The sequence below is a fragment of the Planococcus donghaensis genome, from assembly GCF_001687665.2.
In the GTDB taxonomy this organism is placed as follows: domain Bacteria; phylum Bacillota; class Bacilli; order Bacillales_A; family Planococcaceae; genus Planococcus; species Planococcus donghaensis.
Map to the genome: position 1 here is coordinate 1,383,586 of NZ_CP016543.2, position 57,671 is coordinate 1,441,256.

Genomic DNA, 57,671 nt, shown 5'->3' on the forward strand with positions numbered 1-57,671 from the left:
TATGATCGATCTTGGAAAACATTACGGCGAAGGTCCATTGCCGCTTCGTAAAATTGCAGCGCAAAATGAGCTTTCTGAAGCTTATTTAGAGCAACTAGTCGGTCCGTTGCGAAACTCAGGGTTGGTTAAAAGTGTCCGCGGGGCATATGGTGGCTATATGTTAACGCGTCACCCAAAAGAAATTTCAGCTGGAGATGTGATTCGTGTTCTTGAAGGACCTATTCAACCAGTGGAAGGCATCGAGGACGAAAAGCAACCACAGCGTGAGCTATGGGTGCGTATTCGGGATGCAGTGAAAAATGTGTTGGACACGACCACCATCGAAGACTTAGCTAATGCTGAAAACGATGAAACTGAAAACTATATGTATTATATATAAGGAGTTTACAAATTATGAATCGAATATATTTAGACCATGCGGCAACTTCGCCAATGCATCCGGAAGTGATTGCTACTTTTTCTGAAGCGCTTGGCTCAGTTTATGGCAATCCTTCTAGCATTCATACAACCGGTAGAGCAGCACGCAAAGTGTTGGACGATGCACGTAAATTATTGGCTAACAGCATTCATGCAGATGACAACGAAATCATCTTTACGAATGGTGGAACAGAAGCGGATAACTTAGCGATTTTTGGAACGGCTGCAAAAAAAGAGGGCAACCATATCATCACAACAGTTATTGAACACCATGCGGTCTTGCATGCTTGCGAAAAACTAGAGCGTGAAGGATATGACGTAACCTATTTACCTGTGGGCGAAAATGGTAGTGTGCGAGCAGAAGACGTGAAAAATGCGCTTCGTGACGATACAATTCTAGTATCGATTATGATGGGCAATAACGAAGTTGGAACCATTCAACCCATTGCCGAAATTGGTGAAGTGTTAAAAGATACAGATGTGACGTTCCATACGGACGCGGTTCAAGCATTTGGGATATTGCCAATCGATGTCAACAAGTTAAACGTCGATTTATTATCGGTTTCTGCCCATAAACTAAATGGCCCTAAAGGCGTTGGCGTTTTATATCAACGAAAAGGAACGGCACTTTCTCCACTTTTATACGGTGGAGAGCAAGAACGTAAGCGTCGCGCGGGAACAGAAAACGTGCCGGCGATTTCGGCATTTGCAAAAGCAGCCGAAATTGCACTAGCGACGATGGAAGAGAAAAACGCCACTTACGAGCAGTTTAAAACAATTTTCAAAGACGTTTTAGACAAACAAAACGTTGATTATAAAGAAAACGGCAGTAATTCCATGCCGCATATTTTAAATCTCAGCATTTCAGGCATTGAAATCGAGTCGTTTTTGATCAACTTGGATTTAGCGGGAATATCAGCTTCTAGCGGATCGGCGTGCACAGCGGGGTCAATCGATCCTTCTCATGTACTCGTTGCCATGTATGGTGAAAAAGCTACTGAAATCCGCAATTCCATTCGATTTAGTTTCGGTTTAGGATTAACGTCTGAAACGATTGAACAAGCTGCCGAAAAGACAGCGCAAATCAGCCAGCGTTTGGCATTAAAATGAAAAGGTGAATAAAATGACAAAAGCACCACAAGATACACGAGTTGTTGTCGGCATGTCCGGAGGGGTCGACTCTTCGGTTGCTGCATATTTATTGAAAGAACAAGGTTACGACGTTATTGGAATCTTCATGAAAAACTGGGATGATACCGATGAAAATGGCGTATGTACCGCTACAGAAGATTACGAAGATGTTATTCGCGTATGCAACCAAATTGGCATTCCGTATTATGCAGTGAACTTTGAAAAACAATACTGGGACAAAGTCTTTACGTATTTCTTAGAAGAATACAAAGCTGGCCGCACACCAAACCCAGACGTTATGTGCAATAAAGAAATTAAATTTAAAGCATTTCTTGAACACGCATTAAGTTTAGGTGCTGATTATTTAGCAACGGGGCATTATGCACAAGTAGAGCATGCTGAAAACGGCGAAACAAAAATGTTGCGTGGCAAAGATAACAATAAAGACCAAACCTATTTCCTCAACCAATTAGATCAGCAGCAATTGTCGAAAGTAATGTTCCCGATTGGTCACATGGAAAAGAAAAAGGTTCGTGAAATCGCACTAGAAGCAGGACTTGCGACAGCTACGAAAAAAGATTCTACTGGTATTTGTTTTATTGGGGAACGTAACTTCAAAGAATTTTTAGGTCAATATTTGCCAGCACAACCAGGGCAGATGGAAACGTTAGAAGGCGTGAAAATGGGTACGCATGACGGTTTAATGTATTACACGATCGGTCAACGCCAAGGCCTTGGCATTGGCGGAGCAGGAGACCCTTGGTTTGTTATTGGTAAAGATTTAGAGCGCAACGTTTTATATGTTGGGCAAAACATTCATCACGATGCCCTTTTCTCAGATAGCTTATCTGCGGTAAACTTAAGTTTCACATCGAATACTCCACCAAGCGGCATTTTAGAGTGTACTGCGAAATTCCGTTACCGTCAGCAAGATGTAGGCGTTTCTGTAGAATTTAGAGGCGGAGAAGCAATCGTTACGTTTGCAGAACCGGTACGCGCAATTACACCGGGTCAAGCAGTAGTCTTTTATGACGGTGAAGAATGTTTAGGTGGCGGAACCATCGATCACGTTTTTAAAAACGGTGCACGATTGGAATATGTAGGTTAATGGGAGAGACAGCAATGAATTATAACGAAATTGGAATTCAAGCCTTGCAAGAAGGCCGTACAGAAGAAGCCATTCAAGCTTTTACACAAGCAATTGAAGAAGAGCCGGAAAATCCACTAGGCTATATTAATTTTGGCCATGTGTTAACGTCGATGGACGAAATCGATCGCGCTGAGCGCTTTTTCCAAAAAGCCATTACCTTAGATGATACGTCAGCGACGGCTTTTTACGGTTTAGCTAATTTATATTTTAATTCAGAGCGTTATTCAGAAGCGTTGAAACTTTACGAAAAAGCATTGCAATATGAGATTGAAGGCGCAGATGCGCATTTCATGATCGGCAAATGTTTTGAGAAAATGGATCAGCCTAAATTAGCGTTACCGTATCTACAGCGCGCAGTTGAATTGGATGAAACAGATGTTCAAGCTCGTTTGAGTTACGGCATTAGCTTAGCTTCTATGGAATTGTTTCAGCTAGCAGAACCACAATTTTTAGAAGTGATCAGAAGAGATCCGAATCATTCGGATGCCCATTACAATTTAGGTGTTCTTTATGCGGTTTCAACAGATCGTAAAGAAGACGCTATGTATCACTTGAAACAAGCGTATACGTTAGATGAGCGCAACGAAATGGCGCGTTATGCTTACGATATGATTGCAACAACTTTGGAATAGCTATAGGAATAGGAGACGACAGACATGACCGGACAAATCGATTTATTTCAAGAAGAAAAACAATTTGTATTAGGGCGTCCTGTCGTCTCAATTTTTCATAATCCTCAAAATTTATTCTCCATCGCGAAAGTGAAAATCCAAGAAACCAATACCCCTTACACCGAGAAAGAAATCATTGTTTCTGGTTATTTCCCCATGTTGACTCTTGAAGAGCAATATCGTTTTACCGGCGTGGTAAAAAATCACCCGCGTTACGGTGTTCAATTTCAAGTAGAAACATTTACTAAAGAAGTGCCTGAAACCGAACAAGGCATTATTCATTATTTATCGAGTGACATGTTTAATGGCATCGGCCAGAAAACTGCTGAAACCATTGTTAAAAAGTTGGGTAAAGATGCTATCAAAAAGATTTTAGAAGACCCAGATTCCTTAGACAAAGTTCCGCGGTTATCCGATGAAAAAAAAGATACGATTCGTGCCACGCTTCAAATGAATTTAGGCCTTGAACGCGTCATGATTCAATTAAACGACTGGGGCTTTGGTCCACAAATCGGCATGCGTATTTATCAAGCGTACCGTGAAGAAACAATTGATATTTTGACAAAAAACCCATTTCAATTGATTGAAGAAATTGAAGGAATAGGGTTTCAGCGTGCTGACGAACTCGGGATGAAACTAGGCATTACAGGAAGTCACCCGGACCGCATCAAGGCATCTATTTTACATATCCTTAACCAAGCTTCGTTATCGGATGGACATGTCTATGTTGATGCCAAAACGTTGATCCCAATGGTCAAAGAAATGCTTGAAGCACGTCAACAAGCAGAAATTCCGGTTGAAGCCATTTCGAAAGCCGCAATCGAACTAAATGAAGAAGGCAAAGTGGCTGGAGAAGAAACCCGGCTTTATTTGCCATCGCTCTATTATTCAGAAGTGGGCATCGCGACAAAATTAGAAACCTTATTATTAGAACAAGAATCACGTGCGAAATTCCCGAGTTCTGAAGTTCGAAAAGCGCTCGGTGAAGCAGAAGAGCGACTAGGGGTTAATTATGCTGAGACGCAAATTGACGCGATCGAAAGTAGCATCAATTCATCGGTCATGATTCTTACAGGGGGACCGGGTACGGGCAAAACGACCGTCGTTCGCGGACTTGTAGAAATTTATGCCGAACTGCACGGATTGTCACTAGATCCAAAAGAATACGCCAAAAAACAAGAACCATTTCCAATTATTCTCGCAGCTCCAACAGGACGTGCGGCAAAGCGTTTGAGTGAATCAACTGAACTGCCAGCCATGACGATTCATCGTTTACTCGGTTTTAATGGCCAAGAAAAAGACGAAGAAACCGAAAAAGAAATCGAAGGCAAATTGATCATTATCGATGAAATGTCAATGGTCGATACATGGCTGGCACATCAATTGCTAAAAGCTGTGCCAGAAGATGCGCAATTGATTTTTGTTGGCGACCAAGATCAACTGCCACCAGTAGGACCAGGACAAGTATTGCGTGATTTACTCGAATCAAAACGGATACCCACAGTCGAATTGACCGATATCTACCGACAATCTTCAGGTTCATCCATCATAGAACTCGCGCACCAAATGAAAAACGGCCAATTGCCAGAAGACATCACAGCGAAAACGTCAGACCGTTCTTTTATCAAAGCTGGCGCTGACCAAATTCCTATGGTTGTTGAAAAAGTTGTGAAAAGTGCATTATCCAAAGGGCATTCAATCAGAGACATTCAAGTGCTCGCCCCGATGTACAAAGGACCTGCAGGAATTGACGCCTTAAACCGACTGATTCAAGAAATGGTCAACCCAAATCCAGACGGCAAACGAAAAGAGTTAGTATTTGGGGACATTACTTATCGTATTGGCGATAAAATATTACAGCTTGTCAACCAACCCGAAAGCAATGTTTTTAACGGCGATATGGGCGAAGTTGTCGCCATCATGAAAGCAAAAGAAACAGTCGAAAAACAAGACATGTTGGTCGCTTCTTTTGACGGCATCGAAGTCACATATGAACGCAGCGATTTAAACCAATTAACATTAGCGTATTGTTGTTCGATCCATAAATCGCAAGGCTCGGAATTTCCAACCGTAATTATGCCAATTGTTCGAGGTTATATGAAAATGCTGCGCCGCAATTTACTTTATACTGGTATCACGCGAAGCAAAGACTTTCTCGTGCTGTGCGGGGACCCAGGGGCATTCCGCTACGGTGTCGAGCGGACAGACGACACGCAGCGCATGACCACCTTGCAAAGCCGTCTAGCAATCACTACTGAAGAACCCAAAACCGAACAGCAAACAAAACAACAAGAAGAAACAAAACAAAGCGGACCGGTGAGCCTAACAACCGAAAACGCCCACTCGATCCACCCAATGATCGGCATGGAAGGCATTACTCCGCAAAAATTCATGGAAGCTTAATCATTCATTTTTGAAAGAAGATATTTCGCAAAATAGCTACGCTTTCCGCGGGCTTGCGCTGACCTAACTCAGGCTTTGCGCCCGAGTGGATTTCAGCACTTTGCTTTCCCACAGGAGTCTACGCTATTTTGCTACATATCTTAATGTCTAGTATTAGAAGAAGAACGTAAGGCGGCGACTCCTGGGGAGAAAGCACGAGCTGAAGACCCTGGACTGAGCGCAGCGAAGGAAGCGGCTGAAGCCGTGTCCCCGGAAAGCGTCCGCCTGGAGCGATTTCTTTACGTCACTATTGACATCCCACAAAGCTTTTTCTATAATTCAAATTAGACTGATAGACAAACACATTGATGGAGACAGTATAAAATCGCAACGGACAGAAACAGGACCCTAGGCTGAAAGGTCCCGACGACATTCGATTTTAGAAAGCTACTCCGGAGTGCAGCTAATCCCTGCCGTTGAACCGCGTTAAGGTGTTCGAGAGACACATTGCCACCAGCTTTGTGTAACTAGGGTGGTACCGCGAAATAAAGCCTTCGTCCCTTTTTTGGGATGGGGGCTTTTTATATTGTAGAGGAGGAAAAAAAGATGAAAAACTTGAAAGCTGAAGACATTAGACAAATGTACATTGATTTCTTTAAAGAAAAAGGGCACGATCAGGAGCCAAGTGCACCACTAGTGCCTTTTGAAGATCCTTCTCTTTTGTGGATCAACAGTGGTGTTGCTACTTTAAAAAAATATTTTGATGGCCGAGTGATTCCAAACAACCCGCGTATCGTCAACGCACAAAAATCAATTCGCACGAACGATATTGAAAACGTCGGAAAAACAGCACGTCACCATACATTTTTTGAGATGTTAGGAAACTTTTCAATTGGTGAATACTTTAAAACAGAAGCTATCCACTGGGCTTGGGAATTCTTAACGGATGAAAAATGGATTGGTTTTGATGCGGATAAATTATCAGTAACCATTCACCCAGAAGATGAAGAAGCGTATGCAATTTGGTTAAATGAAGTAGGCGTTCCAGCTGAACGAATCATTCGTTTAGAAGGGAATTTCTGGGATATTGGAGAAGGCCCAAGTGGTCCAAACTCTGAAATCTTCTACGATCGCGGCGAAAGCTATGGCAATGACATGAGGGACCCTGAACTATACCCAGGTGGCGAAAACGAACGTTATTTAGAAATCTGGAATTTGGTGTTTTCGCAATTTAATCACAACCCGGATCATACGTATACATTGCTTCCGAAACAAAACATTGATACAGGAATGGGATTAGAGCGTATGGCTTGTGTGGCGCAAGACGTGCCAACAAACTACGATACTGATTTATTTATTCCAATTATCAAAAAAACAGAAGAAATTTCTGGCAAGAAATACGGAGAAAATACGGAAATGGACATGGCATTCAAAGTAATTGCTGACCATATTCGTACTGTGGCGTTTGCGATTGGGGACGGCGCACTTCCATCAAACGAAGGTCGTGGCTATGTATTGCGCCGTTTGTTGCGTCGTGCAGTTCGTTTTGCGAAAAAACTAGGTGTGGAACAACCATTTATGTATGACTTAGTACCAGTTGTTGGTGACGTAATGAAGAGCTTTTACCCAGAAGTTAACGCGAAACAAGACTTTATTATTCGCGTGATGAAGCTCGAAGAACAACGTTTCCATGAAACGCTTCATGACGGCTTAACTATTTTGTCGTCTGTCATCGAAAAACAAAAAGCTGCTGGGCAAAATGAAATTCCAGGTGAAGATGCTTTCCGTTTATACGATACGTATGGCTTCCCAGTTGAGTTAACGGAAGAATACGCAGAAGAAGAAGGCATGGCGGTAGATCACAAAGGGTTTGAAACAGCGATGCAAGAACAGCGCGATCGTGCACGAAATGCGCGTCAAAACGTCAATTCGATGCAGTCTCAATCCGAAGTGTTAGGAAATATAAAAGAAGCTAGTGAATTTATTGGCTATAGCCAAACGGTTTCAGACGCTAACGTTTTGTTCATCATTAAAGACGGAGAACTTGTCGATAGCGCACAAGAAGGCGAAGAAGTAGAAGTTATTTTAGATCAAACGCCATTTTATGCTGAAAGTGGCGGTCAAATTGCCGATCGCGGAACTTTGAGTAATGATTTTGTTCAAGCTTCTGTATTAAATGTTAAAAAAGCACCTAATGGTCAAAACTTGCATTCTGTCCGTGTTGATACGGGAGAATTGACGAAAACGTCCGTACAAGCGCAAGTAGATGCTTCAGAACGTCGTCATACGGTGAAAAACCACACAGCGACGCATTTATTGCACCAAGCGTTAAAAGACGTCTTAGGAACCCATGTAAACCAGGCGGGATCATATGTGGGACCAGACCGTCTTCGTTTTGACTTTTCTCATTTTGGTCAAGTGACAAAAGAAGAACTTGAAACGATTGAACAAATCGTTAATGAAAAAGTATGGGACGGCATTGCAGTTCAAACAGGTTACCACAACTTGCAAGAAGCGAAAGAAATGGGCGCGATGGCATTGTTCGGCGAGAAATATGGAGATGTCGTACGTGTGGTAGAAATTGGTGGCTATTCGCTAGAGTTGTGTGGTGGCGTCCATGTATTAAACACTTCAGAGATTGGATTGTTTAAAATTGTTTCTGAGGGCGGTATTGGTGCAGGTATTCGCAGAATTGAAGCAGTAACTGGTAAAGGTGCATATGAAAACTTAAAAGATAGTGAGAACATTTTAGAAAGTGCAGCTGGACTATTAAAATCTTCTCCAAGAGATATGGTTCAAAAAGTACAAACAGTTCAAACAGAAATGAAATCATTGCAACGTGAAAACGAGTCTTTGCTTGCGAAAATTTCCAATGCTCAATCTGCAGGCATTCTAGATGCAGCGCAAAAAGTAGGCGATATTACCGTGCTGTCGGTTAAAGTAGAAGCAAAAGACAATAACCAATTGCGCCAGATGATGGACGACTTGAAGTCGAAAATGGATAAAGCGGTCATCGTGCTCGGTGCAACAGATAGCGACAAAGTAATGTTAGCAGCTGGAGTTACAAAAGATTTGGCTGGTGGAGATTATCATGCTGGACAAATTGTTAAACACGTAGCAGAGCAGTGTGGCGGTAAAGGTGGCGGTCGTCCAGATATGGCAATGGCAGGCGCTAAAGATGCAAGCAAGTTAGAAGAAGCATTAAAATCGGTATACAGCTTAGTTAAATAGGTTTAATAAATCCACGCTATCGGTTATAATGAAAAACAGACAGCAGGAGCAATTATTTCTATTTAAAATCCGAAAGCGAGGTGCTTGTCGTGAGTTCATTTGATCGCACAATGAAATTCGATTCGTCTGATGAGTCGATGGAAAAAGAAGTCAAGCAAGTAATGCTTCAGGTACATTCTGCACTTGAAGAAAAAGGCTATAACCCGATCAATCAGATTGTCGGATATTTATTGTCAGGTGATCCGGCTTATATTCCTCGCCATCAGGATGCGCGAAATATGATTCGCAAACTGGAACGGGATGAAATTCTGGAAGAGCTTGTAAAGTTCTATATTAAAAAGAATAACGAGGAATAATGATGCGTATAATAGGACTTGATGTTGGTTCAAAAACAATCGGAGTTGCCATTAGTGATCCGATGGGGTGGACAGCCCAAGGAATTGAAACCATCAAAATAAATGAAGCAATTGAAGAGTTCGGAATGGAACGCCTAGGTGAACTGATAAAGCAGTATGAAGTGACTGAAGCGGTAGTTGGCTATCCAAAAAACATGAACAATTCAATCGGGCCACGTGCTGAAGCATCCGAAAAGTTTGCAGCTTTGCTTAAAGAAGCGTATAGTATACCGGTGGTGCTTTGGGATGAGCGGCTAACGACGTCGGCAGCAGAGAAGATGTTAATCTCCGCAGATGTCAGCCGTAAAAACCGTAAAAAAGTGATCGACAAGATGGCAGCAGTAATGATACTGCAAGGTTATCTTGATTTTAAAAAATAATGAGGTGACGTAAATGGAACACGGACAAGAACACATTACAGTCGTTGATGAAAACGGCAACGAGCAACTATTTGAAGTACTATTTACATTTGAGTCAGCAGACTTTGGAAAATCATACGTTTTGTATTTCCCAGTTGGCGCTGAAGAAGATGAAGAAGGCGAAATTGAAATTCATGCATCTTCATTCACTGAAAACCCTGAATCAGAAGACACTACAGTAGGTGGCGGAGAGCTTCGCCCAGTAGAAACTGACGAAGAATGGGACATGATTGAAGAAATGTTAAACACGTTCCTTGACGAAGAAGAAGAAAACGAAGAGCTTTAAAATGTGAAGGACGGAATTGATTGTTGATTCCGTCTTTTTCTTTTGTGCACTTTTCTTGTATACTAATAGAAGTTGGACAAAATAGGCCAACTTCTGTAGAACAGAAAAGCTGGGGGGAAAACCCGTGGAAAAGCAGACAAAAAAAGACATCATGTTTGAACGCATGAAAGAAAAGAAAAAGGAAGTGAGAGTCGTCCGACGCATTGTTTTTATAATTGCGCTAGTCCTATTACTAATTATCGGGATTGCAGGCTTTCAAACTTATAATTACATCTCCAACGCCTTAGAACCAGTTGATCCAGATTCTGAAGAAATCATTACGGTAGAAGTGCCTATTGGGTCAAGTTTGGACAGCATTGCTGGGTTGCTTGAACAAAATGGTGTAATTGCAGACGCACGGATTTACAAATACTATGTCAAATTTAAAAATGAATCCGAATTTCAAGCAGGCACATACGACTTAGTTCAATCGATGACATTGGATGAAATTACAGAGAGTTTGAAAACGGGCAAGGTTTATCACGAACCTCTTTATACCATCAATGTTCCGGAAGGCTTAACAGTAGAAGAAATTGCAGAAAATATTATTGCGAAAAAAACCGACTATACAGCGGAAGAATTTTTAGAGAAGATTCAAGATCCTGTGTATATTGAAGAATTAATGGTTAAGTACCCAGATTTGTTAACAGATGAAATACTTGGCGACAATATCCGTTATGGGCTTGAGGGGTATTTATTTCCTGCCACGTATCCTGTGTACGAAGAAAATCCACCTTTAACAGTACTCATTGAACAAATGCTTGATACGACACAAACAAATGTGATGCAGTATCAACCTGTATTAGAAGAACTAGAGCGGTCTCCACATTGGTTGTTAACGTTTGCTTCTCTATTAGAAGAAGAAGCAACTGCACAATCGGATCGTCAAACCATTGCGAGCGTCTTTTATAATCGTTTAGAAATCGATATGCCGTTGCAAACGGATCCAACAGTGCTTTATGCAATGGGTGAACATAAAGATCGTTTGTTTAATACGGATTACGAATTTGAGCACCCGTATAGCACCTATCAAAACAAAGGATTGCCACCGGGCCCAATCGCTAATGCTGGAGTGTCTTCAATAGAGGCGGTAATCGATCCTGCTGAAACCGAATATTTTTATTTCTTGGCTGACCAAGAAGGTAAAAATCATTTTGCTAAAACATATGAACAACATTTGGTTAACCGAGATAAATATATCGGCAATTAAGAACCAAGAGAAGGAAGCGTCCTCGCTTTCCTTCTCTTTTTATGATAATATTTGAATTGATTTTTGCTGAGTCGAAAAGGAGCTTTCTTGTATGGTGAACAATCAATTATCCACAACGCTACAAGCGATTCAGGACTATGCTGTCGCGCATCATGTACCGATCATGGAAACTCAAGGCATGGGTGAACTTATTGAACTTTTAAAAGACCAACAGCCTGAAAAAATTCTTGAAATTGGTGCAGCAATCGGATTTTCCGCGATTAAAATGACCGAGGCTTTGCCCACTAGTACAGTAGATACGGTTGAACGCGATGACACGCGCTATCAAAAAGCGTTAGAATTTATCGCGCAATCCGGCTTTGGAGACCGCATCCGCATTTATCATGCAGATGCATTAGAACTCCCGCTAACTGTTTTAAAACCAGAGTATGATGCGATTTTTATAGATGCTGCAAAAGGTCAGTATGAACGCTTTTTTGATAAATATGAAGCTTTGTTAGCAAAAGGCGGTATCATATATTGTGATAATATGGCTATGCATGGGCTTTCAGATATTCCGCTATCGGAAGTGCCAAGAAGAAAGCGGACAATGATCCGGAATCTGGCGACTTTTAAAGAACATATGCTAAATGATCCTCGTTATGACACGGAATTATTGTCCTCGGGGGACGGCATTATGATTTGTAGAAAAAAATAAGCACATAAAAAAGATGTTTGCAGGGAGCTAAATGATATGTCTAAGAAACGACCGGTCGTTATTGGAATCGCAGGTGGTTCGGGCTCGGGAAAAACGAGTGTCACGAATTCAATCTACGAAGTGTTTAAAGAAAACTCAGTAGTAGTCATCGAGCAAGACTATTACTATAAAGATCAAAGCCACTTGGCTTTTGAAGAGCGTTTAGAAACGAATTATGATCATCCATTAGCATTTGATACAGATTTGCTAATTGAGCATATTAATGAATTGCTTGAACGTCGCCCGATCGAAAAACCAATCTACAATTACGCACTACATACACGTGCAGACGAAACCGTAATTATTGAACCAAAAGATGTTATTATTTTAGAAGGTATTTTAGTTCTTGAAGATGTGCGTTTACGCGAATTAATGGACATTAAGCTGTTTGTTGATACAGATGGCGACCTTCGAATCATCCGTCGTTTATTGCGTGATATCAACGAACGTGGACGGACAATTGACTCTGTCATTGAACAATATTTAACGGTTGTTCGTCCGATGCATAACCAATTTATTGAACCTACAAAACGTTATGCGGATGTAATTATTCCTGAAGGTGGACAAAATGAAGTAGCGATTGATTTAATGGTTACAAAAATTAAAACTATTCTTGAATAGATTGTAAAACTATAATATGATGATACGAGACTGACGGATGCAGGCATCCAGGTCAGCAGTTGAAGGAGTGGGAAGAATGGCTAACGAAAAACAATTTCCAATGACAGCTGCAGGAAAGCAGAAGTTGGAAGATGAATTAGACTTTTTGAAAACGATTAAACGTAAAGAAGTAGTTGAACGAATTAAAATCGCTCGTGATTTCGGTGATTTGTCTGAGAATGCTGAGTATGATTCGGCAAAAGAAGATCAGGCTTTTGTAGAAGGTCGCATTTCAACTCTTGAATCGATGATTCGCAACGCTGTTATCATAAATGAAAACGAATTAAACAAAGATATCGTTCGTTTAGGAACAACGGTTACATTTATCGAAGTTCCAGATGGCGATCAAGAATCTTATACAATTGTTGGATCAGCTGAAGCAGATCCTTTAGAAGGTCGTATTTCAAATGATTCTCCAATTGCGAAAAGCATGATCGGCCGTACAATCGGCGAACACGTTAAAGTGTTAACACCGGGTGGGGAAATGGAAATCAAGATTCTGTCAATTATGTAACAAAGCGGCCATTCTGTAAAAAGGATGGCTGTTTCTCATTAAGAAAACATTAATTGAAACGAAATTATTGGTGAAACGTCAAATTTGTCATACGGATTTAATGGTAAACTATTAAGAAAGGGGGACATCCAATGACGAACGAAGAAAAACCGTATCCCTCTCGTTTGAAGAAAAAGAAAAATCGGTCAAACACGATTTTGAATATTATGATCGGTTTGGTATTTGCATTGATTCTTATTATTGGCGTATCGATGCTATTTAGCGGGGGAAATGATCAGGCTCAAGAACCTGAAGATGTAGTAATTTCATCTGAAACCGATGAACAAACGAGCGACTCAGGAGATAGCGAAGAAACAAACGACGAACAAGCTGAACCTACAGATGAAGAAAAAGAAGCAGCTAAGAAAGCCGAAGAAGAAAAAGAAAAAGAAGATGACATTAAAGGTGGAACCATCACTCGTGAAGATTCAAGTGATCCAATTGTTGAGGAAACAATCATCAACACGAGCTGGGAGCCGATAGGCACCGAACAAAAAGGTGATCATGTTTCAGTTTATCAAAAAGATTCACAAGACTGGAATGAAAAAGTAAAAGCCGTTTCTTATGCGACAGGGCTAGATGCTAATAATATGTACGTGATGATGATCAAAAATGGCGGAGGTCCGCAAAAATCAGTCGCAACTGTGCAGTCTAAGGACGAATCAGAAAAATACCGTGTCCACCTAGAATGGGTTGATGGCGAAGGCTGGAAACCAGTTAAAATGGACGTCTTAAACACCTTGAAAGGCGCCTACTAAGAAGGCGTCTTTTTTTATGACTTAACAACGAGGCAATAAGAATATTCGAGAGAGATGAGGAATAATTAAATGAAAATCGGTGTAATCGGTGCGATGGAAGAAGAAGTACAATTATTAAGAAGCAAGTTAGAAGATGCGCGCACGGAAGAAATTGCGAAATGTGAATTTACATTAGGTACATACGAGGGGCAAGAAATTGTCTTACTCAAGAGCGGTATCGGTAAAGTAAATGCTGCCATGTCTACAACTATTCTGCTTCAACAATACCAGCCGGACATTGTTATCAATATTGGTTCTGCAGGTGGCTTTGATGAAGAACTTGAAGTGGGAGCAGTCGTGATTTCTGATGAGGTTCGCCATCATGACGTTGATGTTACCGTCTTCGGCTATGAAATGGGACAAGTTCCACAAATGCCTGCAGCGTTTACTTCTAATGAAGAATTGATAGAACTAGCTACAAAAGCAGTAAAAGACATGGGGCAACATGATTATGCAGTCGGCTTGATTGCGACGGGTGACTCATTTATGAACGATCCTGATCACGTGGCAAAAGTGCGTGAAAACTTCCCTACAATGAAAGCTGCCGAAATGGAAGCAGCTGCCGTTGCGCAAGTTTGTTACCAATTTGACGTTGCATTTGTCGTAATCCGTGCATTATCAGATATTGCAGGGAAAGAATCTTCCGTATCATTCGAGGAATTCTTGCCTAAAGCTGCAAAACATTCAACGGAAATCGTCTTTAACGTTATCAGCCAATTAGCATCGCGTATTTAACTTTAAATGGATTTGGCCAAAATAAAAAAGCTGAGGACGTTTTCTCAACGTCTTCAGCTTTTTTAAACTTTTTTCAATGTAAAAGTACTGACCATTAATAATGCGCAGATGATAAACAAAAACATATAAACAACCGGTGAAAACATCGGAATTCCGAAATATGATAAAGTTACAACTGTTCCTGCGGCCGTAATTGGCAATCCTGTACAGTACCCAGTGGATTCTGAAATGTTGAAACGCGCCAAACGGAACGCGCCAGCAGAAATATAAAACACGGTAAACACCATGCCAACAAATCCAAAGTCCGATAACACGAGTTGATAGATTAAAATGGCAGGGGCGACGCCAAAAGATAGTATGTCGCTCATTGAATCGAGTTGCTTTCCTAAATCTGATTCTTGATTGAATTTTCTTGCCACCATACCGTCAAAGCGGTCCAAAAAAGCCGCAATAAATATAAATAGCACACTAAAGCTATAAGATCCATTTAAAGTTGCCATAAGAGAAGCTCCGCCAAACAGCATATTGCCAACTGTAATGGTATTAGCGGTTTGCGACCTTAGCTTTTTTATGGTGTGATCCATTCTTTCTGTTATTAACAATGGAAAACACTCCTTCTTTTATTAAAAACTTGTTCACTCTATTATACTGCGAAAGGTAAAAAAATGGTAGACTATTTTAGCAACGGAGGCATCTCTATGAAAAAATACTTGTACCAACGTTCAATTGAACTAACGAACGGCGCTTTTACTTCAAGTTTACTTCGCCAATTTGCGAAGTCACCTAAAAGTCGCCGATTTATTCCGAGTTACATTAAAACTTACCAAATCTTAACACATGATGTAGAAAAACCAGTAGAAAGCTTTCCAACCCTGCATGATTTTTTTATTCGAAAGCTAATGCCAACTAGTCGTCCGATTTCTAAAGATTCAGTGGTATCTCCTGTAGATGGAAAAATTGAAATCGCTGGAGATTTAAATGAAAGTACACAATTTCTAGTAAAAGGACAGCATTATTCTTTGGCAGACTTGCTAGGCGATCAAGAATTGGCTAAACAATATCAGCATGGGAAATACGCAGTTCTTTATTTGTCACCTGCCGATTATCATCGTATTCACAGTCCGGTTAACGGCGACGTGAAAAAACAATATGTGCTTGGAAAAAAATCATATCCGGTAAATGCAGCGGGACTTCAGTACGGAAAAGCACCACTTAGCGGAAATTACCGAATGATTACGGAATTAGAAACCGAATTTGGCAACATGTTAGTAGTCAAAGTTGGCGCGATGTTTGTTAATTCTATTAAGTTAACGGAAACAGGAAGCGATTGGCAAAAAGGCAACGAAGTGGGTTATTTTAGTTTCGGATCAACAGTTGTGCTGTTTTTTAAAGCGAATTCCATCAAATTTGTCGAAGATATGTCTAACGGACAACGGATCAAGGTGGGAGAAGCGTTAGGAAATATGGTATAATCAATAGAATTAAGTTCGGAAAACAGGAGTGAGTAGCAGTGTATCAAAAATTTGTACCAAGTGAGTATGTCAAAGAGGTTTTTGACATAAAACCAGAAACTCTGGTGGAAAAGAATATTAAAGGCATCATTACGGATTTAGACAATACGCTTGTTGAGTGGGATCGTCCGGATGCAACGCCGAAATTAATCGACTGGTTAAAATCAATGAAAGATGCGGGAATACAAGTTGTGATTGTTTCCAATAATAACGAATTGCGCGTTAAGTCGTTTGCAGATCCGTTAGGCATTCCGTTTATCTATCAAGCACGTAAGCCAATGGGCCGAGCTTTTCGAAAAGCGCTTCGCATTATGGAAGCAAAACGCGACCAAGTAGTAGTGATTGGCGATCAAATGTTAACGGATATTTTCGGAGGCAATTTGAATAAAATGCATACCATTCTTGTATTGCCGGTGGCGCAGTCAGATGGCTTTTTTACCCGTTTTAATCGAAAAGTCGAACGCAAAATTATGAAAAAGTTAAAAGAAAAAGGACAATTGATGTGGGAGGAAAAAAATTGAGTGAAATGCCAACTTGCATCGGATGCGGTGTACAGATTCAAACTGAAAACAAAGAAGAGGTAGGATATGCTCCGCCATCTTCGTTAGAAAAAGAAGAAATTATATGTCAACGTTGTTTCCGTCTGAAAAACTACAATGAGCTTCAACCAGTCTCGTTAACAGATGATGATTTTTTACGGATTTTAAACGGTCTCGGAGAACGTGATGGCCTAATCGTAAAAATTGTTGATATTTTCGACTTTAATGGCAGCTGGCTTCCGGGTCTTCACCGTTTTGTTGGGAACAATGATATTTTATTAGTTGCCAATAAAGCAGATTTATTGCCGAAATCGGTTAAACAACATAAACTGATTCACTGGATGAAACAAGAAGCGAGAAAATTAGGATTGCAGCCAATTGATGTCTTAACGGTCAGCGCTCATAGAGGCACGGGAGTTCCTGAAGCGATGGAAGCAATTGAAAAATACCGCAAAGGCAAAGATGTTTATGTAGTCGGCTGTACAAATGTTGGGAAATCAACATTTATCAACCGCGTCATCAAACAAGCAACGGGACAATCAGATGTCATTACGACTTCTCATTTCCCAGGTACGACATTGGATATGATTGAAATTCCATTAGATGACGAACGTTCGTTGTTCGACACACCAGGAATTATCAACCATCACCAATTAGCGCATCACCTGAAAACAGCAGATTTAAAGCAAATTATGCCGAAAAAAGAAATTAAACCACGTGTTTTCCAATTGAATGCAGAACAAACCTTATTTGTAGGCGGATTGGCGCGTTTTGATTTTATTAAAGGCGAACGTTCTTCGTTTACTGTTCATATTGCGAATGATTTACCCATTCACCGTACGAAACTAGAAAATGCAGATGCTTTATATGCACAACATTTGGGCGATATGTTAGCTCCACCTTCAGCTGAATATAAAGACGATTTTCCAGAATTGGTACGTCACGAATTTAGTATTAAAGATGCAAAAACTGATATTGTGTTTTCCGGACTTGGATGGATTACGATTCAGCACGGCAACGCAGTTGTAGCAGCTCATGCACCTAAAGGTGTAGAGGTAATGTTACGTCCATCGTTAATCTAGGAGGTTTTCAGATGAAGAAATGGTTCGCGGTGATTGGTGACCCAATCTCCCATTCTCTATCTCCATTCATGCATGAAACATGGTTTGCTGAACATGGCATTGATGCAGCTTATCTGCCGATCCATGTCGAACCGTCGCAGCTTGAAAAATCATTTGAGGCGATGAAAACTTTAGGGGTTAGCGGATTTAATATTACGCTTCCGCATAAGCAATCTATCGTTCCATTACTTGGAAAGTTAGAAGAAAGTGCGATGCAAATGAACGCTGTAAACACGGTGAATTTGGTTGGGTCGGAGTATGTTGGGTCAAATACCGATGGGGACGGCTTTGTCCGCTCTTTGCTGGTTCATTCAGTTGACAAAACTGCTAAAGTGTTGCTAATTGGAGCAGGCGGGGCGGCAAGAGGTATCGCATTTGCTTTAAAACGCGCTGGGTTCACGGATGTTACAATCACAAACCGGACATACCGTCGAGCAGAAGAACTGGCTGTTGATACAAATGCTTCGGCTATTACTTTGGTCGAATCAGAAGAACGGTTAGCTGATTTTTCGATTTTAATACAAACGACATCGGTCGGTTTAGCATCAGGTGAAGCTTTGCCAATTTCTTTAGATCGAGTGAAGCCAGAAACTTTAGTGGCGGATATTATTTACAATCCGCTGGAAACACCTTTTTTGAAAAAAGCACAAGAAAAAAATTGCATCACTGTAAATGGTGTCGGCATGTTTGTTTATCAAGGTGCAATTGCATTTGAAAAATGGACAGGTATCAGACCAGATACGGAAAAAATGATTCAATTGATTACAGAAAAACTAGGAGGCACTTATGTTAACAACTAAACAAAAAAGCTTTTTGAAAAGCGAAGCACATCATCTTGCACCAATTTTCCAGGTAGGTAAAGGCGGCGTTAACGATGCAATGCTTGTCCAAATCAAAGAAGCATTAGAAAAGCGTGAATTAGTAAAAATTAGCATCCTTCAAAACAATGAAGATGGTAAAGAAGAAGTGGCAAAAGCTCTTGCAAAAGGGACAAAATCACAATTGGTTCAATTAATTGGCCATACAGTGGTTCTTTACAAACAATCGGTCAATAATAAGCGAATCGAGTTACCGGTTAAAAGATGAAAAAAGTAGGGATATTAGGCGGAACATTTAATCCGCCTCATCTCGGCCACTTAATCATGGCGAATGAAGCGCTTCTCGAGGCAAATTTAGATGAAGTGCGCTTTATGCCCAATTATATTGCTCCTCATAAAGACGTTGCAGGTGTGAGTGCCGAACAGCGACTAGCGATGACAAAGTTGGCAATTTCGGATCATCCTCAGTTTAAAGTAGAAGATTTCGAGATCAAGAACGGTGGCGTATCTTATTCGTTTAATACATTGACCAAACTGATCGAAAGAGAACCCAATGTAGAATTTTATTTTATTATCGGTGGGGATATGATTGAAGGATTGTCAACTTGGCATCGGATTGATGAGTTAGTCAAGTTGATTCGCTTTATTGGGGTTAGTCGTCCGGGTTATAATGCGGTAACGCCTTATCCAGTCATGATGATTCGTTCGCCAGAATTATTGTTATCCTCTACGATGTTAAGAGAACGTGCCGCTGCCAATCGATCACTATTATATTTAGTGCCCGAAAAAGTGGAAGCTTATATTCGAAAGGAGCGTTTATATGGATCACAACCAAATGCTTCAGACCGTTAAAGAGCGGCTTCCTGAAAAACGATATACACATGTCTTAGGTGTAGTTGATACCGCTATTGACTTGGCTAGAGAATTTAACGTTTCCGAGTCAAAAGCAAAAACGGCTGCAATTTTGCATGATGTAGCGAAATTTTCAGATCGAGACTGGATGAAGTCCATAATTGTGTCTGAAAATATGGATCCATTATTGCTTGAATATCACGCTGAACTTTGGCACGCTCCTGTAGGTGCTTATTTAGCAAAAACTGAGTTCGGTGTAGAAGATGAAGATGTGCTTAATGCAATTCGTTATCATACGACGGGGCGTGAAAGTATGTCTGATTTGGAAAAAGTCGTCTATATTGCTGACTTAATTGAGCCGAATCGTAAGTTTACAGGTGTTGAAGAATTGCGACAATTAAAAGAACAAGGATTGGATGTTATGATGGAAGCCTCGGTCAAACATTCCATCGAATTTTTAGAATCGAAAAATCAACCGGTATTTCCGGATTCACTGAAGTGTTTGAATAGCTTCGTGCAACAGAAAGGGAAAGTGAAAGAATGACAAAAGAAACTTTACTACAAGTAGCGTATAACGCAGCAGAAGATAAAAAGGCAGAAGATATCGTTGTTTTAAATATGGAGGGAATTTCGTTATTGGCTGACTATTTTGTCATCTGCACAGGGAATTCTGATCGCCAAGTTCAATCAATCGCAAAAGAAATTATGGACAAAGCTCACGAAGAAGGTCATGAAGTGAAAAGCGTCGAAGGTTTCGACTCTGCACGTTGGGTCTTAGTTGACCTTGGTGACGTTGTAGCCCATGTTTTCCATAAAGACGAACGCTCGTATTACAACCTTGAACGTCTGTGGAGAGAAGCTCCGCAAATGGAAATATGAAATACGGAAAATTTGCCGCAGTCTATGATGGACTGATGGAAGATATTCCTTATGACAAGTATGTGGAATGGGTCGCTTCCAACGTTTCATCAGGCACATTGCTGGATGTAGCGTGTGGGACCGGCACATTGTCACAGCTTTTTGCTGAAATGGGCTATGACGTAACTGCGAGTGATTTGTCTGAAGACATGTTAACTGTGGCCAATCAGCGGTTCCAAGAAGCAAATCAAGCAATTCCAGTACTTCAATTGTCTATGGATAATTTAGAGGGGTTAACTGGTTTTGATATTGTGACGATTGCGATTGACTCACTTAATTATTTGCAAAGCGAAGAACAAGTTCAGCAAACATTTAAGGAAGTTTACGATGCTTTAAATCCTGGAGGTCATTTTTTCTTTGATGTCCACTCGGTCTTTAAAATAGATACTGTTTATATGAACAGTCCATTTGTTTACGATGCTGAAGAGATTGCGTATATTTGGCATACAGAGCCAGGTGAAGCTTCACATAGCGTCATTCACGATATGACTTTTTTTGTTCAGCAAAATGACTTGTTTGAGCGGTTTGAAGAAACTCACGAACAGCGCACTTTTCCGATTGAGACATACAAAAAATGGCTAGAAGCCGCTGGATTTACTGTAGAATCTGTGACGGCCGATTTTTCAAGTCAGTCTCCTGATGACGAAAGTGAACGTGTTTTCTTTTACGCAAAAAAATGAGCAAAACCATCTGCATCTTGCAGATGGTTTTTTGTTTTATTCAACAATAGACAAAGATCTTCTAATTATTATATAATTCAAACAGCTTCTATTTAATTGCCTTCTGAAGAAACGAGGAACATAAGTGAAATTTTCCGAACTTCAGAACAAGCCTGTATGGTTGCTGATCCCCGCAGTTGCCATTGCGCTGCTTTTGATTTATTTAATGGCTCCTCAACAACAAGAGTCATCTCCAGCTGCTGCTCTTGAATTAATCAACGCTGAATCCCCTCAGCAGACAGAAACCCCAATAGTGGCAATACCCGAAACAGCCACACATTTAATGATTGACGTGAAAGGCCAAGTGCATAAGCCTGGTGTCTATGAGCTAAAAACAGGATCCCGCATGCAAGATGCTATTCAAGCAGCGGGAGGTTTTACCCCTGAAGCGGATAGTCGTGCGATTAATTTGGCGCTCATTGTCGCAGACGAAACCAGTCTTTACGTGCCAGCGATTGGAGAAGAAGAAGTTGCTCCAATATCGCCTCAGACTGCCACAGCTAGTGGTAGCGGCTTACTAAATATCAACCAAGCAACCGAAGCGGAGTTGATGGAACTCCCTGGCATAGGCCCTTCTAAAGCTGCTGCGATTCTTGCTTATAGAGAGGAGATAGGGAAATTTAATGCGCCTGAACAATTAACAGAAGTAACGGGTATTGGCGATAAAACATTTGAAAAACTAAAAGATCTAATCGTCGTGAAATAAAAAGAACACACTAAAAGGCAGTTGACGAAAATGCCTCCTCTGCTACACTTATTTTAACTAAATCAGCAGGAGGCAATTAAATGAAGCGAATAACTTGGGATCAATTTTTCATGGCACAAAGCCATTTGCTCGCACTTAGAAGCACTTGTACACGACTTGCTGTCGGTGCAACGATTGTACGCGATCGGAGAATTATGGCTGGAGGCTATAACGGATCAATTTCAGGCGGAGACCATTGTATTGATAAAGGCTGTTATGTTGTCGATGGACACTGTGTTCGAACCATTCATGCAGAAATGAACGCGTTATTGCAATGTTCAAAGTACGGCGTCAGTGTCAATGGAGCTGATATGTATGTAAGCCATTTTCCGTGCCTGCAATGCACCAAGTCAATTATCCAATCAGGAATTGCCCGCCTTTATTACGCTTCTGATTACAAAAATCACGAGTATGCGATCGAATTATTAGAACAGGCTGGGGTAGAAGTAGTGCAAGTCATGTTTGATGAGCGAAAAATCGATTTTTTAAGTGTCGAAAAATCAGCTCTTTATATCGAACTGCTGGATAAATTGCGTGAAAAAGGTGGAAGTGAAGAAGAATTGGCCCATTATAGTGAACGGGTGAATGAATTATTCGGAGAAATCGAAGTATAACAAAGAGTCCTATTCTCTACGTAGCAATAGCTACGATTATGGCTACATATGCAGCGCATGAAACAGCGGTTCAACTCGTGTTCATGGCGCTGCTTTTTAGTTGGATGTATTGGAAAAAAGAAAAGTGGACATTTATTGTGTTGATCCTTTTATTTGGTTGTACTGTTTATATCGTACAAGATTTACGGAGTCAGGATTTCGCAGATTATTCACAGCCTTATTCAGGGGAACTAATTTTTCGTGAGGATGCAGTTATTGATGGAGACAGTCTTAGAGGATTTGCAGAAATACAAGACGGTACACTAGTTTATGCTCGGTACCGATTAACATCAAATGAACAAAAGCTTCAAATAGGAAGTATACTACTCGATTCCAAATTCTTAGTAAATGGTGTATTTGAGCCCGCTTCACCGCCTTCCCATCGTTATTCATTTAATATGACTAATTATTTACGTCATAATGGAGCAGCTTCGCTACTAAAAATTGAATCGATAACTGGCGTGGTGAAAAATAAGACGTGGGTAAGTTATTTATATAAAAGAAGAGAACTGTTCCAGCATCATATTCGCGAGCATTTTCCTGAAAATTTGGCAACAGAAGCAGAAGCGCTATTGATAGGAGAACGTGAGAATATGGACCCGGAGGATCAGCGCATGTATCAAACGCTTGGTATTTCTCATTTGTTTGCAATCTCTGGGTTGCATGTGGGTATTGCTTCAGGTTTGTTATATGTTCTGCTTATACGATTGCATATTCGAAAAGAAACAGCATTAGTTGTGTTGTTAGGCGTTTTGCCTTTGTATGCAGTGATTGCAGGCGGAGCTCCGTCAGTTTGGCGAGCAGTTTGTATGGTTGTAATCATCACTTGTGGAAAATTAATAAACTTCAAGGTTCCAATTGCAAATGTTATGTTAACTAGCGTTGTATTTTTTGTTTTATGGAATCCATATGGTATGTATAAAATTGGCTTTCAACTATCATATGGGGCAACGTTTGGTATTATTTATTCGATGAAACAATTAAGTGCTATCAAATCGCCCGTGAAAACAGGGTTTATGATTACATTTATCTCCCAAGTGACGCTGTACCCATTCCTGCTTTTTCATTTTTATGAGTTGTCATTGTCAGCTTTTATTGTAAATAGTTTGTTTGTTCCATTGTTTACGTTAATTATTTTACCGGCGAATTTTTTATTATTATTTTTAACAGCTGTTTTTCCACCAGCAGCAAACTTTGTTTTTTATTTCTATGAACCGTTACGTCAACAGATTGATGCGTTAATGAATGGATTGGCGAGCTTACCGTATCAAGTGTGGGTGCCAGGAAAACCCGGACTTGTGATATTCGTCTTGTTGAAGAGCAGTGTTTACTTTTTTTATTGTGCTGTTGAACGCAAGTTTCGCTGGCGGCATTTGCTGATTTTAATAGTGCCAGCATTGTTATTTACATTAATGCCGTATATGGATCCGCGTTTAAAAGTAACTTTTTTAGATGTGGGACAAGGTGATAGCGCAGTTATTGAATTGCCTTACCGTCAAGCTGTTTACTTAATAGATAGTGGCGGCTTACTTCGATTTGATGTTGAAGCTTTTAAAGAAAAAAAGCGACCATATGAAATTGGTCGACAAATTGTAGCGCCTTATTTAAAAGGCCAAGGCATTTCATCACTCGATGCTTTGATTCTTTCACATCCCGACGCAGACCACGCAGAAGGAGCAGAAGAAATCTTCGAGTTGTTTCAAGTGGAAGAGCTGCATGTAACACCGGGATCTGCGTCAAATACTTTAATGCAAGAACTTGCACCGTTCACCACAGAAGCAAAAGTGGTATTTCCTGCTGCAGGATCTAATTGGGGTATAGGCGAAACCGATTTTATTTATTTGTCGCCTGCTGATGCAAAATATGAGGGCAATAACGATTCACTTGTACTTTTAATGAAAACGGGAAGTTACCGAATTTTATTTACAGGAGATTTGGAAGCTGAAGGTGAAAAAGTCTTATTGAATACTTATGGAGAAGAACTCGCGGGATTAACAGTGCTAAAAGTTGGGCATCACGGCAGTAAAACGTCTAGCAGTGAAGAATTTTTAACAGCGCTTGCTCCGCAATTGTCCATTTTCTCAACAGGTAAAGACAACCGTTATGGTCATCCAAGTCCAGAAGTAGTCGAGCGGTTCAATCAATTAAACCTAAAAACTTTAAACACTGCAGACAATGGCACCATTGAGTTGCGATATGATAAAAATGGAATTCAACTCGAGACCATGCGCTGAAGTCTAGACAAAGAAAAGCGAAAGCGCGCAAATCCATTACAAAATAAAAAAAGGTTTTGGTTATAAAAACCAAAACCTTTTTTTGATTTAATTACCGCGCAGCGAACTGTACAAGTCCAGCGATGATAAAGATAAGGGCGAAAAATCCAAAGGATACGACGAAGCCCATTCCCGCGTCGATTGCATCGTTACGTTTGGACTGTACATTCTGTTCAAATTCATTCATTGAAATCCCTCCTAATTCCTTATAATTATAAGCGAAGACTCAACAAAAATCTAGATTGAAGTAAACTTATACAGATGAATTTTCGCGCCGACACATAACTGTCAAATACCCAAAGTCGTGAAAATCCGATATAGTAGAGAAAGGGGAGGCTGATAAGATGATAACTTCCGTGTGGAAATCCATACGCAGCGGACAAATAGACCCTGTTTATCTCATTGTAGGAACAGAAAGCTATTTTATTGAAAAAACCTTGGACTTGTTAAAAGATAAATTGACAGTTGGTGGCGAACTAGAGCTGACGTTTTTTGATTTAGATGAAGTGCCAGTAGAGCACGTGATTGATGAAGCCGATACGTTTCCGTTTTTCAGCGATCGCAAGTTAATCATTGCTCGCAATGCATCGTTTTTAAAAGCTGCAGAACGTGGGAAAGAAAAAATTAACCACGATTTAAAATCGTTAGAAGCATGGCTTGAACATCCACCAAGCAGCTCGGTGACAATTTTTGTGGCACCTTATGAAAAATTAGACGAGCGTAAAAAAGTAACCAAACAAATGAAGCAACATACCGTATTGATCGAAGCAAAATCGTTGCAAGCAAATGATTTGGAAACGTGGTTAATGCACGAAGCGAAAAATTTTGGCAAAGGCATCGGGATAAAAGCCGCGCAACGGTTAATGGAGATGGCCGGTACGAATTTAACGTTACTTTCTTCAGAAATCGAAAAGATGTCTTTATACCTCGGATCCTCTGATGAAGATATTACGGTAGAGCTTGTAGAACAAATGACGGCGCGAACACTTGAACAAGATGCATTTAAAATGCTTCAGGCGTATTTAGATGGCAATGTTAGTGAAGCGCTTAGCGTCTATTATGATTTATTGCGTCAAAAAGAAGAGCCGGTTGCGTTAACGGCATTACTAGCTTCTCAAATTCGCTTTATGATTCAAGTTTATTATTTGCAGAAAAAAGGTTATCACGCACAGCAAATTTCAAAACAATTAAAAGCCCATCCATACCGGGTCAAGTTATTGGTTGAAAAGCGTCAGCAAATTTCTGAACAACGATTGCTTCAAGTGTTAGGTGATTTGGCGGACATCGATTTGCAACTAAAAACAGTAAGTGGCAATCGCGACCGCATACTGGAATTTTTCTTAATGAAACGTGCAGGTCAAAAAAAGCAGTAACTATAGCAAAAAGCCGGCTCCTCTAGAGGAACCGGCTTTTTAATGTGTTACGCTTGTTGTTTCATCAAGCGAGATTTTTTACGAGCTGCAGTGTTTTTGTGGATCAAGCCTTTAGAAGCTGCTTTTTCTACCTGTTGGATCGCCACTTTTACAGTATCGTTAGCGTTATCGTCTTTGTTAGTCAAAGCTGTTTCAGCTTTCTTAATAGAAGAACGCATTGCTGATTTTACATGTGAGTTTTGAGCGTTTTTAGTTTCGTTCGTGCGCACACGTTTGATTGCAGATTTAATGTTTGGCATATATTTCACCTCCTAGACAATATCGAAGAGCGGAAATTATCCTAACTCTTTTAATGTCTCTATACAACATGAGTTATTTTATCAAATCAACGACAGGAATGCAATAGTTACGTGCAAAGAAGTTTGCCTTGACAGTGAAATGATTTCACGGGCTTTCATTGCTCAATGTTAGCTGTACTGCTATAATTCATAGTAGTTTATATAGGAGTGAAGAGAATGAACAATGAGGAAAGATTATCCCGCCAAAGTAAAATCCGCAACTTCTCGATTATTGCGCACATCGACCATGGTAAATCGACACTGGCAGATCGAATTCTAGAAATGACGGAAGCATTGACTTCCCGCGAAATGAAAGCTCAGTCTCTCGATTCGATGGATCTTGAAAGAGAACGTGGCATTACGATTAAATTAAATGCTGTCCAGCTTAACTATAAAGCCAAAGACGGCGAAACGTATATTATGCATTTGATTGATACACCCGGACATGTCGACTTTACTTACGAAGTTTCACGTAGTTTAGCGGCTTGTGAAGGAGCTGTATTGGTTGTTGATGCTGCACAAGGAATCGAAGCGCAAACATTGGCTAACGTTTATTTGGCATTAGATAACGACTTGGAAATCCTTCCTGTTATCAATAAAATCGATTTGCCTGCAGCTGACCCAGAGCGTGTACGTCAAGAAATTGAAGACGTAATTGGATTAGATGCTTCTGAAGCTGTACTAGCTTCGGCAAAAGCAGGAATCGGCATTGAAGAAATTTTGGAACAAGTGGTTGCGAAAGTCCCAGCTCCAGTTGGAGATCCTGAAGCGCCGCTTCAAGCATTGATTTTCGATTCGATTTACGACCCTTACCGCGGTGTCGTTGCGTATATTCGGATTGTTCAAGGAAGACTAAAACCAGGTGACCGCATTCAAATGATGGCTTCTGGTAAAGAATTTGAAGTTATTGAAGCGGGCGTTTTCACGCCACACGCAACTCTTCGCGAAGAGTTAACAGTGGGAGATGTAGGCTTTTTGACAGCTGGCATTAAAAACGTTGGGGATTCAACAGTAGGTGATACCATTACACTAGCTAATAATCCTGCAGACAAAGCATTACCTGGTTACCGTCGATTAAACCCAATGGTTTATTGCGGACTTTACCCGATTGATACATCGAAATACAATGATTTGCGTGACGCTTTAGAGAAGTTAGAGTTAAATGATGCAGCATTGCAATTTGAACCTGAATCTTCTCAAGCACTTGGCTTTGGTTACCGTTGTGGTTTCTTAGGTTTATTGCATATGGAGATAATTCAAGAGCGTATCGAGCGTGAATTTAAAATTGATTTGATCACAACAGCTCCAAGTGTAATTTACGATGTTCATATGACCGATGGAGAAGTTTTGAAAATTGATAACCCGGCGATGATGCCAGATGCTCAAAAAATTCAATCGGTTGAAGAACCTTACGTAAAAGCGACAGTAATGGTACCAAATGAATACGTAGGTGCCGTTATGGAAATTTGTCAGCGTAAACGTGGGAACTTCTTGACGATGGATTATGTGGATGACATTCGTGTAAGCATCATTTATGAACTGCCATTAGCTGAAATTGTTTATGATTTCTTCGATCAGTTGAAATCAGGAACAAAAGGCTATGCATCTTTTGACTATGAATTGATCGGTTACAAAGAATCTAAGCTTGTGAAGATGGATATCTTGTTAAATTCAGAGCAAGTAGATGCATTGAGCTTTATCGTTCACCGTGACTTTGCTTATGAGCGCGGAAAAGTAATCGTAGATAAGTTGAAAAATTTAATCCCTCGTCAGCAATTTGAAGTGCCGATTCAAGCAGCTATCGGTCAAAAAATTGTTGCACGACAGACCATCAGTGCGATACGTAAAAACGTTCTTGCGAAATGTTATGGCGGCGATATTTCCCGTAAACGGAAACTTCTCGACAAGCAAAAAGAAGGTAAAAAGCGCATGAAGCAAGTTGGATCTGTTGAAGTTCCACAAGAAGCGTTCATGGCAATCCTGAAAATGGATGACCAATCAAAATAAAACGAAAAAAAGGAGGCGGAATTTCAGCCTCCTTTTCTTATTAGAAAAGAGGAAATAAAATGGTAAAGGGATTGTATATCCACATTCCATTCTGTCACCAAATTTGTTTTTACTGTGATTTCAATAAAGTTTATTTTAAAGATCAACCAGTCGATGCGTATATCGATTCGTTAGGCAAAGAACTAGCATTATGGAAACAACAAGGCGCACTCGACAAGCCGTTAGAAACGATTTTTTTAGGAGGCGGAACGCCGACATCGCTGACACCAGCTCAATTGGAAAAATTGTTAGCGTATATTCATCGCTACGTGCCCATGGCCGGGAATTTAGAGTGGACATCTGAAGCCAATCCAGACGAATTAACCAAAGACAAAATGCAAGTGTTGTTTGATGGTGGCGTAAATCGGTTAAGTATGGGTGTTCAGTCTTTCGATGAAGACTTATTAAAAAGACTCGGCCGAACGCATAGCAACTCGGATGTGAAACGAGCGGTAGATTCAGCGCGACAAGTTGGTTTTGAAAACTTGAGTTTTGACTTGATGTACGGCTTACCCGGGCAATCGATGCAGCAATGGGACGATACACTAGAGCGAGCATTTGCTTTTGATATGCCTCATTTCTCGGCTTACTCATTAATCATTGAACCGAAAACGGTGTTCTATAACTTAATGACAAAAGGCAAGTTGAATACAGTGACAGAAGATTTAGAGGCAGATATGTATGAAAAGCTGATGAATGAGATGGATAAACGTGGATTAAAGCAATACGAAATTTCTAATTTTGCTCGACCGGGACATGAATCTCACCATAATCTTTTGTACTGGGATAATGTTGAATATATTGGTGTTGGGGCCGGAGCACATGGTTATGTAGATGGTGTTCGCTATTCAAATGCGGGACCATTAAAAAAATACATGTCGCCTTTAGATGAAGGAGAGCGTCCGATTTTAAGCACGCACAGAGTCCCGCCGCATGAAAAAATGGAAGAAGAAATGTTTTTAGGCCTTCGAAAAACGGCTGGTGTTTCTTTAAATCACTTTCAAACTAAATTTCAAAAACCGATCCAAGATGTCTATGGCACGATTTTAGACAAGGAAATCGCACAAGGAAATTTAGAGATTGCAAATGGATTTATTAGGTTAACAAGAAAAGGGCGATTTGTGGGCAACGAGGTTTTTCAACAATTTTTATTAGCTTAAAGCTCTTGCGTTGACATTGGTCTTTTTATTTGTTAATTTAAATGTAGTCTTAGCACTCGAACACATAGAGTGCTAACAGAGGTGATGATCATGTTAACAGAACGGCAACTGCTCATTTTTAAAGTGACAGTAGATGATTATATTCAATCAGCTCAGCCGGTAGGATCGAACCAACTCTCCAAAAAGCTTGAAACTCCTTTTAGCCCTGCGACCATTCGTAACGAATTAGCGGAGTTAGAAAGACTGGGCTTTTTGGAAAAAACACATACGTCTTCCGGACGCATTCCTTCTGAAAAAGGATACCGTTATTACGTCGATCATTTGCTGACGCCAAGACCATTGCCGAAAGAGGACATTGTGCAATTGCGCTCGATTTTCGAAGAAAAACTAACGGAAACGGAAGAAATCATTAAGCGATCCGCAATGATTCTTTCGGAACTGACCAATTACACGTCCATTTTACTCGGACCTGATGTGCGCAGACATATCGTTAAAAAGTTGTCGATTGTTCCGTTGAGCCAAGATACTGCAGTGGCGATTATCGTCACCAATACCGGACATGTAGAAAATCGCGTCTTTTCAATTCCACCAGGACTAAACCCGGCGGACATAGAAAAAATGACGAATATTCTAAACGAACGGTTAGTGGGCGTGGCATTAAATAACCTGCATCTGCGGTTAGAACAAGAAACGTTATCGATATTAAAGCAGCATGTTGAGCGTTACGGCGAGCTGTTCCATACGTTTAGACAAGCGGTTTTGTTGCCCCATGAAGATGAAAACATCTATTACGGAGGCAAATTGAACATCTTAAAACAACCTGATTTTCACGATCTTCAAAAAATCAGAAATTTGATGGATGTTATGGAAGAAGCTAAGCATATACCGATGATTTTGCCTGTTGGAAGCCAAGGCCTCCACATTCGCATTGGATCGGAAAACACGCTTACAGCAATGGAAGATTGCAGTGTCATTACGGTATCGTATGATACTGGAAAAGAACAGACGGGTTCAATCGCTATAGTCGGCCCGAAGCGAATGGATTACAAGCGCATCGTTTCGATATTAGATATACTAAGTGGCGACTTATCGAAAGAACTAAACCGAATGTTTAAAGGAACGTGAACAAAGGAGGAACAAAATTGCCAAAAAAAAATGAGTCATTAAAAACAGACGAACAGGTAGTTGCCGAAGAAGTTGAAGTAAAAGCGGCTGAATCGGAAGTACAGTCAGAAACGGCGGATACAGAAACGCCAGAAACTGACCTTCCTGTTGAAGAAGAGGCTGAACCAGTTGACGAAGTTGAAGAGCTTCGTAAGCAACTTGAAGCAGAGCAAAACAAATATTTGCGCCTGTTAGCCGATTATGATAATTTCAAAAGGCGCACTCAAAAAGACAAAGAAATTGCCAATAAATTCCGTTCACAATCGTTGCTAGCAGACCTTTTGCCGGTCTTAGACAATTTTGAACGTGCAATGTCGGCAACAACGAAAAGTGAAGAATCTGCTTCGTTGCTAAAAGGCATTGAAATGGTGCAGAAATCTTTACTTGAAGCGGTAAACCGTGAAGGTTTGGAAGAGATTAAAGCGGTCGGTGAACAGTTCGACCCGAATTTCCATCAAGCTGTTATGCAAGAAAAAGATGATTCTGCAGAGCCGGGAGTGGTTTTACAGGAATTGCAAAAAGGCTATATCCTGAAAGATCGAGTTCTACGTCCTGCAATGGTAAAAGTAAACGAATAAAATTAATGGAGGAATTCAAAAATGAGCAAAATTATCGGTATTGATTTAGGTACAACAAACTCAGCAGTCGCAGTATTAGAAGGCGGCGAACCAAAAATTATTCCAAATCCAGAAGGTAACCGTACAACTCCTTCTGTTGTAGCTTTCAAAAACGGCGAACGCCAAGTCGGCGAAGTAGCAAAACGTCAATCCATTACAAACCCAAACACAATTCAATCGATTAAACGTTTAATGGGTACAGAAGAAAAAGTAACTGCAGAAGGCAAAGAGTATACAGCTCAAGAAGTTTCTGCAATGATCTTACAATACATTAAAGGTTATGCTGAAGAATATTTAGGCGAAAAAGTATCAAGAGCTGTTATTACGGTTCCTGCTTACTTTAACGATGCAGAACGTCAAGCAACTAAAGATGCTGGACGTATTGCGGGTCTTGAAGTAGAACGTATTATTAACGAGCCAACTGCTGCAGCTTTAGCATATGGCCTGGATAAAACAGATACAGATGAAACAATTCTTGTTTATGACCTAGGTGGCGGTACGTTTGACGTATCAATCCTTGAACTTGGCGATGGCGTATTCGAAGTAAAATCAACTGCCGGCGATAACCGTCTTGGTGGCGATGACTTTGATAAAATCATCATCGATTATTTAGTACAAGAATTCAAAAAAGAAAACGGCGTAGACTTGTCTAAAGACAAAATGGCTACTCAGCGCTTAAAAGATGCTGCAGAAAAAGCGAAAAAAGACTTGTCAGGTGTTTCTTCAACACAAATTTCATTGCCATTTATCACTGCTGGAGCAGAAGGACCGCTTCACTTGGAAATTACAATGAGCCGTGCGAAATTTGACGAACTAACTTCTTCATTAGTAGAACGCACTATGGGACCTACTCGTCAAGCATTAAAAGATGCTGGAATTTCAGCTTCTGAACTTGACCGCGTAATCTTGGTTGGTGGATCTACTCGTATTCCAGCTGTACAAGAAGCCGTTAAAAAAGAAACTGGTAAAGATCCGCATAAAGGCGTTAACCCGGATGAAGTTGTAGCAATGGGTGCAGCTGTACAAGGTGGCGTATTAACTGGAGACGTTAAAGACGTTGTTTTATTAGACGTAACTCCATTATCTCTTGGTATTGAAACAATGGGCGGCGTGTTCACGAAACTAATCGAGCGTAACACAACAATCCCAACTTCAAAATCACAAACATTCTCAACTGCTGCTGATAACCAGCCAGCTGTAGATATTCATGTATTACAAGGTGAGCGTCCGATGGCAGCAGCTAACAAAACGCTTGGTCGTTTCCAATTAGCGGACATTCCACCAGCACCACGTGGCGTTCCACAAATCGAAGTAAGCTTTGATATCGATAAAAACGGTATTGTAAGTGTTAAAGCGAAAGATCTTGGAACACAAAAAGAACAAACGATCACAATTCAGTCGAACACATCATTATCTGATGATGAAATCGAACGCATGATCAAAGAAGCAGAAGAAAACGCTGAAGCAGATGCAAAAGTGAAAGAAGAAGTTGAGCTTCGCAACGAAGCAGACCAAGCTGTTTTCCAAACGGATAAAACAATCACAGACCTTGGTGAAGTGGTTACTGAAGAAGAGAAAAAACAAGCGGAAGATGCTCGCGACGAACTAAAAGCGGCATTAGAATCAGATAGCACTGAAGACATCCGTGAGAAAAAAGACAAACTTCAAGAAATCTTGCAAGGTCTTTCTATGAAAGCTTACGAGCAAGCAGCAGCAGCTCAACAAGCTGGACAAGATGAAAATGCAAGTTCTGATAACGATGATGTAGTCGATGCAGAGTTTGAAGAAGTAAACGACGACAATAAGTAATACCTTGAAAAGTCAAAGCAAAGCAACATGCTTTGGCTTTTTCAATGTCTTTGCAACGAGGATTTAAACCGTGTACAATTACAATTGATTGCTAAGGGAGAGTGACTTATGAACAAGCGAGATTATTATGAAGTGCTGGGAGTATCCAAGTCTGCTTCCAAAGAAGAAATTAAAAAAGCATACCGGACTTTATCGAAAAAATTCCACCCAGATATTAACAAAGATGCAAATGCGTCTGAGAAATTCCAAGAAGTTAAAGATGCTTATGAAGTATTAAGTGATGAACAAAAACGTGCACAATACGATCAATTTGGGCACCAAGATCCAAACCAAGGCTTTGGTGGCGGAGCAGATGGTTTTGGTTTCGACGATATTTTCAGTACGTTCTTTGGTGGCGGGGCAAGACGTCGTGACCCGAACGCACCTCGTAAAGGAGACGATTTGCAGTATTCGATGACAATCGATTTCATGGATGCTGTATTTGGTAAAGAAGCTGAAGTTGAAATTCCTAAAGATGAAACTTGTGGCACATGTGATGGCTCTGGAGCTAAACCAGGCACCAAGAAAAAAACGTGTCCGTATTGCGAAGGTTCGGGTCAGATGAATGTAACGCAAGACACACCTTTTGGCCGTATGGTTAATCGTCGAACTTGTCAACACTGTGAAGGATCAGGACAAATTATTGAAGAAAAATGTACAACTTGCCGCGGCCAAGGAAAAGTCCGCAAAATTAACAAAATCAAAGTCACAATCCCAGCTGGTGTTGATGATGGTCAGCAATTACGTGTGACAGGTCAAGGTGGACCAGGTGTTAACGGAGGGCCAGCAGGAGATCTATATGTCGTATTCCGCGTAAAACCACATAAGCAATTCCAGCGCGAAGGCGATGACATTTACTTAGAGATATCAATCACGTATCCTCAAGCGGCATTAGGTGATGAAATTGAAGTGCCAACGGTATCAGGAAAAGTCAAGTTGAAAATTCCAGCTGGTACACAAAGTGGAGCACGTTTCCGCTTGAAGGGCAAAGGTGTTAAAAATGTCCACGGGTACGGAACTGGCGATCAGCATGTTGTTGTTCGCATAAAAACACAAACAAAACTTAGCGACAAACAAAAGCAGCTATTACGTGAATTTGCTGAAATTAGTGGAGATATTCCAGAAGAACATAGCAGTTCGCTTTTTGCAAAAATCAAACGTACAATTAAAGGCGACTCATAAAAGCTGGGAATGGTGGACGTTCTTTTATTCATCGCCAGCTAAAGCAATTCAATTTTACAAACAGAAGACTCTTGCGTGAGCAGGAGTCTTACTAACTGTAAAAGCGGAAAAGGAGCTGGGCACTATTGAAATGGTCAGAACTGTCGATTCACACGACAAACGAAGCAATTGAAGCAGTTTCTAATATTATGCACGAAGCAGGCGCGAGCGGAGTCGTTATTGAGGATTCAGAGGATTTAACAAAAGAGCGCGAAGATCGCTTTGGTGAGATTTATTCACTAGATCCTGAAGATTTTCCAGTTGATGGTGTTATTTTAAAAGCATATTTGCCCGTCAATAGTTTTTTAGGCGAAACAGTAGAGGCGATTAAGTTGGCAATAAATAATTTAGTTGCATTCGACATTAACTTAGGCAAAAACAAAGTTACAATTAGCGAAGTAAATGAAGAAGAATGGGCTACAGCTTGGAAAAAATACTATCACCCTGTGAAAATTTCTAAACGTTTTACAATTGTTCCGACATGGGAAACGTATAACCCCGTTTCGAGCGACGAGTTAATCATTGAATTAGATCCTGGAATGGCTTTTGGTACAGGGACGCACCCAACAACTGTAATGAGCCTTCAAGCATTAGAGAAAATGGTTAAACCAGCAGATCGTGTTATTGATATCGGTACAGGTTCTGGAGTATTGGCAATTGGAGCAGCTTTACTGTCCGCGAAAGAAGTATATGCACTAGATTTGGATGAAGTGGCAGTTAGATCTGCAACTATCAACGTTAAACTAAACAAAGTTCAAAATGTTGTGACGGTTGAAGAAGGCAATTTGACAGATAAAGTTGATCAGCCTGGTGACGTAGTGGTGGCGAATATTTTGGCAGAAGTTATTATGTCATTTACAGATGATGCCTTTACTATTGTGAAACCCGGTGGAGTTTATATTACATCAGGTATCATCTCAGCGAAGAAAAATGATGTAAAGACTGCTCTTGAAGAATCTGGCTTTATTATTGAAGACGTCATGATGATGGAAGACTGGGTTACCATCATTTCAAAAAAACCGGAGTAACGGGGTGCCACGATGCAACGATATTTTATAGAAGGCAAAATGCCTGGAAATCAAATAGTGACAATAACTGGCGATGATGCAAAGCACATCGCCAAAGTTATGCGTCAAACTGTTGGAGACAAATTGATTGCGGTGATCGAAGAACAAGCATTCCAAGCAAAAATAGTGTCTACAGAAGTTGATGTAGAAATAAAAATAGGCAACAAAATTGAATCACAAGTAGAACTTCCGAAACAAATTACAATTGCATGTGGGTTGCCTAAAGGTGACAAACTTGATTTAATAACTCAAAAAGCGACGGAACTGGGTATGTATGCACTCATCCCGTTTTCTGCAGAACGCTCTATTGTGAAATGGGACAATGCGAAAAGCGATAAAAAAGTCGGCCGCCTTCAAAAAATTGCGAAAGAAGCAGCGGAACAATCGCATAGAACGCATATACCCGAAATTCAAAACATTCATAGTTTTAAACAGTTGTTAAGTAAAGCGGAATCATATGACGCAGTCATTGTAGCTTATGAAGAAGAGGCAAGACAAGGCGATAGAACACGGTTTGCTGAAATTGTAAAATCATTGTATGATAAAGATTCAGTGTTATTTGTTTTTGGTCCTGAAGGTGGAATTTCTGATGCCGAAGTACAATCATTAAAAGACTTTGGCGCTATTTTCACTTCTCTTGGTCCACGCATTTTACGGACTGAAACTGCGCCTTTATATGCACTGTCAGCTATTTCTTGCGAATTCGAGTAAACATCAAGTATTTGTAGAAATTAGCTGGAAGAACAAACGACTTCTATATAGAATGGGGATTTTTAAAAATGACGAACATTGCATCTTATATCGACCATACGTTATTAAAGCCTGAATCAACTGAAAGCCAAGTAGTGCAGTTATGCAAAGAAGCAGCAGAATACAATTTCGCTTCTGTTTGTGTAAATCCAACTTGGGTTGAAAAAGCAGCTGCAGAATTAACGAATAGTGAAGTGAAAGTGTGTACAGTTATTGGGTTCCCGTTAGGCGCTTCTACCCCTGAAACAAAAGCTTTTGAAACAACGGATGCTATTTCTAAAGGCGCTGGAGAAATTGATATGGTGTTAAACATTGGTGCGTTAAAGAGCGGCAATACAGATCACGTGAAAAAAGATATTGAAGCAGTTGTTAATGCTGCAAAAGGCAAAGCAATTGTTAAAGTTATCATTGAGACGTGCTTGTTAACGGACGAAGAAAAAGTAACCGCTTCCCAATTATCTAAAGAAGCTGGAGCGGATTTTGTCAAAACTTCTACTGGCTTTTCAACAGGAGGAGCGACAGTTGAAGATGTCAAATTGATGCGTCAAACAGTTGGCTCTGAAATGGGTGTTAAAGCGTCCGGTGCTGTACGCAGCTTGGAAGATGTGGAAGCGATGATCGAAGCAGGAGCTACGCGCATTGGCGCAAGTTCTGGCGTGAAAATCATGCAAGGACTTACAGCAGATTCTGATTATTAACTGTTGACCTTTCACTTAGAATACGATATAATTTTTGAGTATATAACACTTGTTGTTCTTCGCTTCAACGTGTGTTCGGAGGGAGGGAAAAAGAGATGACAAAAACTACAGTTCGTAAAAACGAATCGATTGAAGATGCTCTTCGCCGCTTCAAACGCACTGTTTCTAAATCTGGAACAATGCAAGAGGTAAGAAAGCGCGAGTACTATGATAAGCCGAGCGTGAAACGTAAACTAAAATCAGAAGCTGCGCGTAAACGTAAATTTTAATTGACTTTAAGAAGCATATAGACTTTTAAAAAATATGAACGACCAGCGAAAACCGCCAACACAATCTTGTGTTGGCGGTTTTTCTAATTGTCACACAAGTAAGCGCATTCTTTCGTTATTGTGGAAGATTTCCTTTATAATAGATGTATAATAGGTTGAAACTTCTTCCCGGTTCAACCGTATATATAAATATAGAAGAAATTTGAAATGCGAAAGGAGAGATCCTGTTGAGCAAAGTCAAAGTCTTTATAGGTTTTGGACTTTTGCTATTGTCGTTTCTACTGATGCTCCCAGCTATCCAAGCTGACACTTCGACGGTGTACGTAATCCCGATCGAAGACGAAGTGGAACGAGGATTGCAGGCTTTTATCGAACGGGGAATTGAAGAAGCGGAAGATGCTGGAGCCGAGGCCATAATATTTGAAATAGACACACCGGGTGGGTTTGTAGATGCAGCAGACGGCATTGCTCGTCTATTAAACAAAACAGATATAGAAACATTGGCTTTTGTTAATCAAGATGCTTTGTCTGCTGGAGCGTTTCTCGCATTGCATACTGACGAAATTTACATGCACCCGAACGGACGTATGGGAGCTGCGCAAGTCATCAATCAGGCGGGCAATGCAGCAGCTGATAAAGCAAATAGTGCTTGGCTGTCCTCCATGAAAAGTGCAGCACAAACAGCTGACCGAGATCCCCAATATGCTTTAGCAATGGCGGATGCATCAATAGACCTTCCAGAAGTCGGTGCAGCTAAAGGGAAATTATTAACTTTAAATGCGAGAGAAGCTGAAGAAGTTGGGTATTCGGAAGGGACCGTTAGTTCTTTAAGTGAACTTCTTGGAGTAAAGGATTTTGAGAACGCAACAATCGTGACAATTGACGAAACGTTTTCAGAAAGTCTAGCTCGCTTTTTAACAAATCCGTTTATCGTGCCCATTCTATTATCAATTGCAGGACTCGGCTTGCTACTTGAGCTATTCACGCCAGGAGTCGGAGTTCCAGGGTTTATCGGAATGGTATTTTTACTGTTGTTTTTTTATGGTCATTTAGTGGCTGGCTTGGCAGGTTACGAATCCATCATTTTATTGGTTATTGGTTTCGGGCTATTAGTCGCCGAGTTTATCATACCGGGTGGGGTAGCTGGATTTTTGGGAGTTGCAGCTATTCTAGGTAGTATTTTATTGGCGGGAGGAGACTTGAAAACCACCGCCATAGCAGTACTTATAGCAATGATAGTAGCAACAGTAGGGATGGTGATCGTAGTGAAGTTTTTTGGAAAACGACTGAGTTTGTTCAAGCGCATTATTTTGATGGACGCCACCGATACAGCAAGCGGTTATGTATCGACGACAAATCGTCCAGAACTTGTCGGTAAAATTGCACGAACACTGACAGCACTCCGTCCATCAGGTACAATTCAGCTAGAGGACGAGCGAATCGATGCTGTCTCTGAAGGTAGATTTATCGACAGTGGGAAAAATGTTAAGATTATCAAGGTAGAAGGTTCGCGAATTGTAGTGCGTGAGCTGGATAAACAAGAGGAGGAATAAGAGAATGGGACTTGAAACAATAGGTTTGGGCGCAGCAATCATTGGTATCATTGTTATTTTGGCAATATTCTTTACATTTGTACCAATTACGTTATGGATTTCAGCATTAGCTGCAGGCGTAAAAATCAGTATCTTTACATTAATTGGGATGAGATTACGTCGAGTAATTCCGTCACGTATTGTAAACCCATTGATTAAAGCTTCAAAAGCAGGGTTAACTGTGACTATTAACCAATTAGAAAGTCATTACTTAGCTGGTGGTAACGTTGACCGTGTTGTTAACGCATTGATCGCGGCACATCGTGCCAATATCGAATTGCCATTTGAACGTGCAGCAGCGATTGACCTAGCAGGTCGTGACGTGTTAGAAGCTGTTCAAATGTCTGTAAACCCGAAAGTGATTGAAACACCATTTATCGCCGGTGTAGCAATGGATGGAATTGAAGTAAAAGCAAAAGCGCGTATTACGGTTCGCGCAAACATCGATCGTTTAGTCGGTGGTGCTGGAGAAGAAACAATTGTTGCCCGTGTTGGTGAAGGGATTGTCTCAACACTTGGTTCAAGCACAAGCCATAAAAAAGTTTTAGAAAACCCAGATCTAATTTCTCAAACCGTGTTATCAAAAGGTCTAGATTCAGGGACAGCGTTTGAAATTCTGTCTATTGATATTGCAGACGTTGATATCGGTAAAAACATTGGAGCGGAACTACAAACAGAACAAGCAGAAGCAGATAAGAAAATTGCTCAAGCGAAAGCTGAAGAACGACGTGCGATGGCGGTTGCAAGCGAACAAGAAATGAAAGCAAAAGTTGTTGAAATGAGAGCGAAAGTTGTTGAAGCAGAAGCAGAAGTACCACTTGCAATGTCTGAAGCTCTACGCAACGGCAATATCGGCGTTATGGATTACGTCAACTACAAAAATATTCAAGCCGATACGAGCATGCGTGATTCTATTTCAAAAACTGGCACGGATAAATCCGACAATAAATAATGGGCGTAAGCCTTAAGGGAGGTTTGTCGTGTGGAAGCTCTCATATTAGGACTGGTCATCATGGCGGTAAGTGCTTTTTTTAACAAAAATAAAAAAGATACCAATAAACGAGATACGCCGGTAAAACCCTTTGCGACAACTCCATCCACTACAAGAGAAAGTCGTTCTGGGAAAACCCGGTTTAAGCGAGTTGAAGATTATGCAAAGGAAATTTATGGTGAACTGCAAAATCAAAAAACTCAAGGGTCTGATCGTTTAGAAGAGGCAAAGCAAAAAGCAGCAGAAGTTGTGGATCGTACGCCTCTTCGTGAAGCCCGTGAAGAAATAGGGCGTCGTGTTACATCTAGTCATTCACAAAGCCGTGCATCGTTAAGCGAAGCAAGGTCAATCCGCAATCAACCTGTAATCCCTAAAGTAGAAAAAACTTCTGAGGAATTATTGCCACTTAGCAACGAAGACGTTAGAAGAGGGATTATTATGGCGGAAATTTTAATGCCGCCAAAGTCAAAGCGTTAATAAAATTCAGTCAGTGAAAACTGACTGATTTTTTATTATTTATAATTTTATTATGTAAACTAAACGATTTTTAGTAAATTTCTTTCACGGTAAATTTAAAAGTAAAAAGATTTTTCGTTAAAAGGTAAAAATTTCACACTAAATATGGGCAGAACAAATATTTTACAAGTGATTATCTTTAATGATAGAGTGAAATTAGCAGTAAATACTCGATCCTAAGGAGCGTCCACATGACAGAAAATAACCTACTAGAATTACATGTGAAAGACCCAAATGAAGCGGTACAGCTGCTCGGGATATCAGATAGCCATTTAACGCTAATCGAAGAAGCTTTTAATATTCAAATTATTACCCGTGGAGAAGTTATCAAATTGGCTGGTTCTGAGGAAGACAAACAAACGGGGAAATTATTAATAGAACAATTATTGCGGGTTATTCGCAAAAATATCAATATTGACCAACGTGATATTGTCTCAGCAATTGAAATGGCCAAAAATGGCACAATTGAATATTTTGCAGAACTTTATGATGTAGAAGTCGCGCGTAATGCCAACGGTAAAACCATTCGGGCTAAAACCATCGGACAAAGACATTACATTCATGCGATTCGCAACAAAGATTTGGTTTTTGGAATTGGTCCTGCTGGTACCGGTAAAACCTATCTCGCGGTAGTTTTAGCTGTCCAAGCCTTAAAAAATGGTCACGTGAAAAAAATCATTTTAACAAGACCAGCAGTAGAAGCGGGCGAAAGTCTTGGGTTTTTACCAGGCGATTTAAAAGAAAAAGTAGACCCTTATTTACGCCCATTATATGATGCGTTGCATGATGTGTTAGGGCTTGAACAAACCAATCGTTTTATCGAGCGTGGGACCATCGAAATTGCGCCTCTTGCTTATATGCGAGGACGAACATTGGATGAAGCGTTTGTCATTCTAGATGAAGCGCAAAACACGACAAAAGCGCAGATGAAAATGTTCTTAACACGTCTAGGGTTTGGATCAAAGATGGTAATTACAGGTGATAAAACACAAATAGACTTGCCGCGTGGTGCTGAATCTGGATTAATTGCCGCGGAAACGATTTTATCAAGTGTGCGAAATATTCATTTTCAATACCTTGAAAGTGGCGACGTGGTTCGTCATCCGCTTGTAGCAAAAATTATTGATGCCTATGAAAATCAACCAACATAAAGCAAGGTGCAGGGATTATTTTCCCTGCACCTTTTTCTATAATAAGAACAAGAGGAATGTACTACTGCTCGTATATACGGACATAATTTCAAATTATTAGAAAAAAACACGGTGAAAACTATTTCTTTAGTTGTTATGATGGAACTAGGAAATGTGGGGTGGAATAAGATGCGTCAAAAGGCACGAGATCTTTTTGAAAAACTAGGTTATCGAAAAATAATGATGGCCGGCATGTTGTTAACAGGAATCATTTTATACGGCTTTTTACTGGATTCTGTTCAAAGCGATACATACGATATACAATTGTTCCAATTATCACAGGAAACAATACGTTCTGAAAAAACCGTGGAAGATCCAGTGAAAACGGAATTAGAAAGGCAACGGCTTACTGAAGAAGTTGCGCCAAGCTACCAGTTTATGAGTGAGATTGTGGACAATCAAACTGCTTTGGTTGCCTCGATATTTGGCTATATTTTGGAGGTGAAAGCTCCTCCTGAACAAGAAGAAGATCGGCTAACGAAAGAAGAAATGATTGAAAAACTGCGAGAAGATTTAAGGTTATTGGAAACAAGTGATAACGGACTGCGGTTAACAGACGATATGTTAAGTTCGTTATTGTCTCTATCAGAAGCTCGCTTACTTAATGTGCAAAAAGAGTTAAACAATTTATTGGAATCGTCTTTAAACGAATCGATTCGCGTAGAAGAAGTGGCGCGTTATCGAACAGAAATTGAACAAGAAATTCGCCGCAATGAAACAATTCCAAACGACATTATCCAAGCGGCAGTGACTATTGGGCGTTTTGGTATAATTGCAAACGAAGTAGTCAATGAAGAGTTAACAGCTAAGCAAGTAGAACAAATTCGAAATAGTGTTGAACCAACACGTATATTACAAGGACAAGTTCTCGTTCAAGAAGGCCAAGTAATTGACCGGGAAGTATACCGTCAGTTAGAACTAGCTGGAATGACTGAAGAGCGACTCAATTATAAACCGTTACTAGGCTTGTTTATTTTCGTTATTATTGCAGTAGGGCTGCTATTTATCGTTATTTCTCGATCAAAAAAAGATGATGAACACAAAATAACCGAGATGCTTGTTGTAATGGTAGCGACTTCTATATCATTAATATTGATGAAGTTACTGTCTGCGATTAGCAATAATTTCGATTTAGTCATTTCTTTTTTCTTTCCTACAGCATTAGCCGGCATGCTAGTGTGTTTACTAGTCAATGAACGAGCGGCTGTATACGTTACTATTTTTGTTAGTGCAGCAGCAGGTTTAATGTTGCCGAGTGGTTATTCTGCTACTTTACAAGTAGACGTTGCGTTTTATATTCTTTTTGGTGGATTAACAGCGATTTATTTGATCGATCGAGTAGGCGGACGTGGACGGTTACTTCATATAAGTTTAGCAGTAGCGTTCGCTAACGCATTGTTTGTTGCTTTTTATTTGTTATTAGGGCAAACACAATACAGTTGGTCAGAAATTGCTTTTTATTTTTCGGCTGCTGTAGTCTCAGGATTATTATCTGGAGCATTGGCAATTGGGTTTCTGCCATTTTTTGAATCGGCATTTGGAATGTTGTCTACAATGCGTTTGATCGAGTTATCCAATCCGAATCATCCGCTCTTAAAGAAAATTTTGATGGAAACACCGGGAACTTATCATCATAGCTTGATGGTAGCAAACTTGGCGGACGCTTCTTGTGAAGCGATTGGAGCAAATGGGCTATTAGCGCGAGTTGGGTGTTATTATCACGATATTGGCAAAACAAAATACCCACAGTTTTTTATCGAGAATCAAGTTAATATCGAAAATCCACACGACCGGTTGCCTCCTGAGAAAAGTCGGGATATTATTTTGGCACATGGCATACAAGGGGCACAAATGTTGAAAAAGCATAAAATGCCAAAAGAAATTATTGATGTAGCTGCGCAACATCACGGGACGAGCCTATTGAAGTTTTTCTATTACAAAGCAAAAGAAACCAATCCCGATGTTGATGAAAATACTTACCGCTACGAAGGTCCGAAGCCGCAAACAAAAGAAATTGCCATTATATCTATAGCGGATAGTTTAGAAGCAGCAGTGCGATCCATGAAAGAGCCAACATCAGAAAAGATAAAAAAATTGGTAGATTCGATTGTAGAGGATAAACTAAAAGATGGGCAGTTCGAAGAATGTGATATTTCTTTAAAAGAACTAAAAAAAGTAAAAGAGGTAATGTGTGATACATTGAATGGAATATTCCATTCGCGTATTGAGTATCCGAAAGAAACCAACTGACAGGAGGAACTGTTATGATAGCTATTGATTTTATGGATGAAACAGAAAGTTTAGATCAAAAAGAATTGGATTTTGTCAAAAAAATACTAGAGCATGCTGCTAAGCAAGAAAAAGTCACGGATTCTGAAGTATCCGTGACTTTTGTCACCAATGAAATGATTCGTGATATTAATCGTGAATACCGCGGGAAAGATCAACCGACGGATGTCATTTCGTTTGCCATGGAAGAAATGGGAGAAGGAGAAACAGCGATTATCGGTTCACAAGAACCGCGCATGTTGGGTGACATCATTATTTCTTTAGATCGGACAAAAGAGCAGGCTGAAGATTTTGGTCATTCTTTTGAACGAGAGCTAGGCTTTCTAGCGATCCATGGCTTTTTACATCTGTTGGGCTATGATCACATGACCGAAGAAGATGAAAAAAAGATGTTTTCTCGCCAGGAGGAGATTTTAGTCTCTCTCGGCATCAGGCGTGATAACCATGACGGCGCGTAGGTTTTTCCGTTCTTTTTGGTTTGCAGCTCAAGGAATTGGGACAGCTTTAAAACGTGAACAAAATATTCGTTTTCACCTTATAGCCGCGATCATTGTTGTAATCGCAGGGTGGTTAACGGTCTTGTCATACGCAGAATGGTTAGTAATCATTTTATTAATCGCAGGCATGATCGCATTAGAGATGGTCAATTCAGCTATTGAACGGGTCGTCGACTTGGTGACGGCTGAACTTCATCCGCTTGCTAAACAAGCAAAAGATATGGCGGCAGGTGCGGTTTTGGTATTTGCAGCGGCAAGTGCTATAATTGGATTAATAATATTTTTACCCAAATGGTTTTAAATTCGTAGAGGTGATTAAAAATGGAAAAAGAACAATTATTGAAAAAATCGATAGAAGCACGAAAAAATGCGTATGTGCCCTATTCAAAATTCCCTGTAGGGGCAGCATTATTGACAGCTGATGGAAAAGTCTACTTAGGCTGTAACATTGAAAACGCAGGCTACTCATTAACAAATTGTGCAGAGCGCACAGCGGTATTTAAAGCGGTGTCAGAAGGCGACAATAAGTTCGTAGCTTTAGCTGTATCAGCAGACACAGCAGGGCCTGTAGCGCCATGTGGTGCATGCAGACAAGTGTTGGCAGAGTTTTGTCCGCCGAACATGCCTGTTTACTTAACAAATTTAAAAGGTGACGTTCAGGAAACAACAATCAGCGAATTGCTTCCCGGCGCATTTTCAACGGAGGATTTAAAATATGCAGCTAGAGAATAACGGATTTAAATCAGGTTTCATTTCAATCATTGGTCGTCCAAACGTCGGTAAATCGACGTTTCTTAACCGTGTGGTGGGCCAAAAAATTGCCATTATGAGCGACAAGCCCCAAACGACACGAAACAAAGTGCAAGGCGTTGTGACAACAAATGATAGCCAAATGATTTTTATCGATACACCCGGCATTAATGAACCCCGTCATAAATTAGGTGACTTTATGTTAAAAGTGGCAAAAAACACGTTCCGCGAAGTGGATGTATTGTTATTTGTTGCAAGTGGCGTGGACCGCGTCGGGAAAGAAGATCGGTATGTACTAGAAATGCTAAAAGGAATCGATGTCCCGGTATTTTTAGTAATCAATAAAATCGATCAAGTACATCCGGATAATTTGCCGAAAATTATTGAGTCATACCGCAATGAATTTGATTTTGCAGAAGCGATTCCGATTTCAGCGCTAGAAGGAAACAACGTTGAAACGTTATTAGCAAAAATTAATGAGCGGCTTCCTGAAGGACCTCAATACTACCCAGCGGATCAAATTACCGATCATCCAGAACGATTTATCATTTCAGAATTGATTCGTGAAAAAGCACTGCATTTGACGCGCGAAGAAATTCCGCATTCGATTGCAGTTGTTATTGAAAAAATTGCACCGGATTCTGAAAACAAAAACATGATTCGAGTTCAAGCAACGATTATGGTCGAGCGCGATTCTCAAAAAGGCATTGTGATTGGCAAAAAAGGCGTATTGCTTAAACAAATCGGTACGCGTGCCCGCCAAGACATTGAAAATTTGCTTGGATCGAAAGTGTATTTGGAATTATGGGTGAAAGTTCAAAAGGATTGGCGCAACAAAGCGATGCATTTACGCGATTTCGGCTTCAGAGAAGACGAATATTAAGGAGTCCTTCCCATGCAAAATCAAGTAGAAGGTATTGTGATTCGCACAATGCCTTATGGCGAAACCAATAAAATCGTCACCTTGTTTACGAAAGAAGCAGGGAAAATCACTTGTATGGCAAGAGGTGCGAAAAAACCGGCTAGTCGATTAGCGGCCATCACCCAAGTATTTACTCATGGAAGTTTTTCCATCTACAAAGGAAAAGGCATGGGGACTATACAAGCAGGAGATCCGTTAGAATCACTCCGGCATATTCGTGAAGACATTATGTCTACTGCTTATGCAAGTTATGTTACGGAATTGATTGATCGTTTAACCGAACAAGATGAACCGCAACCAGCCATTTTTGATATGTTGTATCAAGCCCTTCATGCGATTGATGATGGGTATGACCCAGAAGCAATTACCTTGTTTGTCGAGTGGAAAATGCTCCAAACAGCAGGGTTAACGCCAACACTTCATCAATGTGCTAATTGTGGGTCGACTGAAGGAGAATTTGCCTTTTCGTTTCAAGAACTTGGGTTTCTTTGTCATCGTTGTTTTCATATCGACCGTTACATTATTCGGTTGAGTCCAGCGTTAGTAAAGCTTATCCGTACGTTCTACTTTGTGCCAATTGAGCGCGTAGGATCTTTAACTTTGAAAAAAGAGTCAAAGAGCTTGCTCAAACAAATTGTCCGCACCATTTACGAAGAAAAAGCAGGGATTCGCTTAAAGTCACGGAAGTTTCTCGAACAATTAGAACGAACTCCCGAATTTTTGCCTAAAAAAGAAGAGTTGCCTAAAGACGAATAGTCTTTTGGCAACTCTTCTTTTTTTTTTTGAACGAGTCACGCCGTCGCGTTTGTGCGGTTCGCCGTTTTCAACATTAAAAACTTTGTTTTAACAGCAATAATACTAATCAGGGTGATAAATCACGCACCGGTAAGTAAACGAAATAAAAAGTGGTGGAATAAACTCATTCCACTACTTTTTTGTAACTATATTCTTTTCACTGTCAAGACTCGAACGGCCGTTTCCGCTTTTCAAACTTAAAACTGAATATGCTGTTCGATATATGCTTGTACTTCAGCAATCGGCATACGTGTTTGTTCCATCGAATCACGGTGGCGCACTGTTACTTGACCGTCTTCAACTGAATCAAAGTCATATGTGATACAGAAAGGAGTACCAATTTCGTCTTGGCGACGGTAGCGTTTACCAATCGATTGAGACTCATCGTAATCCACCATAAAATGTTTAGCTAAATCAGCAAATACGCTTGTAGCGCCTTCTGCTAATTTTTTAGATAATGGAAGAACCGCTGCTTTATAAGGAGCTAGAGCTGGGTGGAACTTCAACACTGTGCGTTTGTCGTCATTTTCAAGTGCTTCTTCGTGATATGCATCGACTAAGAACGCGAGTGTTACACGGTCAGCTCCTAGTGAAGGTTCGATGCAATAAGGCACAAAGCGTTCGTTTGTAACAGGGTCGATGTAGTTAAAGTCTTCTCCTGAATGTTCCATATGGCGTTTCAAGTCGAAATCGGTACGATCTGCAATACCCCAAAGCTCACCCCAACCGAATGGGAATTTGTATTCGATATCAACTGTAGCATTTGAGTAATGAGAAAGTTCGTCTTCGTCATGTTCACGCAAGCGCATATTCTCTTCATTCATGTTTAAATTCAACAGCCAGTTTTTACTGAAATCGCGCCAGTAAGCATACCATTCTAAATCTTCGCCAGGTTTGCAGAAAAACTCAAGTTCCATTTGTTCGAATTCACGCGTACGGAACGTAAAGTTACCAGGTGTGATTTCGTTACGGAAACTTTTACCGATTTGTGCAATTCCAAAAGGCATTTTCTTGCGCATAGAACGCTGGACGTTTTTATAGTTAACGAAAATCCCTTGAGCTGTTTCTGGACGCAAGAAGATTTCATTTGTTGAAGCTTCTGTTACACCTTGGAACGTTTTGAACATCAAGTTGAATTGGCGAATTTCTGTATAGTCTTGTGCGCCACACGTTGGACATTTCACGTCGTGTTCTTGGATCAATTCTGCCATACGGTCAAATGACAAACCATCAACAATCAATTCAATGCCTTTCGCATCTAGTGCATCTTCGATTAATTTGTCTGCACGATGGCGCGTTTTACAGCTCTTGCAATCGATCATTGGGTCATTAAAGTTGCCGACATGTCCTGAAGCTACCCAAGTTTTCGGGTTCATCAAAATGGCAGCGTCCAGTCCTACGTTATAAGGAGACTCTTGAACGAATTTTTTCCACCATGCTTTTTTAATATTATTTTTTAATTCGACACCAAGTGGGCCATAATCCCACGTGTTTGCCAAACCACCGTAAATTTCAGAGCCTGGGAATACAAAGCCTCTGTGTTTTGCTAAAGCTACTACATCTTCCATTGACATAAAAATTACCTCCATAAAATAAAAAATCGTACTCGTCCTCGGGCATTGTTACATGCCCGAGGACGAGTACGTTAAGACCCGCGGTTCCACCTCGATTGACTGCAATGTGCAGTCCACTTTAAAATAAAAAATAGCTCGGGATCGCCGTTTCCTGTAGGTGTAGGCTTTCACTATCCCTACTCGCTAAAGTTACAGTACTCATTTATCCGTCATTGCCTATATGAAGTTCGTTTTTAATTGTATCATGACAATGTTTTCTTCGCAATATCACGTGCATTAGTATATAATAATTGATATTGAGTATAACATATATCTATTTTTGAGGCGGTGAGTCCAATCGAACTCAATAAACGACAAGAAGAAATATTGCAAATTGTTAAAGGCAATGGTCCAATTACTGGCGAACAAATTGCGGATCGCTTAAACTTAACAAGATCAACGCTAAGACCGGACTTAGCCATTTTAACGATGGCAGGTTTTTTAGATGCCCGTCCCCGCGTTGGTTATTTTTATTCGGGTAAAAAGCCGGGGCAAGATGTGACTGATACGATGAACAATATGAAAGTAAAAGATTTTCAGTCGATTCCGGTTGTTGTCCGAGAAGATGTTAGTGTGTACGATGCCATTAGTCAAATGTTTTTAGATGATGTCGGGACACTTTTTGTCGTGGATAAAAACTCGCATCTAGCAGGAGTGTTATCGAGAAAAGATTTGCTGCGAGCCAGTTTAGGTAGCCAAAATTTATCGAGTATTCCCGTACATATTATTATGACGCGTATGCCGAATATTACATATTGTACTAGAAACGAATCACTTATCCAAGCAGCCCATCGGTTGATCAATCAACAAATCGATGCACTGCCTGTAGTGGAAGAACAGCCAGACGGCTATAAAGTTGTCGGTAGACTAACAAAAACGAATATTACTCGTGCGTTTTTATCGTTATCTGAAAACCACGATTTGTGAGGTGTCAATTATGAATTCACTGCGATTGTTCATTGTATCCGATTCGGTTGGTGAAACAGGAGAACTGGTTGCGAAAGCGGCAATTAGTCAATATTTGAGCGCAGATCAAAATGCAGTTTTAAAACGATTTCCATATATCGATTCCATTGATCACTTACAAGAAATCGTTAAGTTGGCTGTCGCTCAAAAAGCGTTTATCGTTTATACATTGGTTTCTCAAGAGTTGCGCGACTATATGCAGTCTGAAACCGCTAAATTTCATGTAACAGCAGTGGATTTAATGGGGCCATTATTAGATGCACTCGAAAATGAGCTAAATGCATCCCCATTGCAAGAAGCAGGTTTAGTTCGTAAATTAGATGATGATTACTTTAAAAAAGTAGAAGCCATTGAATTTGCAGTTAAATACGATGATGGGCGAGACCCGCGTGGTATTTTGATGGCAGACATTGTATTGGTTGGAATTTCTCGGACCTCTAAAACGCCACTATCCCAATATTTAGCACACAAACGGTTAAAAGTGGCCAATGTACCGCTTGTACCAGAAGTAGATCCACCCGAAGAATTGTATCAAGTAGATCCGAAAAAATGTTTTGGTTTAGTCATTTCGCCAGATAAACTCAATTTTATTCGGAAAGAAAGACTGATAGCACTAGGATTAAACGACGACGCAAATTACGCGAAAATCGATCGTATCCACGAAGAAATCAAACATTTTCACAAAGTAGTCGACCGCATCGGTTGTGAAATAATTGATGTGACAAATCGAGCTGTAGAAGAAACGGCGAATTTGATACTCGGCAAACTCCAAAAATGATTTTGGAAAAACCACCTTCAGAGGCGGTTTTTCTTTCTTTTTGGTGGATTTTTTCATAAAGAAGTTTTATAATGAAGAATTGTGGCTAAAGCTTACTAATGGATAAATAGTTTGCTTTATCTTTTTGTCGAAAAATGAAGGATTTTGTCTTTGTATCACGAATTACTTAAGTTAAGCAAACAAAGATGGTGAAAATAATGTCCAATAGAGTTCCTGAAGAAGTGATTGAAAAGATTCGGTCCAGCACAGACATCGTCGATGTTGTTGGTGAATACGTCCAGTTAACAAAAAGAGGTCGCAACTGGTTTGGCCTTTGTCCTTTCCATGGAGAAAGCACACCATCTTTTTCAGTTACAGCCGACAAGCAGATTTTTCATTGCTTTGGTTGTGGAGCTGGTGGCAATGTCATCACTTTTTTGATGGATATTGAAAACTTAACTTTCCAAGATGCCTTGTCAAGATTAGGAAGTCGTGCTGGCATAGATGTCGATATACAAGCCCCTGCCGATTCCGGTCCGGTGCAATCAAAAGAAGATCAACAATTGATTTTGATGCACGAGTTTGCTGCGGACATGTACCACCACATTTTATTGAATACGGAAGAAGGCCAAGCGGCATTGGACTATTTGGAAAATAGGGGCTTTACTCGAGAAATTATCGAGAAAAACAGAATCGGTTGGTCGCTTCCGGAGTGGAATTATATGGCTTCTTCTTTAAAACGAAAAGGCTTTACAGAAGAAGAGTTAGAAACGAGCGGGTTAGCAATTGCACGTGAGCAATCAAGCGGCTATTTTGACCGATTTCGTGGTAGAATCATGTTTCCGATTATGAATGAAACAGGCAAAGTAATCGCCTTTTCCGGAAGGGTTCTTGAACATACAAAACAAGAAGCCAAATACATGAACAGCCCTGAATCTCCGATTTTCCAAAAAAGCCAAGTGCTTTATAATGTACATCATGCAAGAAGCGCTATACGCAAAAACAGAAAAATCATTTTGTTTGAAGGGTTTATGGATGTCATTGCAGCGGGTAAAGCAGGTGTTGATAATGCTTTAGCAACCATGGGCACATCACTCACGGCTCAGCATATCCGACAAATGAAGCGCTTTGCTCAAGAAGTCATCATTTGTTTTGATGGAGATGATGCTGGTTGGGAAGCTGCAAAAAGAGCCGCCATTTCATTAAACGAAGAGAATTTTAAAGTGGAAGTGGCAGTTTTACCAGGAAAGATGGACCCAGATGATTATGTTCGTGACAACGGCGCTGAGGCTTTTAAAGATCAAATTATCGGTAAACCACATGCATTTATTGCATTCGCAATGATGCACGCCCGGAGGCATAAAAACTTTCAGTATGAAAACGACCTGTTGCAATACATACAGGAAGTGTTGCAATTATTAGCTGGTAGATCCTCGCCTTTAGAGCGAGATTTATATATAAAGCAATTGTCAGTAGAAACTGGATTGTCTCAAGAAGCTATCCTACAGCATTATCGGAAATTAGAAAACAAGACAATCGAACGGAATCGTCCTGAACCACCAGTTATAAAGACACCTAAAAAAGAACCGAAACGGATTACTTCATTGCATAGAGCAGAGCGAATGCTTTTGTCTCATGCACTGGCCGACCCTTTGGTTATGAATAAGTTAGTGGTCGAAGACAATGGAATTCCATTTATCAGTGAAGAATTCCAGGCGCTATACGTTCAATTGCTCGGTTTCTATGAGGAATGGGATAAAGCAGATTTTCATAAGTTTTTGGAGACTTTGCAAGATGCAGAACTCCGAAAACTCGTTATGGAAACCGCATTATCTGAACGTGATCCGGAACATGCGGATGAAGAAATTGCCGATTGTTTAAAGCATTTGCAAAAACATCGGATCGAACAGCAAATCAATTTGAAAATCCAGCAATCAAAAGAAGCGGAAAAACAGCATGACTTAAAGCGCGCTTTACTTCTTGCACAAGAAGTGATTGCTTTACGAAAATCATTGTAAGTTAATTCCGGTTTTTTTAAAGGAGGAAGTCACATGGCCGAGAAATCTGAACGCCAAACTGAAGTTGAAGCAAGCAATGTTCCATTGACTACTGAAGGTCCGGAAGCGACTGTAGAAGAAGCGAAAAAACAGCTAATTGAAGCAGGTAAAAAAACCGGAGAACTCAATTACGAACAAATTGCTGACAAATTAGCGATTTTCGAAATGGAATCCGATGCAGTTGAAGAGTTTATCGATCAATTAGAAGGGCACGGCATCGAATTGGAGCGTAAATCCGACGATGAAGAGCATTTAGACCGTCTCATGAAACCGACCGAAGATAAATTCGATTTAAATGATTTAAGTGTTCCACCGGGCGTTAAAATTAATGACCCTGTCCGTATGTACTTGAAAGAAATTGGACGCGTGGATTTGTTAAAAGCAGAAGAAGAAGTTCGTTTGGCAAAATTGATTGAACAAGGCGATGAAGAAGCGAAAAAACGTCTTGCTGAAGCCAATTTGCGTCTAGTAGTAAGTATTGCAAAACGTTATGTGGGTCGTGGCATGTTGTTCTTGGATTTAATCCAAGAAGGAAACATGGGCTTGATCAAAGCGGTTGAGAAATTCGATTACTCTAAAGGGTTTAAGTTTAGTACGTATGCAACTTGGTGGATTCGTCAAGCCATCACTCGTGCCATCGCTGACCAAGCACGTACCATTCGTATTCCAGTTCATATGGTTGAAACAATCAACAAATTAATTCGCGTACAGCGTCAACTATTGCAAGATCTTGGCCGTGATCCTTCTCCGGAAGAAATTGGTGAAGAAATGGACTTGCTTCCAGAGAAAGTTCGTGAAATCTTGAAAATCGCTCAAGAGCCTGTGTCACTTGAGACGCCGATTGGTGAAGAAGATGATTCGCACTTAGGTGACTTTATCGAAGATTCCGATGCGCAATCACCTTCTGATCATGCTGCTTATGAATTGTTGAAAGAACAATTAGAAGATGTGTTGGATACATTGACTGACCGCGAAGAAAACGTGTTGCGTTTACGTTTTGGTTTAGATGATGGTCGGACACGGACTTTAGAAGAAGTAGGCAAAGTATTTGGTGTAACACGTGAACGGATTCGTCAAATCGAAGCAAAAGCGTTACGTAAGTTACGCCATCCGTCACGCAGTAAGCGCCTAAAAGATTTTCTTGAATAATAAAACAAGCAAGAGCCGCTTCGGGTAGTACCCGAAGCGGCTCTTTTTTTTGGAATGAAAAACACGAATTCGAGTTAAAGCTTGAATTCGTCTTAATTTTCCCTATATAATGAAAGTTGTAAGCGTATTCATAACAAAGGGGATGTAAAACAAATGAATTTTGATTTGACACAAGAACAACAAATGATCAAAAAAACCATCAAAGAGTTTTCTGATAAGGTGGTAGCACCTGGTGCGATCGATCGTGACCGTTCTAAAGCGTTTCCAACTGAAATTTTCAAACAGCTGTCTGACATGGGGATGATGGGCTTGCCGTTTGATGAAAAGTACGGTGGATCAGGAGCGGATACAACTAGTTTTGCTATTGTGACAGAAGAATTGAGCCGCGTTTGTGCTTCTACTGGAATTACTTATTCTGCACATATTTCACTTGGCGGAGCACCACTGAATTTATTTGGAACAGAAGAACAAAAAGAAAAATACTTAACGCCGATTTGTACAGGCGAATCATTTGGCGCTTTTGGTTTAACAGAACCCAATGCTGGATCAGATGCAGGAGGAACTGAAACTCGTGCAATTGAAGATGGCGACGATTGGGTGATTAACGGTTCAAAAGTATATATTACAAATGCTAGTCACGCAAAACATTTAGCCATTACAGCAATTACGGGAATGGAAAATGGCAAGAAAGAAATTAGTGCTATTATTGTGCCGACTGATGCAGAAGGCTTTACGATTATTGATAACTATGAAAAAATGGGGCTGCATTCTTCCAACACTACAGAGTTAGTGTTAGAAAATGTTCGTGTGCCGAAAGAGAACTTGTTAGGCAAGCGTGGAGACGGCTTTAAGCAATTTCTAGTAACATTGGATGGCGGACGTATAGGAATCGCTGCAATGGCTGTAGGGATTGCACAAGGCGCGTTTAACAAAGCCCTTGCTTATTCTAAAGAACGTAAACAATTCGGCAAAACTTTATCTGAGTTCCAAGTAACGCAATTCAAGCTGGCAGATATGGCCATGAAAATAGAATTGGCTCGTAATATGGTATACAAAGCTGCTTGGTTAAAAGACCAAGGCCGACCGTTTACAAAAGAAGCTTCAATGGCGAAGTTATATGCTTCTGAAATTTCGATGGAAGTTGCAGATGAAGCGATTCAAATTCACGGTGGCTATGGTTACATGAAAGAATACGAAGTAGAACGGTACATGCGTGATGCGAAATTACTGGAAATCGGTGAAGGAACGTCTGAAATTCAGCGTATGGTTATCGCACGACAAATCGGTTGTTATTAAAAAAGGAAGCCCTGCAAATCGCAGGGCTTCGTTCATTTAAAATGATTTGTCGATAATAAAACAAACGAACACGAGAGAAAGACGAATTAGCTGAAATTAAATTACTGTTTTTGTCACAAACAAGGAAAAGTTATCTGTTAAGACTTTTCGTTTCAATGATAATACAGTACAATAATGAATGATACGAATAATATCATCAAGCAGAACTTAGTAGAGGGAGGGGTAACGGATGCAAAAAAATGCAATTGTACCTTATATCTTAATCATGGCGTTCGGTATTGGGTTAATTTTCTTCTTATCAGTACAAGGAGTTAGCAACGAAGCTGAAATCGCTGAAGAACATGCAACAGAAGAAGAAGGTGGCGGAGAAGCTGCAGAAGGCGAAGGAGAAGCTTCAGGAGATTTTGATCCAGAAGCAACTGCTCAAGCAAACTGTATTTCTTGTCACGGTTCAAGCTATGAAGGCGGAGTAGGTCCATCTCTAGTAGCTACAGAACTTCCACAAGAAGACATCGAAGATATTTTGGTTAACGGTAAAGGCGGTATGCCAGGCGGACTTGTTGAAGAAGCAAACGCAGCGGCAATGGCTGAGTGGGTTTTATCACTCGAATAGTAGTTAAAGATACCCTTAGTTCTTCTAGAACTAAGGGTTTTTCTGTTAAATTAGGGGGATCCGAATGAATGCTCAACAATTATCACATCGGTTAACAAGAGTGGCCCATCACGTACCAAAAGGCGCAGTCGTAGCGGATATTGGAAGCGATCATGCTTATTTGCCTTGTTATTTGGTATTAAACGGCGTAATTGAAAAAGCCATAGCTGGAGAAGTCGTGAAAGGTCCATTTGAGTCAGCACAAAAACAAGTTCAACAAGAACTGTTGACAGAGAAAATTGAAGTTCGTTTGGCAAGTGGACTTGATGCAATTTCACCCGAAGATGGCATTACTGCTGTAACGATTGCAGGGATGGGTGGTCCTTTGATATGCTCAATATTAGAACATGGTAGTGAAAAATTAGCAGGTGTAGAAAGATTAATCTTGCAGCCGAATGTTCATGCCAAAGCAATTCGTGACTGGGCCGTTTTAAACGAATGGAATATAGTAGAAGAAGAAATATTGAAAGAAAACGAAAAGATTTATGAAATTTTAGTGCTTGAAAAAGCGCAATCACGGATTTCATGGTCGCCTCAACAATTATTAATGGGGCCAGAGTTACTAAAACAGAAAACAGCAATTTTCCAAGAAAAATGGATGCGTGAAAGCGCACAATGGAAAAAGATTGTGGCATCTATGGAAGCTACTGCACAAACTGTTGAAATTGTGGAGAAAAAACAAGAACTCGTTAAAAAAATACAATTGGTAGAAGAGGTGTTGCAACGTGAAAATTCCTAATGGACACCAAATCATTGAGGAATTCGAAAAGTGGTCACCAAAATATTTAGCCATGGAAGGCGATCCAATCGGCTTGCATGTAGGAACATTAAACAAGAAAATCGAACGTGTATTAGTAACATTAGATGTCAATGATGAAGTAGTTGAAGAAGCCATTGCGAAAGGTGCGGGGTTAATAATTGCGCATCATCCACCAATATTTCGTCCATTAAAAAACTTACAAACGGATTTCCCGCAAGGTCGTTTAATGGAAAAGCTGATCAAATCGGATATTGCAGTATACGCAGCACACACTAATTTAGACGTTGCAGTAGGCGGTGTGAATGATTTATTGGCGACAGCGCTAGGTTTAAAAAACACCAAAGTGTTAGTTCCAACTTATGAAGCAGAATTAGTTAAAATCGCGGTATTCGTTCCTGAAACTCATGAAGAAGCAGTTCGCGAAGCGTTAGCTAAAGCTGGAGCTGGAGCAATTGGGGATTATGAAGCGTGCAGTTATACGTTGTCTGGTACAGGGCGTTTCCGTCCAACAAACGATGCGGATCCTTATATTGGAGAAGCTGGTAAAATGGAAGTAACTGCGGAGTCGAAAGTAGAAGTAGTGGTCCGCAAAAACGAAAAAGACCGCGTAATCAAAGCAATGATTTCAGCGCATCCTTATGAAGAAGTGGCTTATGATGTCTTTACGTTAGAAAACAAAGAAATCCCAATGGGGCTTGGTCGTGTAGGTACACTTGAAACACCAATGACGTTAGCCGAATTTGCCGAGTGGACAAAACAACAACTAGCTGTACCTGCTCTTCGTGTTGTAGGCGCACCTGACACCGTAATCAAAAAAGTAGCGGTACTCGGTGGCGATGGCAATAAATACATTCAACAAGCAAAACGTTCAGGGGCAGATGTATACGTAACAGGTGATTTGTATTTCCACGTAGCGCAAGACGCACAAGACATTGGATTAAATGTTGTCGATCCTGGTCATCATGTTGAAAAAGTGATGATTCAAGGTGTCGTGGACCATATGTCTAAGCAACAACCAACTTGGCAATGTGAATTTTTACCGTCCGAAACGAATACCGAACCTTTTCGATTTATGTAAGAAGAAGCTGAGGCTTCTTCTTTTTTTACGAAAATTTTATCGGTGGGTAATTTCAAGAGCGGGCTTATAGGGCATCAAAAAAGAGACGCAAAGTGTTTTGCGTCTCTTTTTTAGTATCGATAAAGGAAGAATGGATTGCCTAAACAAAAGAACAATAAATTTGTATTTACACGGTACTACTAACCGGGTGGTTGAGAAAAATAATAACTTGAATGGGAGGCTAAACTAATATTTACTTGCAAATAGTAATGATTACTATTTATAATAAGGACATATAAACTCTCTATTT

60 protein-coding genes (1 of these 60 running past the window's edge) are annotated in these 57,671 nt (G+C 40.4%); 56 read left to right on the top strand and 4 right to left on the bottom strand.

Annotated features, from left to right (window positions below; genetic code table 11):
- The 15 genes from cymR to mtnN all read left to right on the top strand — a co-directional run.
- A protein-coding gene (gene cymR, locus BCM40_RS06905; RefSeq protein WP_065526576.1) for a cysteine metabolism transcriptional regulator CymR crosses the window boundary here: on the top strand, positions 1-379 show its 3' portion. It extends 38 nt beyond the left edge of the window; only the last 379 of its 417 coding nucleotides appear in the window; its start codon lies beyond the left edge, outside the window; it ends in the stop codon at positions 377-379.
- Between the two features lie 14 nt (positions 380-393).
- Positions 394-1,527, top strand: a complete 1,134-nt coding sequence (locus BCM40_RS06910; RefSeq protein ID WP_065526575.1) for a cysteine desulfurase family protein — start codon at positions 394-396, stop codon at positions 1,525-1,527.
- A 13-nt stretch (positions 1,528-1,540) separates the two neighbouring features.
- Complete coding sequence (gene mnmA, locus BCM40_RS06915; protein WP_065526574.1) at positions 1,541-2,656, top strand: tRNA 2-thiouridine(34) synthase MnmA; 1,116 nt, start codon at positions 1,541-1,543, stop codon at positions 2,654-2,656.
- Positions 2,657-2,670: 14 nt separating this feature from the next.
- Positions 2,671-3,330 carry a tetratricopeptide repeat protein gene (locus tag BCM40_RS06920; protein WP_197681402.1) on the top strand — a complete coding sequence of 220 codons (660 nt, stop codon included), beginning with the start codon at positions 2,671-2,673 and terminating at the stop codon, positions 3,328-3,330.
- 24 nt (positions 3,331-3,354) lie between these two features.
- Complete coding sequence (recD2, locus tag BCM40_RS06925; RefSeq protein WP_065526572.1) at positions 3,355-5,772, top strand: SF1B family DNA helicase RecD2; 2,418 nt, start codon at positions 3,355-3,357, stop codon at positions 5,770-5,772.
- A gap of 585 nt (positions 5,773-6,357) precedes the next feature.
- The gene (gene alaS, locus BCM40_RS06930) at positions 6,358-8,982 is read left to right on the top strand and encodes an alanine--tRNA ligase (protein WP_065526571.1); all 2,625 of its coding nucleotides are present in this window, start codon (positions 6,358-6,360) and stop codon (positions 8,980-8,982) included.
- A gap of 89 nt (positions 8,983-9,071) precedes the next feature.
- The gene (locus BCM40_RS06935; RefSeq protein ID WP_038705389.1) at positions 9,072-9,338 is read left to right on the top strand and encodes an IreB family regulatory phosphoprotein; all 267 of its coding nucleotides are present in this window, start codon (positions 9,072-9,074) and stop codon (positions 9,336-9,338) included.
- A gap of 2 nt (positions 9,339-9,340) precedes the next feature.
- Complete coding sequence (gene ruvX, locus BCM40_RS06940) at positions 9,341-9,757, top strand: Holliday junction resolvase RuvX (protein WP_008431553.1); 417 nt, start codon at positions 9,341-9,343, stop codon at positions 9,755-9,757.
- Between the two features lie 13 nt (positions 9,758-9,770).
- Positions 9,771-10,082, top strand: coding sequence for a DUF1292 domain-containing protein (locus tag BCM40_RS06945; protein ID WP_065526570.1), 312 nt, complete (start codon positions 9,771-9,773; stop codon positions 10,080-10,082).
- 124 nt (positions 10,083-10,206) lie between these two features.
- On the top strand, positions 10,207-11,331 hold the full coding sequence (gene mltG, locus BCM40_RS06950) for an endolytic transglycosylase MltG (RefSeq protein ID WP_156851269.1): 1,125 nt from the start codon (positions 10,207-10,209) through the stop codon (positions 11,329-11,331).
- A gap of 91 nt (positions 11,332-11,422) precedes the next feature.
- Entirely contained in the window at positions 11,423-12,028 is a 606-nt protein-coding gene (locus BCM40_RS06955; protein ID WP_065526569.1) for an O-methyltransferase, read from the top strand.
- 36 nt (positions 12,029-12,064) lie between these two features.
- Positions 12,065-12,688 (top strand): uridine kinase, encoded by a 624-nt coding sequence (gene udk, locus BCM40_RS06960; protein WP_065526568.1) that lies wholly within the window; start codon positions 12,065-12,067, stop codon positions 12,686-12,688.
- 76 nt (positions 12,689-12,764) lie between these two features.
- Positions 12,765-13,241, top strand: a complete 477-nt coding sequence (greA, locus tag BCM40_RS06965; RefSeq protein ID WP_008431563.1) for a transcription elongation factor GreA — start codon at positions 12,765-12,767, stop codon at positions 13,239-13,241.
- Positions 13,242-13,372: 131 nt separating this feature from the next.
- Positions 13,373-14,038: a DUF1510 family protein gene (locus tag BCM40_RS06970; protein ID WP_065526567.1), complete on the top strand. Its 666-nt coding sequence runs from the start codon at positions 13,373-13,375 to the stop codon at positions 14,036-14,038.
- Positions 14,039-14,107: 69 nt separating this feature from the next.
- Entirely contained in the window at positions 14,108-14,812 is a 705-nt protein-coding gene (gene mtnN, locus BCM40_RS06975) for a 5'-methylthioadenosine/S-adenosylhomocysteine nucleosidase (RefSeq protein WP_065526566.1), read from the top strand.
- A gap of 62 nt (positions 14,813-14,874) precedes the next feature.
- Here the strand turns inward: mtnN and pssA are convergent, their stop codons facing one another.
- Positions 14,875-15,414, bottom strand: coding sequence for a CDP-diacylglycerol--serine O-phosphatidyltransferase (pssA, locus tag BCM40_RS06980; RefSeq protein WP_065526565.1), 540 nt, complete (start codon positions 15,412-15,414; stop codon positions 14,875-14,877).
- A gap of 96 nt (positions 15,415-15,510) precedes the next feature.
- On the opposite strand from pssA, the gene BCM40_RS06985 reads away from it, so the two are divergent.
- The 12 genes from BCM40_RS06985 to BCM40_RS07040 all read left to right on the top strand — a co-directional run bounded on the left by BCM40_RS06985 (position 15,511) and on the right by BCM40_RS07040 (position 24,922).
- A complete protein-coding gene (locus BCM40_RS06985; RefSeq protein ID WP_065526564.1) occupies positions 15,511-16,284 on the top strand; it encodes a phosphatidylserine decarboxylase in 774 nt (257 codons plus the stop codon).
- Between the two features lie 38 nt (positions 16,285-16,322).
- Positions 16,323-16,844, top strand: a complete 522-nt coding sequence (locus tag BCM40_RS06990) for a YqeG family HAD IIIA-type phosphatase (RefSeq protein ID WP_065526563.1) — start codon at positions 16,323-16,325, stop codon at positions 16,842-16,844.
- Positions 16,841-17,944, top strand: coding sequence for a ribosome biogenesis GTPase YqeH (gene yqeH / locus BCM40_RS06995; protein WP_065526562.1), 1,104 nt, complete (start codon positions 16,841-16,843; stop codon positions 17,942-17,944). The genes BCM40_RS06990 and yqeH overlap by 4 nt, the downstream gene beginning before the upstream one ends.
- Positions 17,945-17,955: 11 nt before the next feature.
- Positions 17,956-18,783 (top strand): shikimate dehydrogenase, encoded by an 828-nt coding sequence (gene aroE, locus BCM40_RS07000; protein WP_065526561.1) that lies wholly within the window; start codon positions 17,956-17,958, stop codon positions 18,781-18,783.
- The gene (yhbY, locus tag BCM40_RS07005) at positions 18,770-19,069 is read left to right on the top strand and encodes a ribosome assembly RNA-binding protein YhbY (protein WP_008431574.1); all 300 of its coding nucleotides are present in this window, start codon (positions 18,770-18,772) and stop codon (positions 19,067-19,069) included. Before aroE ends, yhbY begins: the two co-directional genes overlap by 14 nt.
- Positions 19,066-19,653, top strand: coding sequence for a nicotinate-nucleotide adenylyltransferase (locus BCM40_RS07010; protein ID WP_065526560.1), 588 nt, complete (start codon positions 19,066-19,068; stop codon positions 19,651-19,653). The genes yhbY and BCM40_RS07010 overlap by 4 nt, the downstream gene beginning before the upstream one ends.
- Positions 19,622-20,197, top strand: a complete 576-nt coding sequence (gene yqeK, locus BCM40_RS07015; RefSeq protein ID WP_065526559.1) for a bis(5'-nucleosyl)-tetraphosphatase (symmetrical) YqeK — start codon at positions 19,622-19,624, stop codon at positions 20,195-20,197. The genes BCM40_RS07010 and yqeK overlap by 32 nt, the downstream gene beginning before the upstream one ends.
- The gene (gene rsfS / locus BCM40_RS07020; protein WP_008431578.1) at positions 20,194-20,532 is read left to right on the top strand and encodes a ribosome silencing factor; all 339 of its coding nucleotides are present in this window, start codon (positions 20,194-20,196) and stop codon (positions 20,530-20,532) included. The genes yqeK and rsfS overlap by 4 nt, the downstream gene beginning before the upstream one ends.
- Positions 20,529-21,251 (top strand): class I SAM-dependent DNA methyltransferase, encoded by a 723-nt coding sequence (locus BCM40_RS07025; RefSeq protein ID WP_065526558.1) that lies wholly within the window; start codon positions 20,529-20,531, stop codon positions 21,249-21,251. Before rsfS ends, BCM40_RS07025 begins: the two co-directional genes overlap by 4 nt.
- 124 nt (positions 21,252-21,375) lie before the next feature.
- A complete protein-coding gene (locus BCM40_RS07030) occupies positions 21,376-21,996 on the top strand; it encodes a helix-hairpin-helix domain-containing protein (protein ID WP_083394481.1) in 621 nt (206 codons plus the stop codon).
- Positions 21,997-22,076: 80 nt separating this feature from the next.
- Positions 22,077-22,649 (top strand): ComE operon protein 2, encoded by a 573-nt coding sequence (locus BCM40_RS07035; RefSeq protein ID WP_065526557.1) that lies wholly within the window; start codon positions 22,077-22,079, stop codon positions 22,647-22,649.
- A gap of 38 nt (positions 22,650-22,687) precedes the next feature.
- Positions 22,688-24,922 carry a DNA internalization-related competence protein ComEC/Rec2 gene (locus BCM40_RS07040; RefSeq protein ID WP_065526556.1) on the top strand — a complete coding sequence of 745 codons (2,235 nt, stop codon included), beginning with the start codon at positions 22,688-22,690 and terminating at the stop codon, positions 24,920-24,922.
- A gap of 91 nt (positions 24,923-25,013) precedes the next feature.
- Here the strand turns inward: BCM40_RS07040 and BCM40_RS16265 are convergent, their stop codons facing one another.
- Complete coding sequence (locus BCM40_RS16265) at positions 25,014-25,148, bottom strand: YqzM family protein (protein WP_008431587.1); 135 nt, start codon at positions 25,146-25,148, stop codon at positions 25,014-25,016.
- Positions 25,149-25,305: 157 nt separating this feature from the next.
- Between BCM40_RS16265 and holA the strand changes: the two genes are divergently transcribed.
- Complete coding sequence (gene holA, locus BCM40_RS07045; RefSeq protein WP_065526555.1) at positions 25,306-26,334, top strand: DNA polymerase III subunit delta; 1,029 nt, start codon at positions 25,306-25,308, stop codon at positions 26,332-26,334.
- Between the two features lie 47 nt (positions 26,335-26,381).
- Here the strand turns inward: holA and rpsT are convergent, their stop codons facing one another.
- A complete protein-coding gene (gene rpsT, locus BCM40_RS07050; protein ID WP_065526554.1) occupies positions 26,382-26,633 on the bottom strand; it encodes a 30S ribosomal protein S20 in 252 nt (83 codons plus the stop codon).
- Between the two features lie 216 nt (positions 26,634-26,849).
- Between rpsT and lepA the strand changes: the two genes are divergently transcribed.
- The 20 genes from lepA (at position 26,850) to recO (ending at position 47,015) form a co-directional block, all read left to right on the top strand.
- Positions 26,850-28,679 carry a translation elongation factor 4 gene (gene lepA / locus BCM40_RS07055; RefSeq protein ID WP_065526553.1) on the top strand — a complete coding sequence of 610 codons (1,830 nt, stop codon included), beginning with the start codon at positions 26,850-26,852 and terminating at the stop codon, positions 28,677-28,679.
- Between the two features lie 59 nt (positions 28,680-28,738).
- On the top strand, positions 28,739-29,878 hold the full coding sequence (gene hemW / locus BCM40_RS07060) for a radical SAM family heme chaperone HemW (RefSeq protein WP_065526552.1): 1,140 nt from the start codon (positions 28,739-28,741) through the stop codon (positions 29,876-29,878).
- Positions 29,879-29,968: 90 nt separating this feature from the next.
- Positions 29,969-31,003 (top strand): heat-inducible transcriptional repressor HrcA, encoded by a 1,035-nt coding sequence (gene hrcA, locus BCM40_RS07065; protein ID WP_065526551.1) that lies wholly within the window; start codon positions 29,969-29,971, stop codon positions 31,001-31,003.
- 17 nt (positions 31,004-31,020) lie between these two features.
- On the top strand, positions 31,021-31,620 hold the full coding sequence (gene grpE, locus BCM40_RS07070; protein ID WP_065526550.1) for a nucleotide exchange factor GrpE: 600 nt from the start codon (positions 31,021-31,023) through the stop codon (positions 31,618-31,620).
- A 21-nt stretch (positions 31,621-31,641) separates the two neighbouring features.
- Positions 31,642-33,468, top strand: coding sequence for a molecular chaperone DnaK (gene dnaK / locus BCM40_RS07075; RefSeq protein WP_065526549.1), 1,827 nt, complete (start codon positions 31,642-31,644; stop codon positions 33,466-33,468).
- A 108-nt stretch (positions 33,469-33,576) separates the two neighbouring features.
- Entirely contained in the window at positions 33,577-34,689 is a 1,113-nt protein-coding gene (gene dnaJ, locus BCM40_RS07080) for a molecular chaperone DnaJ (protein WP_065526548.1), read from the top strand.
- Positions 34,690-34,814: 125 nt separating this feature from the next.
- Positions 34,815-35,756: a 50S ribosomal protein L11 methyltransferase gene (prmA, locus tag BCM40_RS07085; protein ID WP_065526547.1), complete on the top strand. Its 942-nt coding sequence runs from the start codon at positions 34,815-34,817 to the stop codon at positions 35,754-35,756.
- Between the two features lie 12 nt (positions 35,757-35,768).
- Positions 35,769-36,506 (top strand): 16S rRNA (uracil(1498)-N(3))-methyltransferase, encoded by a 738-nt coding sequence (locus tag BCM40_RS07090; protein ID WP_065526546.1) that lies wholly within the window; start codon positions 35,769-35,771, stop codon positions 36,504-36,506.
- Between the two features lie 68 nt (positions 36,507-36,574).
- Positions 36,575-37,243, top strand: coding sequence for a deoxyribose-phosphate aldolase (deoC, locus tag BCM40_RS07095; RefSeq protein WP_065526545.1), 669 nt, complete (start codon positions 36,575-36,577; stop codon positions 37,241-37,243).
- Positions 37,244-37,338: 95 nt separating this feature from the next.
- The gene (gene rpsU / locus BCM40_RS07100; protein WP_008431605.1) at positions 37,339-37,512 is read left to right on the top strand and encodes a 30S ribosomal protein S21; all 174 of its coding nucleotides are present in this window, start codon (positions 37,339-37,341) and stop codon (positions 37,510-37,512) included.
- Positions 37,513-37,739: 227 nt separating this feature from the next.
- Positions 37,740-39,065 carry an NfeD family protein gene (locus BCM40_RS07105; RefSeq protein ID WP_156851271.1) on the top strand — a complete coding sequence of 442 codons (1,326 nt, stop codon included), beginning with the start codon at positions 37,740-37,742 and terminating at the stop codon, positions 39,063-39,065.
- A gap of 4 nt (positions 39,066-39,069) precedes the next feature.
- Positions 39,070-40,056 carry a flotillin-like protein FloA gene (gene floA / locus BCM40_RS07110; RefSeq protein ID WP_065526544.1) on the top strand — a complete coding sequence of 329 codons (987 nt, stop codon included), beginning with the start codon at positions 39,070-39,072 and terminating at the stop codon, positions 40,054-40,056.
- A 30-nt stretch (positions 40,057-40,086) separates the two neighbouring features.
- Positions 40,087-40,572: a hypothetical protein gene (locus BCM40_RS07115; protein ID WP_065526543.1), complete on the top strand. Its 486-nt coding sequence runs from the start codon at positions 40,087-40,089 to the stop codon at positions 40,570-40,572.
- 230 nt (positions 40,573-40,802) lie between these two features.
- Positions 40,803-41,762, top strand: a complete 960-nt coding sequence (locus BCM40_RS07120; RefSeq protein WP_065526542.1) for a PhoH family protein — start codon at positions 40,803-40,805, stop codon at positions 41,760-41,762.
- A gap of 168 nt (positions 41,763-41,930) precedes the next feature.
- The gene (locus BCM40_RS07125) at positions 41,931-44,051 is read left to right on the top strand and encodes an HD family phosphohydrolase (protein ID WP_065526541.1); all 2,121 of its coding nucleotides are present in this window, start codon (positions 41,931-41,933) and stop codon (positions 44,049-44,051) included.
- A gap of 14 nt (positions 44,052-44,065) precedes the next feature.
- Positions 44,066-44,548 (top strand): rRNA maturation RNase YbeY, encoded by a 483-nt coding sequence (gene ybeY / locus BCM40_RS07130; protein WP_065526540.1) that lies wholly within the window; start codon positions 44,066-44,068, stop codon positions 44,546-44,548.
- Positions 44,535-44,888, top strand: coding sequence for a diacylglycerol kinase family protein (locus BCM40_RS07135; protein ID WP_065526539.1), 354 nt, complete (start codon positions 44,535-44,537; stop codon positions 44,886-44,888). Before ybeY ends, BCM40_RS07135 begins: the two co-directional genes overlap by 14 nt.
- 20 nt (positions 44,889-44,908) lie before the next feature.
- Positions 44,909-45,319, top strand: a complete 411-nt coding sequence (locus tag BCM40_RS07140) for a cytidine deaminase (RefSeq protein WP_065526538.1) — start codon at positions 44,909-44,911, stop codon at positions 45,317-45,319.
- Entirely contained in the window at positions 45,303-46,220 is a 918-nt protein-coding gene (era, locus tag BCM40_RS07145; protein WP_065526537.1) for a GTPase Era, read from the top strand. The genes BCM40_RS07140 and era overlap by 17 nt, the downstream gene beginning before the upstream one ends.
- A 12-nt stretch (positions 46,221-46,232) precedes the next feature.
- On the top strand, positions 46,233-47,015 hold the full coding sequence (recO, locus tag BCM40_RS07150) for a DNA repair protein RecO (protein ID WP_065526536.1): 783 nt from the start codon (positions 46,233-46,235) through the stop codon (positions 47,013-47,015).
- A gap of 236 nt (positions 47,016-47,251) precedes the next feature.
- Here the strand turns inward: recO and BCM40_RS07155 are convergent, their stop codons facing one another.
- Entirely contained in the window at positions 47,252-48,628 is a 1,377-nt protein-coding gene (locus BCM40_RS07155; protein WP_065526535.1) for a glycine--tRNA ligase, read from the bottom strand.
- Positions 48,629-48,955: 327 nt separating this feature from the next.
- Here BCM40_RS07155 and ccpN point away from each other — a divergent pair, with 327 nt between their 5' ends.
- From ccpN to BCM40_RS07195, 8 genes are all read left to right on the top strand, one after another.
- Positions 48,956-49,594, top strand: a complete 639-nt coding sequence (ccpN, locus tag BCM40_RS07160) for a transcriptional regulator CcpN (protein WP_065526534.1) — start codon at positions 48,956-48,958, stop codon at positions 49,592-49,594.
- Positions 49,595-49,604: 10 nt separating this feature from the next.
- Positions 49,605-50,411 carry a pyruvate, water dikinase regulatory protein gene (locus tag BCM40_RS07165; RefSeq protein ID WP_065526533.1) on the top strand — a complete coding sequence of 269 codons (807 nt, stop codon included), beginning with the start codon at positions 49,605-49,607 and terminating at the stop codon, positions 50,409-50,411.
- A 197-nt stretch (positions 50,412-50,608) separates the two neighbouring features.
- The gene (gene dnaG / locus BCM40_RS07170) at positions 50,609-52,408 is read left to right on the top strand and encodes a DNA primase (protein ID WP_065526532.1); all 1,800 of its coding nucleotides are present in this window, start codon (positions 50,609-50,611) and stop codon (positions 52,406-52,408) included.
- A gap of 33 nt (positions 52,409-52,441) precedes the next feature.
- Positions 52,442-53,596 carry an RNA polymerase sigma factor RpoD gene (rpoD, locus tag BCM40_RS07175; protein ID WP_008431632.1) on the top strand — a complete coding sequence of 385 codons (1,155 nt, stop codon included), beginning with the start codon at positions 52,442-52,444 and terminating at the stop codon, positions 53,594-53,596.
- A 153-nt stretch (positions 53,597-53,749) separates the two neighbouring features.
- Positions 53,750-54,892 (top strand): acyl-CoA dehydrogenase, encoded by a 1,143-nt coding sequence (locus BCM40_RS07180; protein ID WP_008431634.1) that lies wholly within the window; start codon positions 53,750-53,752, stop codon positions 54,890-54,892.
- Positions 54,893-55,121: 229 nt separating this feature from the next.
- Positions 55,122-55,505 carry a cytochrome c550 gene (gene cccA / locus BCM40_RS07185; RefSeq protein WP_065526531.1) on the top strand — a complete coding sequence of 128 codons (384 nt, stop codon included), beginning with the start codon at positions 55,122-55,124 and terminating at the stop codon, positions 55,503-55,505.
- Positions 55,506-55,569: 64 nt separating this feature from the next.
- Positions 55,570-56,283 (top strand): tRNA (adenine(22)-N(1))-methyltransferase, encoded by a 714-nt coding sequence (locus tag BCM40_RS07190; RefSeq protein ID WP_065526530.1) that lies wholly within the window; start codon positions 55,570-55,572, stop codon positions 56,281-56,283.
- Positions 56,270-57,382 (top strand): Nif3-like dinuclear metal center hexameric protein, encoded by a 1,113-nt coding sequence (locus BCM40_RS07195; protein ID WP_065526529.1) that lies wholly within the window; start codon positions 56,270-56,272, stop codon positions 57,380-57,382. The genes BCM40_RS07190 and BCM40_RS07195 overlap by 14 nt, the downstream gene beginning before the upstream one ends.
- The last annotated feature ends 289 nt before the right edge of the window (positions 57,383-57,671 follow it).

Bases quoted from the DNA above. Each gene is read 5' to 3' on its own strand.
- greA (WP_008431563.1), top strand. From the start codon at position 12,765: ATGGCTAACGAAAAACAATTTCCAATGACAGCTGCAGGAAAGCAGAAG.
- dnaG (WP_065526532.1), top strand. From the start codon at position 50,609: ATGTCCAATAGAGTTCCTGAAGAAGTGATTGAAAAGATTCGGTCCAGC.
- yhbY (WP_008431574.1), top strand. From the start codon at position 18,770: ATGTTAACAACTAAACAAAAAAGCTTTTTGAAAAGCGAAGCACATCAT.
- era (WP_065526537.1), top strand. From the start codon at position 45,303: ATGCAGCTAGAGAATAACGGATTTAAATCAGGTTTCATTTCAATCATT.
- cccA (WP_065526531.1), top strand. From the start codon at position 55,122: ATGCAAAAAAATGCAATTGTACCTTATATCTTAATCATGGCGTTCGGT.
- BCM40_RS07010 (WP_065526560.1), top strand. From the start codon at position 19,066: ATGAAAAAAGTAGGGATATTAGGCGGAACATTTAATCCGCCTCATCTC.
- BCM40_RS07135 (WP_065526539.1), top strand. From the start codon at position 44,535: ATGACGGCGCGTAGGTTTTTCCGTTCTTTTTGGTTTGCAGCTCAAGGA.
- dnaJ (WP_065526548.1), top strand. From the start codon at position 33,577: ATGAACAAGCGAGATTATTATGAAGTGCTGGGAGTATCCAAGTCTGCT.
- BCM40_RS07165 (WP_065526533.1), top strand. From the start codon at position 49,605: ATGAATTCACTGCGATTGTTCATTGTATCCGATTCGGTTGGTGAAACA.
- BCM40_RS16265 (WP_008431587.1), bottom strand. From the start codon at position 25,148: ATGAATGAATTTGAACAGAATGTACAGTCCAAACGTAACGATGCAATC.
- rpsU (WP_008431605.1), top strand. From the start codon at position 37,339: ATGACAAAAACTACAGTTCGTAAAAACGAATCGATTGAAGATGCTCTT.
- BCM40_RS06970 (WP_065526567.1), top strand. From the start codon at position 13,373: ATGACGAACGAAGAAAAACCGTATCCCTCTCGTTTGAAGAAAAAGAAA.
- mnmA (WP_065526574.1), top strand. From the start codon at position 1,541: ATGACAAAAGCACCACAAGATACACGAGTTGTTGTCGGCATGTCCGGA.
- recO (WP_065526536.1), top strand. From the start codon at position 46,233: ATGCAAAATCAAGTAGAAGGTATTGTGATTCGCACAATGCCTTATGGC.
- dnaK (WP_065526549.1), top strand. From the start codon at position 31,642: ATGAGCAAAATTATCGGTATTGATTTAGGTACAACAAACTCAGCAGTC.
- ruvX (WP_008431553.1), top strand. From the start codon at position 9,341: ATGCGTATAATAGGACTTGATGTTGGTTCAAAAACAATCGGAGTTGCC.
- holA (WP_065526555.1), top strand. From the start codon at position 25,306: ATGATAACTTCCGTGTGGAAATCCATACGCAGCGGACAAATAGACCCT.
- BCM40_RS07040 (WP_065526556.1), top strand. From the start codon at position 22,688: ATGGCTACATATGCAGCGCATGAAACAGCGGTTCAACTCGTGTTCATG.
- BCM40_RS07190 (WP_065526530.1), top strand. From the start codon at position 55,570: ATGAATGCTCAACAATTATCACATCGGTTAACAAGAGTGGCCCATCAC.
- deoC (WP_065526545.1), top strand. From the start codon at position 36,575: ATGACGAACATTGCATCTTATATCGACCATACGTTATTAAAGCCTGAA.
- BCM40_RS07125 (WP_065526541.1), top strand. From the start codon at position 41,931: ATGCGTCAAAAGGCACGAGATCTTTTTGAAAAACTAGGTTATCGAAAA.
- yqeK (WP_065526559.1), top strand. From the start codon at position 19,622: ATGGATCACAACCAAATGCTTCAGACCGTTAAAGAGCGGCTTCCTGAA.
- BCM40_RS07180 (WP_008431634.1), top strand. From the start codon at position 53,750: ATGAATTTTGATTTGACACAAGAACAACAAATGATCAAAAAAACCATC.
- BCM40_RS07155 (WP_065526535.1), bottom strand. From the start codon at position 48,628: ATGTCAATGGAAGATGTAGTAGCTTTAGCAAAACACAGAGGCTTTGTA.
- ybeY (WP_065526540.1), top strand. From the start codon at position 44,066: ATGATAGCTATTGATTTTATGGATGAAACAGAAAGTTTAGATCAAAAA.
- lepA (WP_065526553.1), top strand. From the start codon at position 26,850: ATGAACAATGAGGAAAGATTATCCCGCCAAAGTAAAATCCGCAACTTC.
- hemW (WP_065526552.1), top strand. From the start codon at position 28,739: ATGGTAAAGGGATTGTATATCCACATTCCATTCTGTCACCAAATTTGT.
- rpsT (WP_065526554.1), bottom strand. From the start codon at position 26,633: ATGCCAAACATTAAATCTGCAATCAAACGTGTGCGCACGAACGAAACT.
- alaS (WP_065526571.1), top strand. From the start codon at position 6,358: ATGAAAAACTTGAAAGCTGAAGACATTAGACAAATGTACATTGATTTC.
- recD2 (WP_065526572.1), top strand. From the start codon at position 3,355: ATGACCGGACAAATCGATTTATTTCAAGAAGAAAAACAATTTGTATTA.
- rsfS (WP_008431578.1), top strand. From the start codon at position 20,194: ATGACAAAAGAAACTTTACTACAAGTAGCGTATAACGCAGCAGAAGAT.
- mtnN (WP_065526566.1), top strand. From the start codon at position 14,108: ATGAAAATCGGTGTAATCGGTGCGATGGAAGAAGAAGTACAATTATTA.
- BCM40_RS06955 (WP_065526569.1), top strand. From the start codon at position 11,423: ATGGTGAACAATCAATTATCCACAACGCTACAAGCGATTCAGGACTAT.
- BCM40_RS07140 (WP_065526538.1), top strand. From the start codon at position 44,909: ATGGAAAAAGAACAATTATTGAAAAAATCGATAGAAGCACGAAAAAAT.
- floA (WP_065526544.1), top strand. From the start codon at position 39,070: ATGGGACTTGAAACAATAGGTTTGGGCGCAGCAATCATTGGTATCATT.
- BCM40_RS06985 (WP_065526564.1), top strand. From the start codon at position 15,511: ATGAAAAAATACTTGTACCAACGTTCAATTGAACTAACGAACGGCGCT.
- BCM40_RS07035 (WP_065526557.1), top strand. From the start codon at position 22,077: ATGAAGCGAATAACTTGGGATCAATTTTTCATGGCACAAAGCCATTTG.
- BCM40_RS07025 (WP_065526558.1), top strand. From the start codon at position 20,529: ATGAAATACGGAAAATTTGCCGCAGTCTATGATGGACTGATGGAAGAT.
- BCM40_RS06920 (WP_197681402.1), top strand. From the start codon at position 2,671: ATGAATTATAACGAAATTGGAATTCAAGCCTTGCAAGAAGGCCGTACA.
- hrcA (WP_065526551.1), top strand. From the start codon at position 29,969: ATGTTAACAGAACGGCAACTGCTCATTTTTAAAGTGACAGTAGATGAT.
- BCM40_RS06945 (WP_065526570.1), top strand. From the start codon at position 9,771: ATGGAACACGGACAAGAACACATTACAGTCGTTGATGAAAACGGCAAC.
- rpoD (WP_008431632.1), top strand. From the start codon at position 52,442: ATGGCCGAGAAATCTGAACGCCAAACTGAAGTTGAAGCAAGCAATGTT.
- aroE (WP_065526561.1), top strand. From the start codon at position 17,956: ATGAAGAAATGGTTCGCGGTGATTGGTGACCCAATCTCCCATTCTCTA.
- BCM40_RS06910 (WP_065526575.1), top strand. From the start codon at position 394: ATGAATCGAATATATTTAGACCATGCGGCAACTTCGCCAATGCATCCG.
- udk (WP_065526568.1), top strand. From the start codon at position 12,065: ATGTCTAAGAAACGACCGGTCGTTATTGGAATCGCAGGTGGTTCGGGC.
- BCM40_RS07090 (WP_065526546.1), top strand. From the start codon at position 35,769: ATGCAACGATATTTTATAGAAGGCAAAATGCCTGGAAATCAAATAGTG.
- BCM40_RS07120 (WP_065526542.1), top strand. From the start codon at position 40,803: ATGACAGAAAATAACCTACTAGAATTACATGTGAAAGACCCAAATGAA.